Below are 52,822 nucleotides of genomic sequence, written 5' to 3' on the forward strand. Positions count from 1 at the left end.
CGAAGGGATCAACAACACCATCAAGGTCATCAAGCGCAGAGCCTACGGGTACCGCGACGAGGAGTACTTCTTCCTCAAGATCCGCGCCGCGTTCCCCGGTAATCCTCGATGAACCAAAAAAAAGCCGCACATGCAGTCCACGAACGGGACTGCATGTGCGGCTTCAGGAAGGAAGACACCCGCTCCGGCGTCGCCGCCCGCACCTCGAAGGGCGATGGACGCGCGCCGGCTAGCCGATGCTCAGGTCCCAACCGGGCGGATGGTCAGCGCGTTGCGCACCGAGGTCACGCCTTCGACGCCCTTGGCGACATCGCCAGCGCGCTGGATCTGCGACGCATCGGGCACGGTGCCTTGCAGCGTGACGGCGCCGTCTTTCGCACGCACGGTGATGTTGGAGACGCTCACGTTCTTTTCACGCGCCAGCGCCGCACGGACCTTGCGGCCGAGCGCGCGGTTCGCTGCGCGTGCCTGACGCAGTGCTGCCTTCGATTGATTGACGTTGTGCTGGGCTGCGGCCGTCGGACCGCTGGCAGGGGCTTCTGCGGCCGCCGGGGCCGAAGCGTCCTGCGCGTAGACCTGGAACGAGGCCGCCACGAGTGCCGTGGCTGCGGCAAGCTTGAACATCTGAATAGCCTTCATGCAGTTTCTCCTGTTGTCAGTCTTATTGCAGGCCCAGGAATGGGCCGTTAACTACACCATTGACTACAAAACATTCACGCGCCAAGCGGCGATGGGGAGTAACAATACCGCAACTATTTCATTCTTGACACGAAGCGCGCCCAATCCGTGATTCCACGCCACACTTCCTGGCGCTTTCCGCAGACGAATACCGTTGATTGTCCAAATAGTGAAGCCATTGCGCAAGACCGCAATTGAATCGCTTCACAAGCCCGTTTACGGCCATTCACCGGCGTTTCACTGCCGTTCATAAACGTCCGGTGCCATGCTTTCAGCCATGATCCGCTCTGGTGCATGCGATATGAATACAATGACTAATCACGTAATCCAGATCGGGATTGAGCCGCTTTATTCAAACAGCAACGCGCATCACGCAAGCAGCGTTGACAATACGGTCGGCGGTTAACCCGAATACCCATTGCGCAATACGGGAGGCCGGCATCAATTGGCCAATTGCGCCTTTATCCATCGATAGAACTGCTGGATCGCCGCCTCGCGCGGATGCCCTTCGCGCCACGTGAAGTAATAGTCGAGCGAAGCGGGAATGCGGACCTGCCCCAACTGCACCAGCTCGCCGCGTTCGATGAATCCGCGCGCGAGCTGCAGGCGGGCCGTAGCCACCCCTTGCCCAGCCACCGTTGCCTGCAGCAGCAGGCCCGCGTCGTCGAACACCGGTCCGCGCTCCGGTTCGTCGCCGGCCACGCCCGCGGCTTCGAAGAAGTCGCGCCACGAGCGGCGCGAAAAACGCAGGAGCGGCATGCTCGCGAGATCTTCCATGCGAAAGTCGGGATGGCGTGCGAGCAAGGCCGGACTGCACACCGCAACGACCTGGTCGTCCAGCAGCTTGCGGATCTGGAAGCCGGGCTCGTCGACGCGCCGATGCCAAATGCCGATGTCGAAGGGATAGGGATCGGGCGGCGTCACGTCGGCGTGCATGCGCAGCGAGAGGTCGACCATGGAATGGCGGTCGTAGAAGTCGCCCAGGCGCGGAATCAGCCAGACAGAAGCGAAATCGGACATCACGCTCAGTTCCAGCCGCGTGACGCCGCTCACGCCGGGGCGCGTGGCGTCGAGCGCGTCGCGCAGGTCGTCGAGACTGCGGCGCACGCGCTCGGCCAGCTGTGCGCCCGCCGCCGTGGGGATCATGCGGCTGCCCGCGCGGCGGAACAGCTCGACGCCCAGTTCCGTTTCGAGCGCGCGCAGGTGATGGCTCACGGCGCTGTGCGTCAAATGTAATTCTTCCGCGGCACGGCTGAAACTGCGCCGCCGCGCAGCGGCTTCAAGGGCGCGCAGCGCCTGCAAAGGAGGGAGAGGTCGGGCCATGACGTCAAATTTTACTCACAATGCCGTCTGAAATCTCTCGCTGGCCTCACACAGGGCAATCGCCAATAATCGACAGCCAGGCATTCAATCCGCTTTCGCCCCCCAACATGACCTCACTCAGACTGCGCGTCTTCGCCGTATTCGCGCTCGGCTACTTCATTTCGTACCTGTTTCGCGGCGTCAATCTCGGCTTCGCACCGTTTCTCTCGCGTGAAATGGGCTTCACGGCAACCGATCTCGGCACGCTCACGAGCCTTTATTTCCTCGGCTTCGCGGGCGCGCAGATTCCTGGCGGCGTGCTGCTCGACCATTACGGCCCGCGCCGTGTCACCGCGTGCGTCATGCTCGTGGCGGCGGCGGGTGCGTTGATCTTCGGCGTCTCGCACAACATGGCCGCGATGATGGCGGGCCGGCTGCTGATCGGCGTGGGCGTATCGGTCTGCCTGGGCGGCGCGTTCAAGGCGACGGCGCAGCACTTTCCCGTCGCGCAGCTCACGCTCGTGAACGGCCTCGTGATGTCCGTGGGCGGCCTGGGCGGCGTGGCCGTGGGCGCCCCGCTCTCGTGGCTGCTCTCGATCGCGCCCTGGCGCGCGGTGAGCCTCGGGCTCGCGGCGCTCACGGTGCTCGTGGCCGCCATCATCTGGACTGGCGGGCCGCGCACGCGCGACACCCACCACCAGGCGAGCGTGCTCGAGCAGTTCAAGGGCACCGCGCACATCCTATGCAGCCATGCATTCTGGAAGACCGCGACGTTCTCGGGCCTCACCCAGGCCGTGTTCTACGCCATGCAGTCGTTGTGGGTCGGCGCGTTTCTGCGCGACGTCGTGCCGGCCGGCACCGCCGATGTCGGCGCGCGTGCGGCCTCGCTCGTTTCCGTGCTGGGCGGCGCATTCATCGTCGGCAATATCGGCTTTGGCGCGCTCGCGCGCAGCTTCGAGCGGCGCGGCGTGAGCGTCCAGCTCTTTTCCGGCGTCACGATGCTCGTTTTCGTGCTCGTGCAAGCCTTGCTCGCGGCGCGCGTGCCGCTTCCCGCGTCCCTGCTTTGGGCGGCCTACGGCGCGTTCGGCGGCACCGGCATCCTGACTTATGCCGTGCTCGCCGAATATTTCCCGCCGCGCTTGATCGGCCGTGTGAACACCACGTTCACGCTCGTCATCTTCATCGGCATCTTCCTTCTGCAGATCGCGATCGGCGCCGCGCTCGCGCACTGGCCGGCACTCGACGGCCACTACCCGGCGGTCGCGCATCAGACCGTGTGGGCTGTCCTCGTCGGGATGCAAGTGCTCTGCGCGGTGTGGTACTTCATGCCGTCACGGCGTGCCGCTGCCCCGCGCCACGCGGTCGAAACGCAATAAGGCGCGTTTTCGCGCACAGCGCACCACGCCCGGCGCGCGGTGCGGCTTTGCGCTTCTGCTCACATCGATAGCACGATTTCTTCCTTCGGCACGGGCCGCGCTCCACTATCATGAAGCCGCCCTGCCATTCGCTTTCCCCATAGAACGCAGCGCCTTTGTCGAGAAATGCAAATCTCGAATCATTGGTTGTCCTGATCGGCATACCCGGAAAAGAATGACCCAACGGCAACGACAGCGAAGCAAGCTCGCCAGTCCGCGCACCCCGTTTCGTCACTCAAATCCGACCTGCCCATGCGTTCACATCGCGTTCTGCAGTATCTGCCCCGGTTTCTGATTTATGCAGCGCTTTCGTTCATCTCACTGCATGCCGCGGCCGAGAAGCCTGCCGTGATCCGCATCGGCGTCGCGCAGCAAGGCGCGGGCGACCCGCCCACGTTCGGCGGTTCGCCCGCCGCCACAGTGCGCGGCCAGCAGTTGCTCGAAAAGGAGTTCGCCGCCGACGGCATCAAGGTCGAGTGGCTCTTCTTCAAGGGCGCGGGTCCGGCAGTGAACGAAGCCATTGCCGACAATGCACTCGACTTCGCGTATCAAGGCGACCTGCCCTCGGTGCTCGCGCGCGCCAACGGTCTCAAGACCCGCATCCTGCTGGAGTCGGGCGTGCGTTCCGGCGTGAAGGTGGGTGTGCCCGCCGATTCGGACATCAAATCGATCAAGGACCTCAAGGACCGGCGCGTCGCCATTTTTCGCGGCACGAATCTGCAACTCGTGGCCGACAACGCGCTCGCTGAGAACCAGCTCGACGAGCGCGCGCTACGCGTGATCAATCTCGACACCGCAAGCTCGCTCGCGGCGCTCGCATCGAAAGGCATCGATGCTTCCGTGAACGACTATCACCTCTACCGGCTGCGCGATCAGGGGCTCGCTCGCATTGTCTACGAATCGCAGCATGATGGCCCGCAATTGACGCGCCAGGCGCATCTGCTCGTGCTCGACGGCTTCGAGAAAGTGCACCCCGACATCGTGCAGCGCGTGGTCAATGTCTTCGTGCAAGCGGCACAATGGTCGTCCGACGAAGCCAACCGCGACGCGCTCTTCAAGCTCTGGGCCAAAAGCGGCGTGAGCTATTCGTCCTGGCAAGCCGAATTCGGCGAGCAGCCGTTGAAGTACCGCAATTCGCCGTTGATCGATCCGTTCATCGTGGCGCGCTACAAAGCCGTTGCGCAGGACGCGCTGCGCCTGAAGCTGATCCGCCAGCCCGTGGACGTCGATTCGTGGTTCGAACCGCGCTATCTCGACAACGCGCTGCGCGCGCAAAAGCTCGAACACTACTGGACCCGTTACGACGCCGCCGGCAAGCCGCTTGGCTGAGCGCGCGAGAGGAGCCGCATCATGACGGAAACCGCGATCACGATTGCTTCGGACACGTCGCGTGCAGCAACACCGCGTATCGACACGACGAGCGCGCACGTGCGCTGGCGCAGCGTACTGCGCGCATGCGCGTGGCATCTCGCGCCCTGGCTGCTGCCTGCAATGCTGTATCTGCTATGGAGCATCGGATGCGCGCGTGGCTGGATCGCGCCGCAAATCCTGCCTGCGCCGCAGCGCGTTTATGAAACCTTCGTCGACCTCGCCCAGAGTGGCGAGCTTGCACGCAATACGCTGATCAGCCTGCAACGCGTACTGCTGGGCTTCGCAGGCGGCACCGCGCTCGGCTTCCTGATCGGCGGCGCGCTCGGGCTCTCCCGCACGCTCGAAGCGTGGGTGCTGCCCAGCTTCAACGCGATCGTGCAGATTCCCGTGCTCGGCTGGCTGCCGTTTCTGCTGTTGCTCGTCGGCGTGGGCGAGCCGCTCAAGTATCTGCTCATCGCCCACGCGGCGCTCGTGCCCGTCACGCTCAGCACCATGCAGGGCTTTCGGCAGACGCCCGCCGCACTGGACGAAGTCGCGCGCGTGTTCGCCTACACCCGCTGGCAACGCATCGTGAGGCTCGTGCTGCCCGCGGCGGTTCCGACGCTCGCTACCGGCGTGCGCCTGGCCTTCACGAAGGCGTGGCTCGCGCTGGTCGTGGTCGAGCTCGTGGCGTCGTCAGAGGGGCTCGGTTATCTGATCGTGTATGGCCGCCAGCTCTTTCAGCTCGATCTCGTGATGGCGTCGGTGGTCGTGGTGGGGGCGGTCGGCCTCGTCATCAATCGTCTGCTCGATGTGCTGGAGCGGCGTTTGCGGCGCGGCACGCCTTCGGCGTTTCGCGGCTGAAGGCGCGTGATTGCCGCCATTGAGGACAAGGGAGAATTCGCCATGAAGATATCGTTTGCACGAACGTCCGCGCGTCCCGATTGCGCCTGTGACGCGGCCACCGCAGCCAGGCCGCGACGAAGCGTCGATTTACGTGGCGCCGCCCTGCCCCTCGTCGCCATTGCGCTGTGGTGGGCCTTGAGCGCCTCGCATCTCGTGAAGAGCGGCCTGCTCGTGAGTCCCGCCGATGTGATTCGCACCGCTCACGAACAGATCGGGAGCGGCGCGTTGTTCCGCGCGCTTTCGGCGTCGCTTGCCCGCGAAGCCTGCGGGTTTGCCATCGGCGCAACGACGGGGTTCCTGCTGGGCGGCGCGCTGGGGCTCTCGCGCATCGCCGCACGCGTCGTGGGGCCGAGCTTCGACACGTTCAAACAGATCTCGCTGTTCGCGTGGATTCCGCTGATTTCCGTGTGGTTCGGGCTCGGCGACGCCGCCAAGGTGGTCTTCCTTTCGCTCGCGGCGCTGCTCCCGGTTGCCGCCCATACGTGTGACGGCATTCACGCCGTGCCGCGCCAATACGTCGAACTCGCGCAGGCGTTGCGCTATTCGCGCTTGCAGCTCGTGCGCTACGTATTGTTGCCGGCCGCGTTGCCCTCGATTTTTACGGGCCTCTATCTCGCGCTCATCTATTCGTGGCTGGCCACCCTCGGCGCGGAGTATCTGCTCGTTGCGGGCAGCGGCATCGGCAATCTTCTGATCGACGGCAGCGAGCAGTTCCGCATGGACCTCGTGCTGTTCGGCATCGTTGTCGTGGGCGCGATCGGCTGGGCGCTCAACGCGCTCGCGCGGCGGGTTGAGCGAACGGTGCTGGCGCGGTTGCACATCACCGCCCAATGATCCGGACTGCAAATCAATAACCATGGGAGAAAAACCGATGAGCGCCACTGAACCCGCCGGACTCGACATTCTGCACGTGAGCAAGCGCTACGGCGCGGGCGAGTCCACGCTCGTCGTGCTCGACGACGTGACGCTGCATGTCCGCCCCGGCGAATTCGTGAGCGTGCTCGGCGCGAGCGGATGCGGAAAATCCACCCTGCTGCGCCTGATCGCCGGCCTTGACGCGGGCTATAGCGGCGCCATCATGATGCGCGGCGAACGTGTGGGCGACACCTCGCTCGAGCGCGGCATCGTGTTCCAGGATCATCGGCTGTTTCCCTGGCTCACGGCGGAACAGAACATCCTGGCGGCACTGCGCAACGCCCCGCTTTCCGCACGCGAAAAGCACGCAGCGGTGGCCGAGCACATCGCACTCGTGGGCCTGACGGGCTTCGAGCGGGCGTATCCGCATCAGCTCTCGGGCGGCATGGCGCAGCGCGTGGCGATCGCGCGCGGGCTCGTCAATCGTCCGCGCGTGCTGCTGCTCGACGAACCCTTCGGCGCGCTCGACGCTCTCACGCGCAGCCGTCTGCAAAACGAACTGCTGCGCATCTGGGAACGCGAACGCATCACGATGATCCTCGTCACGCACGATGTCGACGAGGCGATCTACCTGGGCGAGCGTGTCGTGACGATGGCGCCGCGCCCCGGCCGCATTCGCCGCATCGTCGACGTGGCATTGCCGCGCCCGCGCGATCGCGCGGATCCGCGCTTCGTGCGACTGCGCGACGAGATACTTTCCGACTTCTCCGACGCCACGACACCGCCCGGCGACACGCTGTTACCCGACACCCCTGCCCAATCTTCAGGTCAATGGCGCATGGCGTGGTAAGCGCGCCGACCGACTGACTGGTCGGTCGCGCCTCCCCCCTCCTCATGATCCCGACACCACCGGCGACACCCGGATGTGCCAATTGCGCCCGGCGTGAGAAAATCTCTTTTCGAACGGAAACGCACGACGCGTCAGCGTCTTCGCAGCAGCCCGCTTTCCCGTAATTAGCCGTCTTTTCTACCGGTTTATCGACATATCCCGCCGATTCGACGATTGAGTACCGGGGAAACGGCTGTCCGGGGCAACGTGACGCGAAGTTTTCCGATCCGCAAGGGGTCGGCTCAGCGTAAACTCCCGCTGTTGCCATTCGATAGTGTCGATTCATGATCAAGAGAGAAACATCCATGCCAGACAACACCCACCCGCACGACGGTCACTCCGAGTCGTGCGGCTGCGACCTGTTACACCTGCTCGACGGCGTGGACGAATTCACTCATCACGTTTTCCCGGGCAACAAGGAGCTGTTCCACAGCCTCGCCCACAGCCAGGCGCCGCACACGCTTTTCATCACCTGTGCCGACTCGCGTGTTTCGCCGGAAATGATCACGCAGGCCAAGCCCGGCGACCTGTTCGTTTGCCGCAACATCGGCAATATCGTGCCGGCGTATGGCGAAATGCTCGGCGGCGTTTCGGCCGTCGTGGAGTTCGCGGTGCTCGCGCTCAACGTGAAGCAGATCGTGCTGTGCGGCCATACCGATTGTGGCGCGATGAAGGGGCTCGCATCGGGCGCGGAAGCCACGGCCGACATGCCCACCGTGCACGCGTGGCTGCGCAACGCGGAAGCCGCGCGCAGCGTGGTGAAGACCCGCGGTCTGGACGACGACCAGGTCGTTCAGGCGCTCGTGGAAGAAAACGTCCGCCTGCAGCTCACGCACCTGCGCACGCACCCCGCCGTGGCGGCGCGCGTGGCCCAGGGCCAGCTCGAACTGCAGGGCTGGGTCTATGACATCGGCCACGGCAAGGTCACCGTGCTGGACGAAGCGCACGGCAAGTTCCTGTCGCTCGGCGAAGCGCGTGCGCGCCTGCGCAAGCGCGTCGAGGAATAATGGCCGGGCGCTGACGCGCCCACGCCTTCACGCTGGCTGTCAGGCTCACTTCAGGCCAGCGCCGGGGCGGCGGTTCACGCCGCCCCATCACTCTCCCCATATGCATTCCGCATGAATTGAAGTGCCTCCACAGCGCATTTCCGGTCTTGTCGCGCGACTTTCTCAATCTACGTAATAATTCTTTGCGAATTAGGGGTTTACCCTAGGACAAAACCGGACTACACTCTCGGCCGTACTACATGCGGCGCCCTGTCGCACAAGAAGAAGAATTCCGGAGGTTGGTCGCTATGCAGCACGTTGCCCCGCCGTCGCATCACCTGTCTCATCCCGGCTTCAACCGCACTACCGGCGCATTGCGCCGTCCCACGCTTCGCTAGTTCAGCGCGCGTGTCCTGCCGTCGCGCACGCGCCGCGGCAGGCGAACTTGACAGGCCCACTCCGCGTCATCGCCGTTTCACGCCGCCGCTCTCATGGCGGCAAACGGCGCGCGCCCTTGCGCGTATGGACGCCCGGTAATGGGCTTCGCACCCGTCACGGGCCGAGCGCCCGGTTACCGAAGGAGAAGCATCCATGGAGTCCGCGCAGAACCGTCAGTCGAAAGTCGAAGTGAAGTTGTTCCTGCACCCGGAAGATCATTACCGCGCGATGGCCGCCGCGAAGACCCTCAATCTCGCGGAGCGCGAGTTCTTCGCGCTGGCGCTGCATCTGGGCGCGACCCAGATCCTGCGCCAGACCGAAGCGGCTTGACGAAGCCTCAGCGGGCGAAGCAACCCGTCACACCGGTGACGGGTTGCGCTCGGCAAAACCCTCCTGGTGCCAGTAGGGATACACAGGCCGCACCGCGCTCGCGGCGTCGAGCTTCGCCACCTGCTCGGGCGTGAGGTTCCAGCCGACTGCGCCGAGGTTCTGGCGCAACTGCGCCTCGTCGCGCGCGCCGATCAGCACCGTCGCGACCATGGGCCGCTGCAGCAGCCAGTTCAGTGCGATCTGCGGCACGGTCTTGCCGGTTTCCTGCGCAATCCCGTCGATGGCGTCGAGCACGCGAAAGAGGTATTCGTCCGGCACCGGCGGCCCCTGCTCCGCCGTCTTGTGTAGACGGCTCTTCTCCGGCAGCGGCTGGCCGCGCCGCGTCGAAGCGGAAGGTCGCCTTGGTCGAGATGACCGCCTTGTCGCGGCGCCCCTTGAGCGCTTCGCCGAGCACCGACTCCGACGCGCCGCTCGAATAGATATCGGCCGTGTCGAACATCGTCACGCCGGCGTCGAGGCAAATGTCGATGAGCTTGCGCGCTTCGGCGACATCGGTTGCGCCCCAGGCCTCGAAGAACTCGCCTTTGCCGCCGAACGTGCCGGTGCCGAAGCTCAGCACCGGCACCTTCATTCCGGACGCACCGAGAAAACGGTATTCCATTTTCCGATCCTCCTTTAGTCAAGGGGTTGACGATGAGTTGCCGACGGCGGACGAGTCTACGCGCTTCGATTCGGGCTTGCCGCGAAGGTCTCACGGCGAAGGGCTCGCAACGCCGCCGACCGCCGCGCGGCTGTACAGACGCGTTTGCCTGATGGAAACTGTCGCCTTTCGCCGCGGGCTTTGGGCTTCACTATCCGGTCCGCACTGTTCCGATCGGCACTCTCTCCGCTGCCCGCCCATGCTCCGTACCAGGATCAGATTGATTCGCCTCTGCCGCGTGGGGGCGCAATGACCGCTCCCGCGCAACGTTCCTCCGGCGTCGGCTGGCTGCCGTACCTCGTCGCCGCCACGTTCTTCATGGAGTACCTCGACACGACCGTGATCGCCACGGCGCTGCCGCAGATGGCGCGCTCGTTCGGCATCGGCCCGAATAGCCTGAGTCTCGGCGTGACCGCCTATATGCTCGCGCTCGCCATCTTCATTCCGGCCAGCGGCTGGGTGGCGGACCGCTGCGGCGCGCGCACCGTGTTCTTCAGCGCCGTGGTCACGTTCACGGTGGCGTCGGTGCTGTGCGGGATCTCGCAGAACGTCGACGAGTTCGTGGCCGCGCGCATTCTGCAAGGCATTGGCGGTGCGATGATGGTGCCGGTCGGGCGCATGATCGTCGTGCGCAGCACCGAGAAAAGCAAGCTCATGCAGGCGATCTCGACGATCACCTGGCCTGCCATCGCCGCACCCGTGGTGGGACCGCCGATCGGCGGTTTCATCACGACGTATGCGTCGTGGCGCTGGATCTTTCTGTTAAATGTGCCGTTCGGCATCGCCGTGCTCGCGGCCATCGCCGCCATCGTGCCGAACCTGCGCGGCGAACAGCGCCGGCCGCTCGACGTGGCGGGTCTCGTGCTGAGCGGCGCCGCGCTCACCGCCATCCTTTACGGCGCGGAACTCGCGAGCCAGGTCGGCCAGAATCCTTGGCGCGCAATGGCGCTCGTGGCGGCGGGCGTCGCGATTGGGGTCGTCGCGTTCGTGCATGCAAAACGTCATCCGCACCCGCTCGTCGATGTTTCCACGCTGAAGGTTCCGACCTTTTCCGTCACGATCGTGACCGGCTCGATCACGCGTATCGGCATCGGCGCGGCGCCGTATTTGATGCCGCTGATGTTCCAGATCGGCTTCGGTCTCTCGGCGTTCAAGTCCGGCCTGCTGCTGCTCGCGAGCGCGCTCGGCAATCTCGGCATGAAGGCGCTCACGACGCGCATTCTCGAACGCTGGGGCTTCCGGCTCGTTTCCGTCGTCGACGTCAGCGTCGCGGGCGTCTCGTTGATCGCGTGCGGCCTGCTCACGCCCGGCACGCCGCTCGCCATCGTGTTGATCGTCGTGTTCGTCTACGGCATGGCGCGCTCCATGCAGTTTTCGACCCTCGCCACGCTGGCCTACGCCGACGTCGCGCAGCCGCAAATGAGCGCGGCCAGCACGCTCTGGAGCGCGGCGGCGCAGATGACCATCGGCCTCGGCATTGCGTTCGGCGCGCTCGCGCTGCGCGTGGCCGCGAACCTGAACGGCGAAACCACGGGCCACGTGTTCACGCTCGACGATTTCCGGCTCGCCTTTCTCGCGGCCGGCGTGCTCACGCTGATTTCGGTGTGGGGTTATGCGCAGATGGCGCGCGATGCGGGACAGAACGTGGGCGGCGGCTCGCACAGGCAGCGCGCGTAGGTCACGCCGCGCGCCTGGCGACGCGCGGCGGAACTGCCGTTATTTGGAAAGGCTTGCCCGCACGGTGAATTCCGCTTCCTCGCCCGCCTCGAGTTCATCGGCATGGGCATGCGCCGCGTGGAACTCGTTGGACAGCGGCTCGACCGGATAACCGTGGCGCTCCCAGGCGTCGAGGCCGCCCCTGAGCGCGCGCGCGTGGTAGATGTGCTTGTTGCGCAACTGATCGACGATGCGCTTGGCCGTCGCCTCGTTCGGGCACACGCAGTACACGACGATTGGACGCCCGATCAGCTCGGGTGAGAGTTCTTCGCTCGAATCGAGATTCAGCGGACGCGCACCAGGAATCCGGTAGGCCTCCTTCGCGCGCACGGATTGCGGGCGCGCGTCGAGCACGATGGGCGGCGCGCTCGACTTCATCATCTCGTCGAGCTGATCGGGCGAAATGCGGTGCGTCGCCAGCCAGTGGCGGAACTGCATGCGCCGCAGCCAGCGCCAGGCGAGGAACAGCACGCCTGCCACGGCGAGCACGTCGAAAATCGTCATGCCGTTCGCGCGCACGAACGCCGCGAAGCGGACGATTTCCGCATGCAGCGCCGCGCCGCCGAGCAGCCAGGTGCCCGCCCACAACGCCGCGCCGACCGTGTCCCACAGCAGGAAGACGTGGACCGCCACCGTCGTCGTGCCGAGCAGCGGCGCGGAAATCAGGCCGAGCCCCGGAACGAACTTCGCCACGGCGAGAATAGGCGCGCCGTAGCGTTCGAATACGTTGCGCGCGATGCGGATCGTCGTGTCCAGCGACAGCGAAAACCGCACGAGCCCGTTGAGCAGACGCCGCCCGCGCTTGCGGCCCGCGGCGAACCACAGCGAATCCGCGAGCAGCGTGGCGATCACGGCCGCCGCCAGCAGGCTCCCGTAGGATGTCTCGCCGCTCGCCGCCATCGTGCCCGCAAGAATCAGCACCGGCGCGGCCGGCACCGGCACGCCCAGTTGCGTGACGAGTACGCTGAGAAAGACCGCTCCGGCGCCGAAATCGGGTGGAATCGCGGTGGGGAGCGTCAACATTTCGAGATAACCTGCGCGCAGGGATATTCAGGTAAGGAAACATGGCGCGCATACCGCGCCGGCCGAGGGTGGAGATTACCCCAACGTGCCATTCCTTGCTCTCGTTGACGCAGGCTTCGCGGCGGCATCCTGCGGGCGATCCGGCCCCGCTGCTGGCGCTTTCGCGCCGATGCGAAACGATGCTAATCTCATCAAACTTGCTTTTCCCAGCCGTTTTCCGTCAAGAAACATGCGTTACTGGCATCTCGATCGACCGAGGCAGACAGGTCAATTCGACCTCTCGCGCGTCACCAGCCTCGTTTCGGCCATCGGCCGCGACGATGCCAATGCACTCGCCGCCGAAGTGCTGAACATGCTTGGCCCGGCGACATCGGTCACGCAGTGCACCGTGTTCGCCTACGAATTCGGCAACCGGCCGCGCACGGTTTCCGTGGCCGACCATCGCGGCGGGCGCTTTCTGCGCGACGTCGCCGACACCTACGCGCGCCTCTTCTACGCGCTCGACGGCAATCAGCAGATCGTCAGCGGCGGCTCGGCCGACAAACCCGGCTCGTCGCTCGTGCTGCACTGGCAAAGCAGCGCCGACATCGCGCACGACGGTTACCGCACGGCCTGTTACGCCACGCCCAATGTGTCCGACCGGCTCTCGCTGCTGCTGCAGCCGGCCGCCGACATCTGGCTGTCCGTGAACCTGTACCGCGAAAGCGACGCCGGTAATTTTCAGCCGGGCGAAGTGGAACTGGTCGAATCGCTCGCGCCGCTGATCGGCGAGTCGGCGCGGCATCACTACACGATTCGCGGCCAGAGCCAGCTCGGCATTCCTCAGATGATGCTCGCGCGCCTGCGCGGACTCTGCCCCACGCTTTCCAAACGCGAACTCGACGCTCTGCGCGGCGTGCTCGAAGGACGCAGCGCGGTTGAAATCGCCGAGTGCATGGGCGTGAAGCCCAGCAGTGTGGTGACGTATCAGAAACGCGCGTATCAGCGGCTGGGCATTTCGAGCCAGCGGCAGCTTTTTGCGCTTTGTCTGGCGACCGATCAGAGCTAACCACCCGCCGCCAGCGCGCGCAGAAGAACGACTGCGCAAAATCTCCCCCCGTAAGCCCCCTGTACCCAAATTGAGGACAGCGGGCCGCGCCTCGCGCTCCATACTGCCTTCATCGCCGGCGCCCCCGCCCGGGGCAAGCCGGCAAGCACAAGACTTACGTATCGGAGACGCAATCCCCATGAGCGCCGGATTCAAACCCTATCCGTTCGAGGCGAAGCAGTACGCCGCCCGCCTGCCCGAACTCGAAGGCGGCCGCGAAACGCAACGCCATGCCGTGACGATCGTCGGCGGCGGCCCGGTGGGCCTCGCCATCGCGCTCGGCCTCGCGAAGCACGGCGTGCGCTCGGTGCTGATCGAAGCCGACGAATCGGTCTGCTATGGCAGCCGCGCGATCTGCATCTCGCGCCGCAGCCTCGAGATCATCGAGCGCCTCGGCGCGCTCGACGGCTTCCTCGCCAAGGGCCTCCCCTGGACCGGCGGGCGCAGCTTCTATCGCAACGACGAAGTGCTGCACTTCACGATGCCGCAGGACGAAAACCAGAAGCTGCCGCCCATGGTCAACCTCGCGCAGTACCACATCGAGCAGTTCCTGCTCGATGCAGCGGAGCGGCGCGCCGATCTCATCGACATTCGCTGGCGCACGAAAGTGACGGCGCTGCAGGACGACGCGCATGGCGCGACGCTCTCGCTCTCCACGCCCGCAGGCGCCTACACCGCGCAGACCGACTGGCTCATCGCCGCCGACGGCGGCCGCAGCACGGTGCGCGAGTCGCTCGGCCTGAAGCTTCAGGGCACGAGCTACGAGGGCCGTTACGTGATCGTCGACATCCTGCTCGACAGCGCGCGGCCCACGGAACGGCTTGCGTATTTCGACCCGGCGTCGAATCCCGGCTCGACCGTGCTCGTCCACAAGCAGCCCGACAACGTCTGGCGCATCGACTATCAGCTGCGCGACGGCGAGGACGCCGATGAAGCGATCAAGCCCGAAAACGTCATGCCGCGCGTGCAGAGCCTGCTCGACATGATGGGCGAGACGGCAGCGTGGTCGCCGGTCTGGATCACGATCTACAAGGCCAACGCGCTCACGCTCGAGCGCTATCGCCACGGCCGCGTACTGTTCGCGGGCGACGCGGCACACCTCGTGCCGATCTTCGGCGTGCGCGGCGCGAACTCGGGCATCGACGACGCCGACAACCTCGCGTGGAAACTCGCGTATGTCGTGAAGGGGCTCGCGAGCGATGCATTGCTCGACAGCTACTCGGACGAGCGCGTCTACGCCGCGCACGAAAACCTGAGCTACGGCACGAAGAGCACGGAGTTCATGGCGCCGCCGTCGTTCGCCTTCGACCTGATGCGCACCGCCGTGCTGAGCCTCGCGCGCGAGCACGCCGCCGTGCGCTCGCTGATCAATCCGCGCCAGACTTCGGCCATCGCCTACGCGGCCTCGCCGCTCAACACGGCCTCCGATGTCTTCGCGAACGGCCCGGCGCCGGGCACGGCGCTGCCCGAATGTCCGCTCACGATCGTCGACCAGGCCGGCGCGCACGAAGGCCACGTGACCGACTTGATCGCGCCAAGCTTCACGGCGCTCTACTTCAGCGAGGATGGCGCGACGCCGGCCCCGATCGCCGCGCTCGAAACGACGCTGGCCGCCCGCGCACTGCCGTTCGCGCTGGTGCCGCTCGCACAGCGCCAGCCCGGCGACGCATCACGCCGCGGCGGCTGGGATCGCACAGGACGCCTGTTCCCGATGTACGGCGCCCAGCCCGGCACGCTCTACCTCGTGCGCCCGGACGGCCACGTGCTCGGCCGCTGGCACGGCGCAGCCGGCACTGTCGCCACGCAGGCGCTCGCCGCCCTCGATCACGCGCTGTGCGCCTGAGCGCTGGCGGATACACGTAAAGATGGAGAAAGCCATGACCGACAGCGAACTCGACGCCGTCTACACGCAGCTGTGCAAGACCATGACCAATCTGGGCGAAGCCAACGGCCCGCTCTTTCTCGCGCGCTTCGCGCTGCTCGCGATCGAGCGGATCGGCAACGCGCAAACCTGCCTCGAGTTGATCGACGCCGCAGGCAAGAACGTTTTCGCAGCCGTGCCGGAATGAGGGGACGCGCGTTGCGCCTCAGCTCTGCGTCGACTGCACGAGCCGCGCCAGGCGCGAGCGGTTGCTGACGCCGAGTTTCTGAAACGACCGATCGAGATGGGTGCGCACGGTCGTATAGGAAATGCCCAGCCGCTCGGCGATCTCCTTGTCGAGCAGCCCTTCCACCACGAGCGCGACCACGTCGCGCTCGCGCCGCGTCAGGCGGTTGATTGCTTCGTTATCCGCAGTGCAGGTGTCGCCGCCCGGCGGCGGCTGGACCTGCCCCGTCTGCGCGCGCGAGCGCGCCAGCGCAGCGATGAAAGCCGGGCGCACCAGGTCGAACAGCACCAGCTCCCGATCGGAGAAGTGCTCGCGTCGCTTGCCGCGCCCAATGCGCAGATGATCGAGATGCTCTTCACCCGACCAGACGAACAGGTCCGCGCCCGCATGCAGGCCATCCGCGCGCAGCAGTTCGAGCAGGCGCCGCCCCACCTCGAGACGCAAGGCGCCCTCGGGCAACATATGGTCGGCCAGCAGCTTGAAGACGTCGGCGATCAACGCGAGTTCGCGGCTCGTCAGGTCCATGCTCGGTTGCGATGAAAAGTGGGCGCACGCCTCGCCTGCGGGGCGGCGCAAACGTCAGAGCCTGGTGACCTCGCCTGACGGATTCAATAGGCAGCGCGACTCTGAAGCGTGCAGCGGAAATGCCGAAAAGAAAATGGGGCGGCAAATGCCGCCCCAAGAAAAACACACGCCGGCAAAGGGCTGTCTTCCGCCGGAGGTTGCATAGTACGCGATGAACAGCGGAGCGGCATCCCCAAATTTGAGGACAAACGCTCATGTCATGCAAACTATTGCCGCCTCATGCCGGCTTGCCGATGCGAAATGGTTGGCGCTCATGCGCGGCGCATCGTTTCGCATCGGCGTCGCGGTTTTACTGGATCAGACGCGACACGCCACGGCCGCGCGGATCGGAAACCGCGTCGGGCGTATCGCCGTTGATCCGGATCGCCTGAATGTCGCCGTTGAAGTTCTGCGCCTTCAGCACGTAGCCCTTCGCCTCGACCTGCTTGGCGAGTTCACCGTCGATCGGCGCATACGGCTCCCAGAAAATCGTGTTGGGCGGCAGCAACTGATGGTGGAAGCGCATGGCCGCCACCGAGTCCTTCAACGGCATGTCGAAGTCATAGTTGTTGTTGATGACCTGGAACACCGAGGTGAAGATGCGCGAGCCGCCCGGCGTACCGATCACGAGCGCCACCTTGCCGTCCTTCGTGAGGATGGTCGGCGTCATCGACGAAAGCGGACGCTTCTTCGGCGCAATTGCGTTCGCGTCGCTGCCCACCACGCCGAACATGTTCGGCACGCCGGGCTTGGACGCGAAATCGTCCATCTCGTCGTTGAGCACGATGCCGGCGCCCGGCACGACCACGCCCGAACCGAAGTAGCCGTTGATCGTGTACGTGTTCGAGACGGCGTTGCCCCACTTGTCGACCACCGAGAAGTGCGTCGTTTCCGCCTTCTCAGGCATCGAGGTGCCGAGGCCCGGCTGCACGCTCTTGGTGTCGGATGGCTTGTCGGGATCGACTTCGGCGGCGCGCTTCGCGAGGTACGGGTCGTCGGTGAGCTGCGCGACCGGCACCTTGTAGAAGTCGGGGTCGCCGAGATATTGAGCGCGATCCGCGAACACGCGTTTCTCGATCTCCGAGATCAGGTGGATGTACTGCGGCGAATTGAGCGGCACGTCCTTGAATTGCGGCGCCAGCATCGACTTCATCTTGAGCAGCTGCACGAGGCCCACGCCACCCGAACTCGGGGGCGGCGCAGTGATGATCTCGTAGCCGTTCCACTTCGCCTCCACGGGCTGGCGCCACACTGCCTTGTACTCCTGCAGGTCGCGCTTCGTGATGAGGCCGTGGCCCTTCATCGAGGCGGCGATCAGGTCCGCGGTCTTGCCGTCGTAGAAGTCCTTCGCGCCCTGGTTCGCAATGCGCGTGAGCACGTTGGCGAGATCGGGCTGCTTGAACGTCACGCCCTCCTTCAGGTTGCCGAAGTAGTCGTCGAAATTGGTCTTGTCGGCAAAGTCCTTTTCGGCGGCCTCACGGCGCTTCGCGAGCTGCTCGTCCACGACGAAGCCGTCGCGCGCGTATTTGATCGCCGGCGCGAGCACCTGCTTCCATGGCAGCCTGCCGAAGCGCTTCTGCGCTTCCCACATGCCCTCGACCGTCCCCGGCACGCCCACGGCGTCGTAGCCGTAGAGGCTCTTGCCCGGGATCACGGTGCCCTTGTCGTCGAGGTACATCGTGCGCGTGGCGGCGAGCGGCGCGCGTTCGCGATAGTCGAGGAAGTACGGCTTGCCGTTCACATAGAGCGTCATGAACCCGCCGCCGCCGATGTTGCCGGCTTCGGGGTACGTCACGGCGAGCGAGAAGGCGATGGCGACCGCCGCGTCGACGGCGTTGCCGCCCTCCTTGAAGATCTGCTCGGCGGCGTCGGCCGCGTACTTGTCGGCAACGGCCACCGCCGATGCATTGAGGACCGCAGGGCGTTGCTGCGTATCCTTTGCAAAGGCCGGCGTGACTTCGAGGAAGCCCGTGGACAAGGCGGATAGCGAAAGCAGTGCGAGAGCGGCAGCGGAAATTTTCGTTTTTTCAACCAGCTTCATCGAGTTCACCCCATGATTCGGTTTGTTGGCCTACCGGAAACCTGCCTTGGCCTTATAGCACGCCGGGAAAACGATTGCGATCCGGCGATCCGCTGATTCCGCTGCCGTGCAAGACGACGTCCCGTCCTGGACTGGATCAGGCGTTGCCGCGCCGGCCGCGGGCAATTTCTTCGCCCGCATTCGCGGGCAAACGCATCGTCACCGGAATCGACGCCACCGAAAAGAGCCCGACCACGAGAAACGCCGGCCAGAAATCGGACCAGACGATGGCCGAATGCCCTTGCACCCGATGCGAAATCTGCAGTACGAGGCCCGCGATCGTCACGCCGAGGCCGAGCGACACCTGCTGGATCACGCTTGCCACGCTCGTGGCGCGGCCGATGTCGCGCGTCGGAATATCGGCATAGGCGAGCGAATTGAGGCCGGTGAATTGCAGCGAAGGAAAGATCCCGCCCGCGAGCACGACGACCCAGATGAGCCACACGGGCATGCCAGGCGAAAACGAGCCGCATATCGCGATGGCCGTGCCCGCGAGCACCGCGTTGACCATCAGCGTGCGGCGAAAGCCGAAGCGCCCGAGCACGCGCGAGACGATCGCCTTCATGAAGATCGAGCCGAACGCCGAAGCGCAGGTGATGGCGCCTGAAGCGAACGCCGTCATGCCGAGCCCTTCCTGCAGCGTGAGCGGTAACAAAAATGGCACGGCACCGAGCCCGATGCGAAACAGCGACCCGCCCGCCACGCTCGCATTGAACGTGGGGATACGCAGAAATTTCAGATCGAGCACGGGCCGCTCGACACGTTGCGCATACAACCAATACGCCACCAGCAACAACGCCCCGATCACGCACATCGCCACCGCGGTGCCGGTGGCGACGATCTCGCCGCCCACGAGCGAGAGGCCGAGCATGAACAGCGACGCCCCACCCGCGGAGAGCACGAAGCCGGCCCAGTCGAGCCGCCCCGGATGCTCCTCATGCATGTTTTCGATATGCCGGTTCGCGAGCCAGATGCCGAGCACGCCAATCGGAATGTTGATGAAGAAAATCAGCCGCCAGTGCAGATACGTGGTGATGAAGCCGCCGAGCGGCGGCCCCACGACCGGGCCGAGCAGCGCGGGCACCGTGAGATAGTTGACCGCGCGAATGAAGTCCGATTTGGGCAGCGAGCGGAAGATGATGATCCGGCCCACCGGCACCATCATCGCGCCGCCGATGCCCTGCACGAAGCGCGCGGCCACGAACATCTCGAGCGACCGCGAAGCCGCGCACAACAGCGACCCGGCCATGAAGATGCCGATGGCAGTGCGAAACACATTGCGCGAGCCGAAGCGATCGGCCACCCAGCCGCAGATCGGGATGAACACGCCCAGGCCGATCACGTAGCTCGTGACGGCCAGCTTCAGTGTGATGGGGTCCTGGCCGAGATCGCGGGCCAGTGCGGGGAGCGCGGTGACGATGACCGTCCCGTCCACGTTCTCCATGAACATCGAGCACGCGACAATGAGCGGAACGATGAAGGTGCCGAGGGCTAATGGCATGGGCAGGAACGACGATCAGCGCGGCTGATGGCGTAAAGCTGCCATTATGGCCCTTGTTGCGGAAAACGGGAACCCGGCAACAGATGAAGCGGCGCGCTTCGTGCAGGCGGCACGCAACGAAAGCGCGCGCAAAAACAAAAACCGCGAAGCCCGCCGCCGCTTTCAAGCGGAGACAGACCTCGCGGCCTGATTCAAGCAATCAGCGTCGGGCAATCCGCAAAGATGCGCTTTAGATCGCGGGCTGCTTCACGCGGCTCACCACGGGACGCAGTTGCGGCAGCACCTGCTCCGCGGCGCGCGTGACGTCATTGGGGAAGTCGATCTCGATCCACGGCGCGCCGGTCACGTCCGCGGTTTCGAACTCGCTGCCGCGTTCGAGCAGCAGGTCGCGCAGCGCTTCTTCGTGCGGCAGGTTCGCGCGGCCCGTATCGACGTAGCCTTCGACGATCTGCGCAAAGCGGCGCGCCGTCGCTTCGTTGAGGCGGAAGAAGCCCACCGACTCGCCGATCGTGTCGTATTGCAGACCGACCGCCAGCTGCTTGCGCAGTTCGACGGGCACGCCGTTGCGCAGACACAGCTTCACGGGCTCGTCGCCGGCTTCGAAGTCGCGGTCGATCAGGAGACGGTTGGCCGGCGCCTCGCCCGCCACGAGCGGTGCGAACACGCGCTCGTCGTAGAGCACGTCGGCGTCCATGAGCAGCACGTCGCCGCCGCGCGTGAGCGCCTCGGCCGTGCGATGCACCGTGAGCACGCTGCCCAGGTCGAAGCGCGGATTCATCACGACCTCGACCTTGTGCGGCCAGCCGATGCGCTTGAGTTCGGCCTCGACCAGCTCAGGCTGGAAGCCGAGCGCGAGCACGACTTCCGTCACGCCCGCCTCTTCCAGCAATTGCAGATGGCGTTCGAGCAGCGTCACGCCCTCGAACTGCAGCAGACATTTCGGAAACTGTTCTCCAGCTTGTTGCTGAAGGCGCAGGCCGAGGCCTGCCGCGAGAATGATGGCGCGCATGCGCAAACGTTCCTTGGGAGAAAAAAGGTCAATCGGCGACTTCGACAGCGGGGACGCGCAAGGCGCGCCGGCGTTGCCAGCTACGTTCGCTGAAATGCAGATACAGAAGGCCCGGCAAGCCGAGCAGGATTTCTCTCGCGCGCTTGGCGAGCGAGAGCGCGAGCGCCGCCTCGGGCGGCAGGCCGACGAGCGGCGCGAGCAGCAGGTAACCGCCCTCTTGCACGCCCAGCGAACCGGGAATGGCGAAGGCCGCACCGCGAATCGCCTGGCCGATGCTCTCGAGCAGCAGCGCATCGATCCAGCCTACGGGATGGCCGAGAAAGCGCAGCGCGAGCCACACTTCCACCGTGCCCACGAGCCAGCCCGCGAGGCTCAGCGCGAAGCTGGCCGCCACACGGCCGCGCCGGGCGTAAAGCGACTTCACGGCTTCGTCAATGGCGTCGGCGCGCGTGGCAAGCGCCGACCAGTCGCGCTTGCCGAACACTTTCGAGGCGAGACGCAGCAGGCGGCCGAACAGACCGCGGCGCTGCGCGACATAGAACAGCGCGATCAGGCCGCCGAGCATGGCGGTCGCGATCAGCGCGGCGACGCCGAGGTCGCGCGGCGCGCCATTCGCGGCGTAGGCCGAAAAAAGCACGATGCCGAATACGGCGAAGACAATCTGCGCGACGGCTTGCAGCGTCGTGCTCACGGTGATGGCCGCTGCCGCGTTGCGCATTTGCATGCCGCGTTGCCCGAGCTGGCGCACCATCGCTACGGGGCCGCCGATCTGGCCCGCAGGCAACAGGCTGTTGACCGATTCGCCGGTCCACCGCGCGAGCAGTGCATCGCGCTGGTCGACGCGCTCGTCCTTGCCGAAGAGCACGGCGATCGCACCCGCGTCGAGTGCGAGCGGCACGACGTGGAACGCCGCGACGAGGACGAGGCCCCAGCCGGCGGCCGCGAGCGCACCCGTGACCGAGCCGAGCCCCTGCCAGGCGAGCAGCGCGATGAAGAGTGCCGTGCCGATCGACAGCAGCAGGATGGCAGCACGGCTCACACCTTGCCTCCCAATGCCTTGCGGAACACCTGGCGGAAACCGAAGTACGCGATGGCGTCCTTCATGTTCGAAATGAAACGCCGCCACGGGCGCATGTTCGGGTTCGTCACGTATTCGAGCGTGAGCGACACGCGCACTTCGCCCTCGAGACTCGGCGTGACGCGATGGCGAAGCTTGTCGCCGTCGAACACGATGAGCGCGCCCGGCGGGTACTGCACCGAGCCCGGTTCATCCGCCTTGTTCGGGTCTTTCGTGTGCAGCTCGTAGTCGAGCTTGCACGACGACTCGTCGATCACGCCGAGCAGCACCGTATAGCGGCGGCCGTCGTAATAGGACGTGTCGTAATGCCAGCCGATGTGATCGCCGGCGCGTGTGTAGTAATAGAGCGCGTAAGCGTGCGGGTCGTCTTCGGGCGAAAGCTGCAGGCGGTCGCCCGTGATCTTTTCGAGCCACGCGATGAGCTGCGGCGAGCGGTAAAGCTCGGCGATGTACGGCGCGAGGCGGTCGATGGTGTGACGGCTCACGCTGCCGCCCGCCTTGTGGCCCGGCAGATAGTTGCGGTTGACTTCGGGAAGCAGCGCGTCGGCCGCGTCGATCAACTGTTGCGTGGCGTCGGCGGGCAGAAAATCGGAGAGGTACAGGAACGAGCCCTGGCTCTGGTAGTCGTCGCGCAGGCGCGCGGTGTTCAGCGGTTGCAGCGCGCGGCCGATTGCGCCGTCCGGCTCGCCGGCCGCCGCGCGGGCTGGCGCGGGCTGGCGCGGGGGCGCTACGACCGGTTCTTGTTCTGCTTGCAAGCTCATCGGCTGCTCCACACCTGGGGGGTTTCCTTGGCGGGGCGCAGGCGGCGCGTCACGCGCACATAGTCGAGCACCACCCAGATGGCAAATAACGGCGCCCCGATCGAAGCCGCGATAATGAATGGCGACACGACGCCCGTCAGCGTGACAAGGGGTAGCAGATACAGCACGTCCTCGGTCTCGAAGCCGCCGGCGAACGCCTGCTGGGTGCCCGCCTTGCCGGCCATTTCCTCGATGCGCATGCGCAGGAAAAAGATCACGGCGACCGCGACGCCCGCGATGCCGCCGAGCACGGCCGGCGGCACACGCCATTCGGTGCCGGAATGGGCGGCCACGACGCCGAGGCCGTAGCCCATGCCGAGGAACAGCAGGACGGTGACGAGCGCGTCCGCCGCGAGATCGTAGAAATGCCCGATGCGGCTGGTTTTGCCGCTGATACGCGCCAGTTCGCCGTCGGTATGATCAACAAAATTCGACAACACGATCAGAAACGCGCCAATATTGACGTGCAGAAAGTCTCCGCGCGCCAGAAAAAACCCGCCGGCAACGCCAATCAGGAGTCGCAGCGTGGTCAGATGATTCGGGGTAACGCGCGTGGGTACAAGCGGAGTGACAAGCCAGCGCGCCGCGCGAGCGTCCCACGTGCGCGGCGGCGGCACCGCTTTCGGAGCCATTTTTACAGGTTTGTCTTTTTCGGTCATAACCGCGCAGTATATGAGAATGTGTCGCATTGTGCATCATAGTGTCACACGACTGTGCATAAGCGATTGATTCGCAAGGATATCAGCATTGCAAGGTATGTAATGATGTCCCATCACGTCACACGGTTCGTTGGTAGCTAGACTGGTAGCTGGAACTCGCAAATAATCCGCTCGACAAACCCTCGAGCAAACAACAATGCCACGCCTCCACCACGCGCTCGACGACCTCCAGCTGCGCCGCTGGGTCGCCCTGGGCGAACCCGTTGCAAAGAGCGACGGCGACGGCCTTACCTTTACGCTTTCCGATTTCGGCAGCGCTGCCTGGGTGCTCCGCTACAGCCGTGGATCGCGCCGGCGCGAGCTCACGCTCGGCGCCTATCCCGACCTCACCCTTTCTGAAGCTCGGAAGAAGGCGCGCGCGTACCGTGTCAAGATCGAAGCCGGCGAGGATCCGGCGGCTGACAAGCGCGTCGCAAAAGCCCGGGTGCGCGAGGCGATAACGATCGACAAGCTGTGCGACACGTTCGTCGAGAAGCGTTTACCGGACCTCGCCGAGAACACCCGAAATATGTACACGTGGCTGCTCGATGCGACCATCCGGCCGAAACTCGGGCCAATCGAGGTGCGCGCCGCGAGGCCGTCTGACATCGTCTATATGATCGAAACCAGCGGCCATCCCTTTTCGGTCTGCAAAACGCTGCTCGGGCTTACGAGTCGAGTTTTTTCCCATGCGACCGGCAAAAGAATCATCGATGCGAACCCGGCATCCGGAATCGACCTGGAAGCGATCCTCGGGCAGGAGCCGAAGCGACGCAAGCGCCTGATGCTCACGGAGGAGGAGATGCGCGTCCTTCTGCCGGGCGTCGACAAGCTGCTCGGCCGGCGCAATGGCCTCATGTTCCGCATCCTGCTCGCGACGTGCGTGCGCACGCGCGAGCTCGTGAAGGCCGAGAAGTCCCTCATCGACCTCGAGCGTGGCTGCTGGCGTGTGCGTGGCGAGACGGTCAAGACGAGAGAGGGTTTCCTCGTTCCCCTGCCCCCGCTCGTCGTCGGCTGGTTCCGCGAGCTCATCGCGCTGTCCGGCGATTCGCCGTGGCTCTGCCCTACGCGCTGGAGCAACAAGGAAGGCCACGTGAACATGCACATCCTGCGCGATGCGATCACCGAGGCGTTCGTGAGCAAGGGCCTCGAGATCCGCCGCTTCACGCCGCACGACACGCGATCGACCGCAAAAGGGCACCTCCGCAATCTCGGCTTCTCGAGCGAGATAAGCGAGATCGCGCTGAACCACAAACTGAAGGGTATCGAAGGTGTCTACGACGTGCGCGAGGAGATCCCGGAGCGCCGGCGCGCGATGGAGGCCTGGGCGAAGTTCATCGGCGACTGTTGCGACGGAACCACGCCGCACGAGGATCGCACTTCGAACGTCGTGCAGTTCAAGCCACGGCGCGCCGCATAGCTCCTACCTCGTTGCGCGGGCGGTGTGATACTGTATAAACGTACAGTATTTTGAGAAGCATCATGCCGCACCGCCCTCCACTCACCGCCGCCCGGCTCTCCCAGATCTGGGACGAAAATCCTGACCCTGTCGTACTCGAGTTGCTGTGGGAGATCCACCGGCTACGCTCGACGATCTCGCGCGCCAATCAGATTCGTAACTTCATTGGGGCCCGCGGACATGGCGCCGTGCCCTCATCGGTATGGGAATGCTTCGTTCGGGAGCTTGACGCAGAACCCTGCCTGACCGACAAACCGACGCCGCGGCAGGATGCAGTCGTCGAAAGGATATTGGCGCGGCCGTCGAAGAAGGACGGCCGCTGACGTGTAGACGTCTATTGGAGGGTAGTACCTGCCGGCGCAGCGATGAGAGCGAGCGCGGCCTTCGCTGCGTTGTAGCCGTCATTGAACAGCCGCTGCCGCAGCTCGAGCGGCATCGTGCGATCGAGCGTCGACGCATAGCCGGTCTCGACGAACGCCATGTGCGCGCCGGCCGCCTGCGCGGCCGACACGTGCGTCGACTCGCATGCCGAGAGCATCAGGTCGATCAGCCGCTCGGAGAACCCGAAAGGCGACAGCGGCGTATCGGGTTGCATCGGCAGATCCTGACTCACGAGCTGCACGCCGAGCCGCGGCACGTCGTCGACCTTCAGGCGATCGACGGGAATGTTGTTCACCATCCCGCCGTCGGCGAGCAGCGACACCCCCAGACGCACCGGCTCGAACGCGAAGGGAATCGACGTTGATGCGCGCACCGCCTGCGCGACCGCGACGCTCGGCGTCGTCACGCGCGAGAACTCGAACGGTGCCTCGCTCGCAACGTCCGAAGCCACCACCGTGAGATCCGTCGACAGCTGACCGAACGTGAGGCCATTGGTTTGCTCGGTCAGCCAGTCGAGCAAACGCCGCCCGTCGCAAAACCCGCGCAGGCGCAGCGCAGCGAGCGGGCTGAAGGACAGCATCCCCGACCAGTCGAACGTCAGGGCGAGCGTCTTCATGTCCGACAGCTTCATGCGGCACGCCGCCATTGCCGCAACGATGCTGCCGCCCGATGTGCCCGCCAGCTCGACCGGCTCGAAGCCGGCGTCCGCGATCGCCTGCAGGGCGCCGACATGCGCCGGCACCTTGAAGCCCGAGCCGCTCAATGCGAGGCGGATTGGCTTCATTGCAGGGGCGTTCCCACCAACGGTGTCGATGCGGGCGCTGGTGCCGATGCAGCTGCGGCCGGCGCCGTTGTCGCGGTGATGAGCTGATCGATCATCGCCTGCACCATCGGCCCGAACGTCTGGAGCCCCAGGAGGATCGCAGGCTGGTTGGGCAGCATGGGAAGCGCCTTCACGATCGTGATGGCCGCCGGCAGCAACGAATCGTGAAAATTCTTCAGGTCGGCGACGTTCAGCTGCGCCCCAGCCTTGCATAGCGCCTGGTTGGCAGGAAGCACCGTCGTATTGATCGTGTCCTGCTGGGCGGCCGTGAGCATCGGCGACTGGCCGATGATCTGCAGATCGCCATTCACGATCGTGCAGCCGGTCTGAAACTGTTCCTGCACGGTCGGCAGCGATTTACAGCCGACGAGCGCAACAGCGGCGAGCAGGGCGAACCCTGCCGCAATACGCGACATCTTCATGGTGAGAACCTTCGGGAGTTGAGTGCGGCGATCGCCGCGAGAACCTGCTGAAGAGAACGACGGATTACTGCACCGCTGCCGGAGCGGCGGCGGTTGGTACGGGTGCGGGTTGCGCTACAACGACAGGCGCCGGCGCAGGAGCCGCGGCGATCGGCAGTGCAGGCTCTGCAGGCGCAGCAGGCTCGGCGAGCTGAGCGCCGCCGGCGCCCGGCTCGCTCGCCGCCGCGCCGCCGCTCGTTGCAGCATGGAAGACACCGAGCCCTGTGAGAGCGGCGACGATCCCCATGACGAGCTCTTTCGGGTCAGCCTGATGTGTGAATACCAGCGCGCCCCATAGGGCAAACAACAGTGTGGCGGCGAGCAGCTTGATCCATGCATTCATGGTTTCCTCTGGGCGAAAAAAAAGCCGCGTCAGCGGCAGTTGGAAAGGTTATGCGTCGAGCTGATTGAGCGCGTGCGCATTGATGATCGAGATGATCTTCGCGGCGTAGTGCGGATCCGTCGCATAGCCGGCCGCGGCGACAGCGCGCGCGAAGAGCGCCCCCGTCGAATACGCGAATGCCGGTGCATAGCGAGGGTTGTCGATCAGGAACTGCGCGCGGTCCTGCAGGCTCGCGAGCCAGCTGTCGTAGACGCGCCAGCTCGCCTGCACGGTGACCGGCTTGCCATCCTCATATTCCGTCGTCGGCAGCGTGACGGTCTGGCCAGTCCAGCTCGGATCTGCCTTCACGCCGAAGAGGTTGAAGTACTTCGTCGCGAGCTGCGACGTCGCCCACCCCGATTCGAGTGCCGCCTGCGCGACGGTGAAACTCGCCGGGATGTTGCTCGAGGCGGCGAGCTGTTGTGCCGGCGGCGCGATCGCCGCAATAAAGTCGTCGGGTGTCATGTTGCCTCTGCGAAGAATCGACGCGCAGGCGCACGCCGCGCCGGGGCTCCGGCGCGCGCGAGGTGTCAGTGGGAAATGGGAACGGCGCTCGAGGAGCGCCAGAAGCTCAGTGGTTGTTGCCTATCCAGGGCTTCGCGGGCAGCGCCGGCCGCACGGCCGTGTCCAGCTTTCGGCTCACTGCTTGCGCGGTGCTCGCGGCTTCATCGACCTTCGTCGCGGTCGCGCTCACCTTCTTTTCGACCTGCGCGCTCGTCTGCTGCGCGGCAGTGGCGGCCGCAGCTGCCTGCCGTGCCTGCTTCAGCATGGCCGCGGTCGTCGCATCGCTGATCCGCGCGCGATCGCCGAGGAAGCGCAGCGTGTAGGCCGCGAGCTCGCGCGTGTCCGCCATCTGGTTGCGCAGATCGTCGAGCGCGGCCGCGTCGTGCTGATTCATTTTCGTGAGGTCATCGATGCGGCCTTTGAACTCACGCACGCATGCCTCGCGCTCTTCGCTGCGCACCAGCGGCATACGGTCGACGAGCTGCATGCGCTCGCGCTGGTTGACCCAGTTCATGACGCTGGCGCCGGCGGCCATGGCCAACAGCACCACCATCGCAAACAGCACGAAAATGTCGATGCGGTGCCAAAACGCCTTCAGTCGTTGCCCTTTCGTCATAGCGTGTCCGTCGGCCGACGGCCTCCAAGCTGTGCCTGCAGTTCAACGATCCGGCGGTCCTTCTCCGCAAGGCTTAGCATCAGCGCCTCGATTTTCAGCCTGTCCTGCAGCCGGTCCTCTGCCGCCTGCTGGACCATCTTGCGGTACCGCGCCTCGGAAACCGACAGCAGCCGCCGATAGCGCGTCTCTCGGGATATCGCCTTGTGGTACTGCGCCTCCCACTCCTTCGACGCCCGGGCGAGGCTCTCGAGCGTCGACGCCTCGATCTCGTCGCGACGCATATCGAGCTTGTCGCTCGACTCCGTCTTCCGCACTCCGGAGATCTCCCGCCGCGCGCGCAGCCAACCGGCTGACATCGTGCCGGCCAGCACGGCAAGAGAAGCCGAGATGCCAGAAAGGAGCTTTACGAGGCTCATGTCGTCGCCGGATGTGGGCATAGGCTTCTTACGCTCTCGAAATATTTTTTGAAATGAAAAAAGCCGCTTCAAGGGCGGCCTTAATATGCGTATCACATACGCATGCTTTCGCAATCACGGGGATGGGGATGTTACCGACTCGAATCCTTACAATCCGATATGGAAATCGACCCACGTGCTGATGGCGACTTATCGGGGATATGTGTTCTGATTCCTCTGAGTCGAGCGGCCCGGAGCGCTGTTCAGTTACACTGCCACCTCGTTCCGGAATGCCAAAACGAGGCTTCGCGCCATGCTCAACACACTGAAGCGCATCTCCTTGGGGGCAGCGCTATTACCAGCCATATTGGTCGCGCTATTGCAGGCACCCCTGAAAGGCGATGTTCCTCCTCTTTTTGCCGCGGGCCTCACGCTCGCGAGCTGCTTCATCCTCTGGCTTCCGGGCTTTGCGCTGTCGGCCATACTTAGATTCGAAAGCGCGGTCGATACGATCTGCGCTTTCGTGATGGGATGTGGCCTCGCGGGTGCCATGCTTTTCATCGGCTGGTTCATCGGTCGACCAGTCGGGCTGGCGATCGAAGTCCTCATCGCCACCGGCAGCATTGCCGTAATCGCGAGCTACCCGGTTCCGGTCAGAGACCTGAAACGCCCGGCGTTCCTCGCCATCGTTGCCGCAGTGCTCTACATCGCGATCGCGGCGGACCACGGCGGCATGATTCATGCGAATGCGCGTGTTGCGTACCGCTATTGGGATGGTCCGGACAATGTCATTCCGCAGTTCTTCACAGATGCCATCTTGAAGGGTAGGCAATATCTGACGCCTACTTTGCCGGGAATGGGCGACTGGCAAGCCAGTGACCGACCGCCGCTTTTGACGGGCATGATGCTCTCTGCCTATCCGTTTGTCGCTGACACGCAAAGGGACGCTCTGGCACTGACCCTCGGCATCGCCGCGAACGTCCTTTGGGTTTTTGGTCTCTGGGCATTCCTGCGCGCAATACGCGTCCGCGAGAATGTCGCAAGCTTCGTCTCGGTGCTGGTGATACTCTCCGGCCCGGTTTACATGAACACTGTATACGTATGGCCAAAAATGCTTGCCGGCGCGTTCGTGTTATGCGCCGGCGCAATGTTGGCGACTCGTGGACCAGTGACAAAACTGCGCGCGATCATTATCGGGGCCTGTGTCGCCCTGGGGATGCTATCGCATGGCGCCATTATCTTCGGAGTGTTCGGCCTGATCCCGCTTTTCGTGACGAACCGCCGACATTGGAACGCCCGGCTCATCGTCATTTGTGCAGTATCGAGTGTGGTGCTTTACGCGCCATGGATGGCCTATCAGAAATATTTTGATCCTCCAGGCGATCGACTCGTGAAATGGCATCTCGCCAACCTTCACGAAATCTCGCCAGAGAAGCCGCTTGAAGCGATCGTTGGCTCGTATCGAGCGCTGAGCGCGCGCGAACTCTGGACGAACAAGCTGAACAACCTCCGGATGATTGTCGGCGTCTTCCCGTTGCCCGATACCATTCAACCAGGATGGAGGGACAACACTGCGGGAGAAATTCGCCGTCACCAGTCAACTTCCGTGGGCATCTCGGCACTGTTTGGAATTGCAGGACTCTTGCTGCTGTTCAGGCGCAGGCATGAAGAGTGGTTCTCCCCCCTGCTTAAAGTGATAGTCTCCTCGACGCTTGCATACGTCCTCATCGAGTTCGGCGGCTCCTATTGGGCGATCGCATGGTTGCACACAGCACCATATTCATTACTGCTGCTTTGGGTCGCCTTGGGCCCATTGCTTGTTGCGGATTCTCCAATGCTCTCGCGTGCGATGTTGACTGCAAGCACCGCTGCATTCGTCTGGGTGTGGATCGTCGCCGCTGGAAGGCTTTCGTATCACGGTACTGGAATGGGTCACACGGACGGCGCGATGACTGCGGTCCAAGTTGTGTGCATCATCGCGCTCGTCTGGAAAGCAATCGTATGGTCGAGACGGCAAACTGCCGCTGCACCAATCAAGTACCGGCAGGATACGCGGGGCGAGTTGGCATCGGTTGCGTTGCATCGCCGGTCGGAGCACTAACGATAGCGCGAAGCGCCTTTCGATACGTGATCCACGCCGCAGGCAGCGCAACCGCGTTTTCATAGCATCGCAATACGGTTTTGTCGCTCTCCGTTAGCGCGGCCTGTGTCGTTTGCTGGTATGCCAACCAAGACGGCTTTGTCGGATCATGCGCCGCATAAACTGCCTCGACAGACGCGATCTGTGCGGCAGTCATGGACGGACCAAAATAAATTGATCCGTCCGGCGACCATGAAAATGGCAAGCCGCTCAAGCCCGCTTCGGCAAGTTCATCGATAAATGATGGACCAATGGCTTTTGTCGACATTAAATCCTCACTGAAGAATTTGACCCATGATGTCGCATTGATAGGTAATCGTATTACCTGAGTTGCACGCGACATATGCGGTAGCGGTATGACGTCCATCCGTCGCGTTCGCGGCAATCTCCGAAGCAATTGACGCGTTTGAGTTTGCGGACGGCGAAAACACCCAGGATAACGTTCCAGAGTTTGTTGCGGAATCCGCCTGCAGCGTCATGCTACCTTGGCCGCCCGACACATTAACCGATCCATAACCTGTAAGGCGTGCATTGATCGCGTCTCCCGCAAGGTACATGCCGATGAACGTTTTACCGGTCGATACGAGCGTCGTGCTAGTCGATGTGCCGTTGAATGAGCCAATGTTTATGGCTTTCAGAAAGCGGTTGAAGAACGAACAGCACAGGCGCGTCGTTGCATCGTCCTGAAATTGCGAAGCGGCGTTCGTGCCGACCATACCAACGAAGCGTTGCGTCGCATCCCCAGTTTTCGTGAAGATGCCGTTCGATTGGCGGGTATAGCCAGTCGTCGAGAGGTTGAGCACCATCGATCCACTGACCATCTGCGCGTAAACATAGTAGTCGGTGCTCGCAGCGAGGCCGCTATTCGAAACGCTCACACCTGCAGCCGGAATCTGCTGCGGTACTCCGTTGATCACGAGGTTGTTGCCGTTGAACGGAATCAGCGTCGCGCTCGTCGAGTTCGCGACCGTCAGTCGGCACTGACCGTCGCCCACTTGCTGCAGCTGCGCCGCGTGCGCCGGCTGCGTCGCGGGGGGAACCTGCTGTGCGCCTCCAGCGCATTCCATCAGCACGCAAATGGGACTGCCGCCGTTGACACCAGCGATCGTCGCGTGCATCAAGATCGCCGTACCTCCGACGAACAGTTCTGCGCCCTGCAATGGAAGAAGGCCGAGTCCGTAGATTGGTATCGCAGCTAAACCGTCAGGTGCGTATGTCGAAGGCCCAGTGTTCGCGTGCGCGATCTTGACGGCCTGCACTATGCCGTCGCCCCACGTTCCCGCGACCAGCGGCGTCGCATTAACCGCAGCGTATGCGTTCGCCGTACCCGTATCCGTTAGAACCGTCGTGGTCTGAACGATGCGCCGGAGCGCCGCAGCAATTTGGGCATTGTTCGTGCGATCGGGTATGACGCCGGCGGCCGTGAGAATTGCGATCAGCTCTTCCTGGATCGCGTTGTACTGGTATGACGGCCAGCGCGTCGCCGGCACATTGGTCGCGGGGTTGCCGTCGGTCGCGCCTTGCGGCGTGCCGGTGGTCGGCGCGGTGTCCGCCTGGGCCATCGGCACAGAATTCGCTGCGATTATTCGATCCATGTTCGGTCAGTCCGAATATGAGAAGTTGAGAATGGTGTGAGCAGGAGCGATGCGCTCGAGCTCGCACTGAAGAACGTTGTTTCCCCATGTGGCAAATGGAGTCCCGAATGAGCCGCCGAACGTGAGATGGTTGATCGTGAATGTCGGGGCATTCACCTGCCACGCATACGCCCACGCATCTCCTCCGAACGGCATGCCAAAGGCCATGCCGAACTGTGCGGGCACGAACTGGGTAATCGTGATCGAGTAGCCGATCGCGCTGGCAACGGCGGTGAAGTATGAGATTGACTGGCCTCCGCTCGCGGTGAGACGCCCGACCACCTGCGCGACGCGCTGCTCAGTAGTCGGGGCTTCGCCTGCGCATGGGTCGGGAAGCCCGAGCGTCGATTCCCACTCTGGCAGCAGCTCGTAGGTCGATCCCGGAAAAGCGTCGATGAGCAGATTGTTTGCGCGCGCATTCAAGCGCGCAAACGCAGGCGTGAGCGTGCCGAGCGTTTGAGACTGCATCGCGTCGCTGTCGCGCGGCCATACGCGGCCGCGCGGCAAATGCGCCTGCAACGCGCGGAGATAATCCGCAGCACTGTAGTTGGGTGCAAGCATGGATCAGATGTAGGTGACGGTGCCGAGCACAGGCAGCTGACCTGCGCCCATGGTGATATTTGCATTCGGGGAGAGAGCGGTCGTCACGCCTGCGACAGTGCTCGTCACCGCGGTGATCAGATAGCCACTCGTGCCCGGAACCGAATTCACCGCGCCCGCGATGTCGGACCAGTCGATCGTCCCTTTAGGCTGACCATTCCGAAAGAAAACGTCCGACAACGCCGATTTGACCGCGGCCTGAGTGGTACTTCCCACCGCGCTCAGTCCGGAGATTGTGAAACCGATCTGGTTTTCGATCGGCGAGCAGGCGTAGACGAGCGCCGTCACCGGCTGTTCGGTGACTATTGCGTCTGCGACCGTCAGCTGGTCACCAGTGGCCACGACACCCCGCGGAGTGCCCGTCGGGCCTTGATCGTGCTGCGAGACGCCGTTCGTTCCCTGGGGGAAACCGGCATGAGCAGATTCGACGAGGTCCATCATGAAATAGACGACGACGGTGCCGGGCCCGAATCCATTGGGCTGACACCAGGCACGCGTGACGCCCGCTATAGCGGTCGCCCATTGCACATAGTCGTTTTGATCGCCCCCCTGTGCCGGGTTCTGATACGCGTCCATCACCCGCGTGCGATAGGCCTCTTGTTGCTCCACGTCGACGCCATTCGTTACTGTTCCCGAGACAGCGCCCGTCGACGGGACACCAGGGATCGCTGTCGTGAGCGTCATCGACGTTCCGTTATCACAATTCGCCGCGCTGCCGGCAACCGCCGCCTGCACTTCGACTGTGACGGTCCCGTCGGACGCCACTTGCGTCGACGACAGGACGGTGTAGAGCGTATTGTCTTGCCGCGAGATTCCCGCGCCAGCATTGATCGGTGTGCCTGGGACTGCACCAGTAAAGAGCACATTCAGCACCGCGGCAGATGCTTCCTTCAGGTAGGTGCTCTTGAGTGCGCCCCAGCCAGCGAGATATTCATCCTGGGCGGTCCACGGCACCGCCTGCTTCGCGATCCAGTCGAGATAGCCATAGACACCCCAGATCAACGCGGCGAGCGCAGCGCCGAGTATCTTGAGGACTGCCTTCTGAAGGAAGGCGAGGATCGAACTGAGACCCGTCTGGATGTCGCTCCAGATCTGCGTGCGCAGCTCGGTAAGAGTCGGTCTGGAGTACGGCATTAGTTTGTTCCCCACGCCCAGTTATAGGTCTGCGGTGCGCCGCCGCCCGGCGGCCACGCGACGATCGTGCTGGCCAGCATGTCCGTGCGGGCCCATTGCACGCCTACGTCAAAGCGCGCGACGACGCTTTTATCTATCAGCCATTGAATCGCCTCGACGATGTAGTCGTAGGCATCGCGAAGCGTTTCGTCAGTGGGCGATTTGCGCCGCGCGAGCAGCCACAGACGAGAGCCCGTGAGGCCCGTCGGATCATCCGCGCCATCGTCGCCCCACCAGCCGCGTCGGTCGTTCGAGCCGTCGGGGATGACGTCGTCATCCGCGGCTTGGCGATCGCTGAACAGGCTGAACAGGAGTGCCGTCTGCAGGTCGTCACCCGTCGCGATGTCATTGGCAAGCAGCTGCCAGTCCCCGCGCCCATTCGCGGCATCCCAATAAATCTTGATGTCGCTCATTCGTCCTGGTCCGGAGGATTGGTTTCGATCGTGCTACTGCCGCCTTGTACATTCACCACCTTGTGCGTATGGCCATTCGCCACTTGGCGCATACCGGCCATCGAGCGCGAATTCGTTTGGTAGTTGTCGATGATGTCGCCGGACACCTTGAGCAGCGGTGTGTTCATGACGACAGAGGTCGACGCGTTGATCGTCACGGCCGTGGCGTTATCCACCTCAACCGGTTGCCCATTGGCCGCGACCTTGATGCCGCCGCTGGCTGTGAGATAGATCTGCTTGCCGTCCTGCGTATAGATGACGCTCTCGCCAGGCGCGAGATTGCGAACGCGGTACTTCTGGTGGTTCGATGCGACGATCACGCCGTTGCTTCGATCGCCACCGACGAAGACCATGGCCACGTCGCTACCCGCCGGCGGATTCGAGCTGAAGCCAAAGTCGTGAACGATCGGGATATTGTCGATCGTCTCGAGGTCGTTCACTGTCAACTGCGCCATCTGCACGGGGCCGGAATCTTTCACGAGATTCACGCGTGCGCGCCCGATGATGTTCAAAATGCGACGCGCGGCGCGGTCCATGAACCCTTTACTCATCGCACAGCCCCGGTAGTACTCGCGTCGACGAACATCGGCTGCAGCGCGATCGGCTCCGCCGCGTACGCCGCGGGATCCATGATGATCAGCTCGGCCGTGGTGCCCTCTTCCGCGTTGCGCTTGTAAGTCACCTCGCCGATGAGCCACGTCTGCTGCGAGATCTTCAGCTTCGGGATATCGACATAGACCAGCGTGTTGGGCGTCCACAGCGTGCCTGATGCATCCCGCCAGCTGTCGGTCTTGACCATCACCATCGCCGCGCGCCCGGCGCGGCGGTTCATCTCCCAGATTGCACGCCGGCGCGCGAGATCCTGAAAGCCCTGGACGGCCTCGGCGACGATGTAACGTTCGCGCACGCGCTTCACGCCGACGTCGCTCACCGTAGCGATCATGTTCGGCCCGATCCCGGCGTCCGTGAACGACAGAACCGATTGCGCGAAACACGTGTAAGACGAGAACCGGTCGCGCGCCGAATAGACGACCGATGCCTCCTGAATGTTCAGGCCCTGCACCAAGCCGCCAGCAGCCTGCACACCGGAATTCGAACGCGCGAGCCGCAAACTCCCGTCCGGCTCGTCGTAGACCAGCAGCTGGCTAAACCGGCTCACGCGCTCGATGATTTCGAACGGCGTCTCGCCGATGAAAACGTTGAACTGCGGAATCGCGATCAGGTCGCTGACATCGCACTTGACCGTGATGCCATAGTGCGCCGCCAGCTTCGTCGCGACGTCGAGCGCCGAGGTGCCGCTGATCTGCCCGTTCGGCCATACAGCCGAGCAATCGACCAGATCCTCACATTTGCTGCGGCCGGCCACACGCACAGTGTGCGTATCCGGGCCGATCGAAGGGATGTAATCGTCGATGTAGCCGGTCAGCACGAGGTCGGCGCCCAGGTCGATAAGGCATTCGTCGCCCGGCTGCACGACGACCTCGGTTACGACGTCCTGCTCGATCTGTTCTTCCGTGAGCCCGATCTCGAAATCCGAAACACAGCGCTCGATGCCACGCGTCACGCGTATGTCGGTCCAGCCCGTAATCGTCTGGTCACCGACGCTCAAAAACAGTTCATCGTCCATCGATCAGTTCGAAAGTGCCTGAAACGTTGCGGGCATAAAGAGCGGATGAACTGGCGCGACCTGCTGCACGAGTTGATCGGCGCGCGTGGCATCGCCATAGATCCGATGAGCCAGTACCAGCGCCGGCAGCGATCCATTGAACGACATCGTCGACAGCGATGCGAGGTCGGCGCCGCGGGCCTGCAGATCTTCGACGACGGAGTTGCGAAGCGTGCGCAGCGCGGCGAACGAATTGTCGTCACTGGCGTCGGCCGCCGTCTCGATCTCGCTGTCGAGCAAGCTCGTGACCGTGGCGATCATCGACGTCGCGTCGTCATACGAGGACGGCTGGTAGACGGACACGGACTGCGCGAGCTGAGATATCGCCGCGCGGCGCAGCAGCGCCGACGTCGCAGCCTCCATGGTCGACATCGCGCTTCCGATCGTCGACGTCGTGTACGTGCCGCTCGGCGCGAAGCTCGCGAGCGATGACAGCGATCGGATCGCGTCCGCGGGTCCCGACATCGTCGCCGCCAGCGCCGCAGCATAAGACTGGGCCGCCGAATTGAGCGCGTCTGACGATGACGGGTTCGCAGCCGCCGCCTTGAGCGCGGTTCCCGCCTGCGTGAGTGCAGCTCGAGCAGTGGCGTCCGCGTTGAGCAGCTGCTGTGCGGTGGTCCCGGCCGGCGCCGACTGGTTCGAGCCGCTGTAGCCCGAATTGCCGGCGCCGAAGAAGCGCCCGAAATTCCCCGCTAGCGTGCTCACGGAGTTCGCGAAGCGCCTGACGTCATTCACGGCCGTCACGCCCAACTGAACCCAGCTCACGGCGACGCCGACGCCCGTCTGGACGATCGCCGCGCCCTCCTGAATTGCTGCGGCCGTCGACTGGACAAAATCGAGCGCTGCGCCCAAACCGAGCGCATCCGCAGCGCTCTGCAAGAGCGACGTCGTGTCGCTCACCGACGAGGTATCCGACCTCACGCCGTTGCGCATGAACGCAAAGCGCACGACGATCACGCGGCCGTGCTCGAGGCTCTCGCCAGCCTCCGCGGCGAGGCACGAGACGTTCTCGATGCGGCCGAAGGTCGGGTGAACCAACGTCTGCGCACCGCTCTCGCAGACCGTCACCATGCGGTCCCGTTGGCCGATGACTGCGCCGCCGCCATACACACGGCTGTTTTCGACCAGAAAGCCGAAGATCTCGAAGCGGCGTGGCAGCTTGCCGAGCTCTTCGACCCAGGCGTCGTCGCGAAAGGCGTACTCGTGCACCGCGTTGCGGGTACCGAAGCGTGTGTTCGTGCTGACGACCGCGAACGGCACGCCGCCGTAGGACGCCTGGCGCAGCGATCCCCACCACGAGTTCGCCGACGGGCCGGTAAGTAGCGATGCGAGTTCGCTCGTCGCGGACGCGACGCCGCCGATGCTGCCGGCCAGATTCGTCAGCGATGCGATGCTCATATTGCAGGTTCCATGAGTGCGGAATCGCCCACGTTCGTGGACGCCGTCGTGTTGCCCGTCGTGCGTACGGTCGCGCGCGTGCCCGGCGGCGCGTTCGGCAGCTCGACCTTCACATGCACCGTGCCATCTCTGCCCTGCGCGACGCTCTGGTTCACCGCGACAGCGTCTGCAGCTCGGCTCGAGGCTTCGCCTTCGACGTCCGCCGGCCGCTCGTAGAGCCGCGAGACGACGTCGCCGGCTTGCGCCGCAGTTTGAGCCTGCGCCAGCGCGTCGCCGGCGCGCTTCTCGGAGCCCTGCCGCATCTCGTAATCCACGAACTGCAGCTGCTGGTCGAGTGTCGAGTTTCGGATATCGATCCCGAAACGCTTGCGAAAGGCGTCCTGCCGGTCCTTATGCCACTGCCCGAGGCCATAGGCCGCGCCGTTGTCGCCGACGGCACTCGCGTTGTATCCGCTCTCGCGGTAGAGGTTGGCGGCAATGCCGGAGGCCTGCGCCGGCGACCAACCCATATCCTCGAAGCGCTGCACGATCGCGCCAGTCTTCGAGCTGTCCGCGGCGCTGTTCACGAACAGGCTGCGGATCGACCGGAAGATCCGGCCACCGAGGCCGCCGTCGGCAGGCGCCGCGACGTTGGGTGTAGCCACGCCGCCGGCGATCGCATCTGCGACGCGCTGATCGCGGCCCTCAGCTGATTCGCCGGGTAGCTGATGGATGCTGCGATCGAGCGCCTTGGCACGCTCTTTCTCCGCGATATAGCCGGCCGCCGCGACGACCGTAGCGCCGCCGGGTCCTGTCGTCGCGGCGATGGTCGTGAGAAGGCCCACGAGCCGTACTGCTTTCGCGATCAGCGTCGTGATGCTCAGGATCGGGCCAGCGAACGTGATCGCGGCGATCGCTGCGGCGATCGTCTGCACGCCACCCAGCGAGTCGACGAACCCCTTTATCTCATCGGCCTTCGCCGACCAGTCCGTCTCCTCGATCCAGCGCGCGATCTTCGGGCCGTACTCGTTTGCGATCGGCCCCATCTCGTCGGCCACCTTTGCGAGCGCCGGCGCGAGAGATGCGCCGACAGAATTCTTCAGCTTGTCGACGTTCGCATCGAGGCCGACGAGGGCCTCGTTATAGCGCTCGCCCTGCGCGATCTGCTCAGGCGTCATCACCGCATTGAGCGAGCGGAATTTCCCGACGTACGCGTCGATCGCCGCACTGCCCTTGCCGAGCAGCGGCGCGAGATCGCTCACGCCGAAGATCTCGAGGAACTTCTGGCGAGCCTGCGTGTTCGAGATCTTCGAGGCGGCGTTCGCCACGTCTTTCAGCGCTTTCGCCGTATCGATCGACCCGTCACGCAGGCGGTGGATGCCGATGCCCTTGTCCGCAAGCACGCCGGCGACGAACGTGTCGCGGCCCGCCGCGGCGTCCTCGAACGCGCTGCCGACAGACTTCAGGCCGTTGGTCATCGACTCGCTCGATACACCAGCGAGCCGCGCTGCACCCTGGTACTCCTGCAGCTCCGTCGTGCCCATGCCGATGCTGTAGGCAGTGTTCCGGATCTGCACAGCATTGCGGCCCCAGCTCGTCGCCAGAGCGACGACGCCGGCGACGGTTGCGGCGCCCGTGAGCGCTGCGACCGGAGGCGCGAGTGACGCGACGCGGCGCGCCGACTCGGTCGCGAAAATCCCGACCTTCTCGATGCTCCGGCCGAGCTTGTCCATCCCCGTCTCTTTCGAGAAAGCGGAGACGGACGCCTTCACGTCCGATATGGGCTTCGTGATCTTGGCGACGGCCTTGTTCACGTTCTGCGCGACGGCCGTTGCCCGGTCGACTGCAGTGATCGTGATCGAAAAAACGTTCGCCATTAGGAGGCCTTTTTCAGACGCATGGCTTGCTCATACCAATAGTTGAACTTCCGCAGCGTCATGCAGCCGGCTGCGTCGGGTCCCCACCGCCAGAAGTAAGTGACGTCTGCGCGTCGGTCCCCGAGGTCTCGCCAGACTGCGGGGGCGTCCAGGTAAAACCCGACAGGTACGTCGTCGCCTCCTCGTAGTCCGTCTTCGTCATCTGGCGCGCGACGATCAGGGGAATGCCGCCGACCATCGAGATCAGCGCGGCATTCGAGGCATAGGCGCTGCCCTGCGTCTGCGCGCTGCGGTCGAGCTCGTCGACCGTCGGCTCGCGCAACGTGATCGAGTCGTAGGTCTTCGTATCGCCCTTGATGGTGATGGGCTTGCGGAGAATGAGAATTTTCGTGTCGTCCATGTTCAGCTCGTGGTGGTTTCAGTGACGCAATCGTCGGGACCCTCGAGACGCACATCGAACTTCGCGTCTTCGGAGTCGACTTCCTGTTCCTCGACCGACCACATGTCGCGCCCGATGATGGTCTTGCCATTCGCGAGCTGCGCGACGCACGTGACGTCGGTCCAGTCGTTGATCGATGCGACCGTCAGGCCGCCCCAATCGCGGAGGTTGAAAGAGATGTACGGCGCCGACGGCTTTTCCTTGTAGCCGTGTACGCGGTCCATGCCCGCCAGCGTTTCGCGTTTCCTGCTGGCCGGCTTGTATTTGAAGTCGCCTGTGATCATGTACGTCGTACCGTCGACCGTCAGCGACGCGGTGCCGGCGAGCAATCCGGTGGGAGATGCCATTGCGAGGCTCCAGAAGAAGAGAGAGCGCCGGTGTGCGGCGCATCAGGGTGTTTGCTCGCGCGATCAGCTCGAGGTGGCGGGGACGATGTTCGAGAACTGCATCAACAGCGCGAAGATGCGCAACTGGTCGATGAGGTAAGCCGGATAAAGCACGTTCACTCGATTGGGGTTGACCGTGCTTTGCTGAACAATCAGGCCTTGCGCAAACACGCTGCTGCCCTGCACGTATCCGTCCTCTTCCATCGACTGGTATTCGGCGATCAGCTCCGCGCGAATGGTCGAAGGCAAAACGACATTCGTGCCCGGGACAACGCGAGTGCCGTCGGCCGCGAGTTTTTTGCGTGCGAATTTCGTTGTGACAACCGACTTCAGCCGGCGTAGCACATACGCCAAGAGATTCATCGTCTCGACTTCCAGATAGCTGTCGTCAGGATCACCGAACGCGTTCTTCTGGTAAGTCGTGATCGCGTTCTCGATCGCGCATGTTCCGTCATCGGCAACGGTGAACGTCGAGATGCCGTCGTAGAGCAGCGTGTTTCGATCAGGTGTCGCAAATCTCATTGCAAGCGGGGGCGCTTGCATCGTCGCGAGAGAGACGGTCTGGAGCGGAAGACCGGGGTCAGCGCGCGCCTCTACCGCAACAGCCGCCGCATAGTCGGCAGCGATCACCCAGCTAGGCGTCGGCGAGCCGTTGAACCCCATGATGGAAGCGTGTTCGTCGTTGCGCGTGACACCGAAAGTCGTGAGTCCGGCGAGAGTGCCGCGATAGGCAGCATATGCGCCACCATAGAGCTGCTCCAGCCAGCTCCAACGTCCGTTCTGCGTGCTCAGGAAGGACTTGATTGCATCGAGTGACGTGCTGTCGGTGTACGGGAACGCGATGAAGTCGAATTCCTGATCGCCGAGATTCGCGAGCGCGTCGACGACGTCCGGGGCAACAAGGCCGCCGGTCATTGCTACGATCGTCGTCGCGAGACCTGCCGGCGTCGATTCGCCCGCCGGCGTGCCGCCGTAGTTCAGCTGCAGGTCGATATCGTTGCCAGCGAGCCCCTTGTTCTTCGCCGTGAAATCGACCTTCGTAGTGACAGTGCCGTCAACCGCTGCCGTCACCGGCAGATCCGGCAGCGTGCCGATCTGCGAGACGAGTGCCGTTGCAATTTGGGCCGCAGTCATCGTCGGAGTGACGACCAGCGAAACAAGCTGGCCACCGATGTAGAGCGACAGGACGCCCGTCGCCGTCGGCGGGCTCGTGAAGTTGATACTGCCGACAGCGGCGACCGACGAAGCGCCATCCGCGAGCGGCAGATACCAGACCTCGCCGAAGGCGTCGCGCTTGCGATAGGCGGCCGTCATCAGCGCGAGCATCGAGCCTTGGCCGCCGACGGCCTTCGCGTCGTTCACGCCCTGGCAGATTCGCGGAACGCCAGCCACGCCGGAGCCGGAGCTCAAGATCTGCCCGATAATCAATGCGCGTTGCGTCTGTTGGCCCGTATTCGCGTTGCTCGGGTCGATGTCCGCATAGAACAGCGGAACGCGCAGGTCCTGCGGGATATTGGGAAAGGAAATGTCGCCCATTCGATGGCTCCGGTGACGATGTCGCCGCCCAAACAAAGAGCCCCGCCGAAGCGGGGCTCACGGACAGCGCACGGATCTGTTAGCTCGAGGTCTTTTCGGTGGCCGCTGCCGCGGCCACTGCGGGTGCAGCGGAGCTGCTCGCCGGCGTTGTGGACTTCTGACCGGTCGCGCGCACGGCGTCGCCGTCGCGCAGACGGCGGCGCCAGTACAAATCGTTGTCGTCGACGAGCATGCCTTCGTCCGGCACGACGGTGGTTTTGACGCCCTCGACAGGCGCGGCGGACAATAGCTGCTTCGTGACCGGGTCACGCAGCATCAGACCCGGTGCGGGTTTCACGTACATGGAAAGCTCCAATGGCGCGCGAGCGCCGCTCAGGTTTGCGGAAGGTCGATCGTCAGCCCGGGCTCGGTCGTGCCATCGGGCATTTCGATGGTCAGATCGACGCCCTGGAGCGGCACTGCGGCCGGCTGGTAAAAGTCGTCGGGCCCCTGCACGTGCTCCATCTCGAGGTCGAGCGTGAGCTCGCCGATCGGCGACTGACCTTCTCGAGGCACGTTGATCGTCGATCGAAATGCAGGGAACTGCTGCAGGAGGCTCATGATGGGCGGGTAGTTGATGAGAGCCGCTTTGATCTGCTCGCGCATGACCTCGAGCTGCTCTTCAACAGCCGCCGCAGCAGCGTCATTCGCTAGCGCTGCTGCCTGCGCACGCGCCGTAACGCGCAGCGTCGTTACGACGGTGAATGCTGGCGCTCCCTGCCGTCCCCAGCTTTCGCCGTGCTCGTCGGGTGTCTGCACGAGCAGCATCGGATACTTCCCGTCCCATGTCGCCCAGGTGCGTGGCGAATAGACGTTCGACCCGGCCGCCGTCGCGCCGCTGACCGTGAGCCCCTGTACCGCAAGCTCGCGAAGGTTGCTGGAAGTCGTCATTGCTTGCCCAGATCCATATAGAGCCAGCCGAGTCCGTCGATCGCCGCATCCTTCACGACGTACGCAACGCCTCCTACCTGAAAGCTGTCGCTCTGCGCAGGGGAAGGCGCGCCGAGCGCGGCAAACTGCGATACCTGCATGCCGAGCGTGGCGACGGTGATATTCCCCTGCGCCTCGCCAGCCTCGTCGAACGTGTGATCCGTGATCAGCGTGAAAACGCCGAGCAGGCCTGCGAAGCTGCCGCCGTCCTTCGGGAGAAAGATGACGGGCTTCTCGTCGCCCAACGTCGCGCTGATCGCGGCGTTGAGCGTGCCGTCGAAGTCGATCACGTCAGGATTCCAGACGACCGCTCTGCAGCATCTCCGGACGCGTGCAGATATGCAGCGGGTAGCTGTAGCCTTCGACCTTCCACCACGAATTGCGGTCGCGATCGAAGATCGGGATCATGTACATCGGTTTGCCCGGCGTATTGACCCATTCGAACGACTCGCCCGGCGCGAGCGCGCGGCGGAAAACGCCGGGCGCACCGACCGGGAAGAATTTGACCTTGTCGTCCGGTATCTTGATCGTCGTGTTGTCGTCCGAACCGCGATAGTTCATCCAGTAGATCCCGGCGAACTTGAACGTATCGAACGCGGCGCCCTGGGCGTCGTCACGCAGATCTGCGGCGGCCGACCAATTCAAGAACGTGCGGATCACGTCCGGATGGTTGACGAAGTCGTCGTAGAACTGATCGCCGCACATGGCATAAACGCGCGTGGAGGGAAGCCATGCACCCTGGGCTTTGCGCATCATCGCCCGGCGGATCACGTTGCAGATCGGTCGGATGCTGTTCGCGGTTCCGGCAGGAAGATCGAAGCCCACTTCAGTCGCCGGCGTGATGCCGAACTCGTCGAAGAAGTCAAAAATCACCGAACCGTCTTTGTCCAGCAACAGCCCCTGCACCGCAGCGAGCCGGTGATATTCCCACGTGTACTCGATATTGCGCAGGATGCCCGTCGGGCCGCTGACGCGACGAGCCAGTTCCGCCTGCAGCTGCATGAGCTCCGATTCCGTACCGAACGCACGGATGTCCTGGATTTCATTCGCGTAGATCGTATCGTCATGCATCAGACGAGGCACCTTGAAGTAGCGCGCCTGACGCTGTTCGGTGACACGCTGCGTGCCTTCCGCGCCGCGCGGCGACGTCGGAATGATGATCAGCTGGCCCTGACGTTGCTCGACAGCGAGCGTCGTGTTGCGGATCGGCTCATCCTCGAAAATATCGAGTTCGCCGAGCCCCGTCGGCTGGTACGGATATTTGTCGACCGCAGCAGTGAGCTGGATGGTCGAGAAGGCATCCTGATGGAATACGTCCAAGCTGGCCATTATTTGGCTCCAGAAAAAATAATGGCCGCTTGCGCGGCCATGGGACAAATGATGTGAAAACCCCGAGGGTGAGACTTAACGGGTGATGATTCCCCGCGATACGAGCTGCCCTTCAGCAGTCGCGATCTGCGCCGCAGTGATGCCCGTCGGCCAGATCAGTTCGCCACCATTCACTTCGGCATCGCGCACCACCGCAAGACCCGGCACGTCGGCCGACGTTGCGTCGTACGTGCCGAACGAGATGCCGGCTGCGATCTGCGTGCCATCGGTCGCCGTCGGGTTCAGGGGCACAAACGTACCGGACACCACCGAGACATCGACGTCGAACTCGTCGCCGACGATAAAGTCGGTCGCGCCATCTGCGATCGCAAACTTGATCTGGTCGGCAAACGTCTGGCCAACCACGATGTCGCCTACCACTTCGCCGTTCGGATCGAACACGCGGAACGTGCCGCTGTTCGTGGCGGCGATCATGCATCGCACCGCGTAAATGCCCGCCTTCGCGTTCGGAAGGACAGGCGTGGTCGCGTCGAGCGTGAACACGCCGTTACCCGTGTTGCCTGCCTTTGCCGTGGCCGTTGCCGTGCCAGCGGCTTTCTTCGCAATGACTTCGCCGGGGAGGTGCTTCACGGCACCGCTGAACGTAGCCGCGTCGCGCGAACGGTGCCCGCGCGCCTCCGACACGAGAAAGCCACCGTCGTGCCGGTTTTCGATGAGAGGAGTCTGAGCCATGATCGGATTCCAGAGTTAGGGAGTGGACTGTGCCGCGTCAGCCTAGCGGCCGCGCCGCGGCTTGGCGCCGGCCTTCTGGAACGCACGATCCCAGCTCGCCTCAACTGCCTGCGCGCTGGTCACGTTGCGATCCCCGTCGATGCCGAGGTTCGGATTCTGTCGACGCCCACGACTGCCCTCCGGCGCCGGCGTTTCGTCGAGAACCTCGATCGCTTCATTGCGCGTCATGGTCGTCGTGAATGCCAGCTTGCAGGCCAGAACCGGATTGCGGCCGGCGCCCTTGCACGCGAAGATCGCGGCGCACCGCGCACGCTCTCGGCGACGCGCGCGAGCAACCGCACTCTTGCCGCGCATCTCTTCCTCGTCGTCATCGCCTTCTTCGGCTCGCTCGTCGTCATCGTCATCGGACGCGCGTTTGCCCTTTTTGCCCTTGCCACTGTCGTCGTCATCCTGGCGCTCGTCGTCATCGGACGCGCGCTTGCCACGTTTGCCTTTGTCGTCGTCGTCGTCGTCGTCCGAATCACCGCCCTCGGCGCGCTTGCCCTTCTTGCTGTTGCCGTCCTCGCGATCCTGCTGCTGATCGTCTTCATCGTCGGACGCGCGCTTGCCCTTCTTACCCTTGCCGCTGTCGTCGTCATCATCCTGACGGTCGTCGGATGCGCGTGGGCCGCGACCGAGATGGGCGAAGCTCAACCCACCTCGCGAGGCAAGGTTTCGAAACAGATTGCTCATTGGATTTACCCTGTTGGTGGGATGAATCAGCCCAGCTCGTCGAGCAGGGAAGCGAAGGCCTCATCCGGTGCCATGACAGCATCAGCGAAGCCAATTTCGACGCCGGCAGCGCCGAGAAACGTACCGGCCTCCGTGTCACGAACGATGGCCGTTTTGAGATCGCGGTTTCGCGCGACGGTCTTGACGAAGATCTCGCCCATCGCGTCCACGTCCGCCTGGAAGCGCTTGAGCGCCTCTTTGGAAAGGGGATTGAACTCGTTCCCATCGGCCTTCAGGGCGCCGTAGTGAATGAGCGTCACGTCGATACCAGCCTTGCTCAGCGCTTGCGACATGTCGACGTGCATGCAAATGACGCCGACGCTGCCCGTGCCGCCCGTGCGCGGAACGATAATTCTGTCGGCCGCGCTGGCGATCGCGTACGCGGCCGAGTAGGCGCTCTCAGTGAGCACAGCCCAGATCGGCTTGCGTCCGCGCGCATCGTAGATCGCGTCGACGAGATCGAAGCATCCGGCAACTTCGCCGCCTGGCGAATCGATGTCGAGCATGATCGCGCGCACGTCAGGATCGCCAAGCGCCATGCTGAGCAGCGCTCGGATCCCGTCGTAGCCCGTCATACCGGAAAATGGGTACAGCGTGCCTAGCTTGTGCACGAGCGTTCCTTCGATCGGAATGCGCGCGACGCCCTCGACAACCTCGTAGGGCTTGTACTGTGCCTCTTCGCTATCGTCTTCCGCGTCGAGAAACGCCTTTGCGGCGCCCCCGGATAGTGCGAGCGCGGTACCGTCAGCGCGAAAAAGCTGAGCGATGCCAAAACGATCGGCAAGTGCCGCCATCACGATCTCAGCCTTGTGCGGAAGGATCGCGATGGGCACATTGAAAAGACGCGTGGCAAGGTGGGGATAGTTAGTCATGCTGCCTTCGGCTCTTCGGGAGGTTCGTCGGTGCGCGTGGCGAGTTCGCTTCCGCCCCACTCGGGGAGCGGCATGCCGCGTTTCCTGAAAGCTTCGATTTCGATCTGACGCTGGTCGATTACCTCCTCCCAATCGAGGCCCTGCTCGGCCGCTTCCTGCTTGAGCGTCGTAAGCGCTGCGTCCATTTTCAGGATGGAGCCTTGCGGTTCCTTGACCGGGTCGACCCAGCCGCGCGCCGGGCCGAGCCACGAGCAAGCGGCATACGCAGTGGCAGCTTCGATGAAGTCTGGCGCCCCGTTCGGCAGTGGCAACTCGTCGTTCTCCATCGCCTCACGTAGCCAAACCGCGTACATGGGCGTCGCAGTGCCGGCGGAAAAGTCAAGGCGCCGGCGAATCAACGTCTTCCAGCCCTCGAGCATCGAGCCACGCATGTTCGAGTAATTGCTCCTCGACCAGTCCTGCGTAACCTGCTCGATCGGCACGCCGAGCGCCGAAGCGACGCACCCCTGCATCTCGTGGACGAATTCCGTGAAGCCGTTGTGCGGATGATCGGACGTCACAGACTTGATGTCTTCGCCCGGAGCAAGCGCCGGCATGCGCACGCCGTTGAACATCGCAGGACGCTCGTCGTTCCATTCCTTGCGCAGGCTCTGATAGAACTTGAGCTCCTGATCGCTGCCGACCGCCTCCTGCACTTCCGACGGATCATATGGGCTCGTGACGTACGTGCCGATCGTCGCTGCGAGCGCCGCGGCCTGCAGCTCGATCCCGTAGTAACGCGCGAGCATCTTCGCGTGCGCGAGCACTGGGATGAAAACACCGATGCCGCGGTTTTGCCCGGCGCGATCGCGGTCGTAGTCGTGAATGACGCGGCGCCAGCCGTCGTCATCCTCGCGCTCGACACGCTCCCATTCCATGCTCTCGACGGCGTTGTACCAATCGTTCTGGTGCGCGCGCCGAATGTGGTATGCGAGAGGCACGCCGTCATCATCGACCTCGACACCACCGCGCAAATGCTTCGTGTCGACCATCTGCATGGGGTTCGACAGGCGGTCCGGATCCACGACCAGAAAGCAGGTCGCGTAGTGAGCCGCGCCTCGACCCACACGCTCCGGCTTCCAGTAGTTGACGATGAGATCTTCACCGTCGATTAGCTTGTGGCGCAGGGCGAGACGCATCTGCTGCGAGACAGTGAGTTGTCTCGACACGTCGTTGTAGCGATCCAGATCGTTGGAGAACATGCGCCAGCGGGCCTCGGCAGCGCTCGCGAATTCCTTCGCCCACTGGATATCGAAGTTCGCCCCGCTGATGAGGCGCAGCGCGCGATAGTCAGGAGCGGCCGAAAGGCGCAGAGATGCGCCGATCGCGTTGTCGAGAATGCGGGTAATACCGCCGCTCGAGCGCCCGTCGTTGCGAACCTGATCGCGCGAGCGCGCAACCATCCGGTCGCGAAACTGCGTGATCTCGGCATCGGGCGAACGGATCCACGGCAGCCACGCGCCCATCTCTTGCGTCTGCCACTCAGCCGCCTGATACGGGAAATACCAGGCGCCGACCTGATTGTTCAACGGCATCCCATTCGGGTACTCGCCGCGCGCGCGCCGGATCGGGTTGCCGCTGGCGTCGAGGATCGCTAGTTCCTTTCCCATCAGAACACCGGCGTGATGTACCGACGGCGATTGATGCGCACGCCAGGATTGAGTGCCTGCTGCAGCTCAAGAATGAGCATGCGCAGGTTCGCCATGTCCGTCGGCTGGAACGTCGCGCTGCGCGAACCGCCGCCTTGGGCATACGAAACCGTGACTACTTTTTTGCCCGTTCGCAAATCGATCAAGGCCTGCTGCGCCGAGACGAGCGCGGCCTGCAGCTGCGCGTCGCTCATGCCGTAATACGGCGAGCTGATATCGGTTGTGGCCATAGGATTAGCGGAAACGGTGGACTGCTGATTTCGGATTCTTCGGCGTCGAGCCGTCGGCCGACGTGGTCGGCACCTGCGTCGGCACATTCGCCGACGTCGTGTTCGCTGGCGCGCCGATAAGCGAAGAATTGGTGTCCCAGGGCGCAGCCCATGACGGCGGCTTGTCCCAATCTATTTTCAGAAGGCCGTGAAGGTGTGCGACGACGTGCGTCCCGACCAGCTGGTCGAGCGCCTCGTTGCGGCGGCTGGCCACGATCTTTTCCCAGCGCCCGTTCTTCTGCCGCGTCTCAGCGGTCAGCTGCTCGAACCAGACGTGAGGTTCTTCGGAAGATCGAAGCTCGCGCGGGAAGTGCACGTACCAGTCACCGGGCTCCGCGCCCTGCAACTGCCCCATCAGATCGTCCTTGAAGCTGTTCGGGTTGAACATCGCTACCGGCACGGCGCCGCGCGCAGCTGCCTTGTTGGCCTGGCGCCCGGTGTCCGGGTAGTTCACGAGCAGCTTCGGTGCCTCGAGCGTTTTCGCGCCCTTCATCGGAACCACGGTCCACGCGTCGCGGCCGGCGATCTTCCCAATCAACCGTACGCACTTCTGGGTCTTGCGCCAACGCATCCAGGCCGCGTACGCCTGTTGCGTCACGCCCGGCGAGCCACCGCTATCGAAACCCGTCGCCCGTATCGGCATGTGGCGCCCGCTGCCGTCGCACAGTGGATAGGACCGATTGATCAGCTCGAGCAGCTGGTCCCAATCGTCGGGGGAAGTCGCCGGGTCGGCCGGCGTGCGACCGCGATCAATGATCCAGCTTTCGCCACCGACGCCCCATCCACGCATGAGCCAGTCGAAGTGCGCAATCTGCACGTCGATGAAGGCGGTGATGAAACGAACGCCCTGCGGGACAAATCCAAGCTTCAGGTCTGGCTCGGCGCGCTCAGCGAGCACATTCGCGTCGACGGATCCGACGCCGCGCTTCGGCGCGTATGGAAAGCCGAACTGCTTGACCGTCACCTGGCGCAGGCCCCGATCGTCGCCGCTCACCTCGAGCTCACGCTCGGCCTTCACCTTCGCGCGAGCGAGGCCGCCAATGCCGCCGAGAATGAACGGCGACATTGCACCGACGATCCAGAAGCCCGCGCTCTTACGCGCGACGAGCTCGCCAGTCACGACGCCGTCCTGCGAAATCTCCTGTCCGTCGCCAATCCATCCGCCGAACGGCGAGCGATACGCAGCGAGATTCATCGCACGGCGATGCCGATCTTCGATCAGGCAGCCATTGACCGGGCAAAGAAGCCGCGTCTCGTGCTCGATCTCGTCGAGCGTGCCGTCCTCCGGATAGTGGAGCGTCATATGGCGCGCTGCGAGCGGCACTGGGCTCGACCACGCGCCGCACTCCGGGCAAGGCCAGTACCACACACGGCGATCGCTGTCGCCGTACATCGCCATGATCCCGGCGCTCCAGTCGCGCTCAGGAATCAGCCCACGCGCGCGGTCCGGGTGACTCATCGCAAGCAGCATCGACTGGCGCCCGAATGTCTGCCGGCGCACATCGAGGAGCGCCTTGATGTCGCCCATCGACTCGGGATACGCGTCGACCTCGTCGGCGACGATCCGCGGCGCCGACTTGTTAATCACGTTGTTCGGCGACGCGGAGAGGAACTCGACACGCATGCCGTCGAAGCGCTTGAAGTGCAGCGAATCGTCGACGGGCCGCGAGCCGAGCCGCATGGCCATCTCAGGATGGCCGTCGATCTGCGTGTTGATCCGGCTCTTGACGAAGGCCTCGAGGCCCGGGTCGGTCTGCATATACCAGAGCATGTCGCCCGGGTCGTTCGCGACCGACTTCAGCATCCAGTTCTGCGCTACCTCCGTCTTGCCAGACTGGCCCGGCCCGACCACGACCGTGGTCAGGTAATCCAGCCGCGTGAGCGTCTCCATCGGCGCGACGAGGTACGGCGCCTTCTCGTGGTGCCACCGGCCCACATAGCCGCCGCCCTGATTCGTCAGGCGCCGGTTGAGCGCCGCGTATTGCGCGACGGTCTCGCGCGCCGGCGGGATGAAGGCGGCCAGCGCCTCGCGCACGATCTGGTACGGGTCGGCGTAAGCGTTCTCAAGCATCGGGGCCCATCAACACTTTCAGCTCGTCGACCATGGTCGTGCGCAGATCGTCGGTCAGCTCGCGGATCGCGTCCGCGCTCTCTTCCGGAAGCCCGAGCTTCTCGACGACCTGATCCGCCAGCCGGTCCATGCCCTTGCCGAGGTGCACGAGCATCTTCGTGATGACCTGCCGCATGACCTCGGCCTGCACGAGCTCGCCGCGATCGCGCCGCAGCTTGTCCTCGAGGATTTCGGCCTGCACCTGGTCGCGGCGCTGCCGAGCGGTCTGCTCGCCGCTGTGCACCACTGGCTCGACGCCGGGCGGCGGAACAGCGCTCGGCGGCAGGACCGTGTACTTCGCGCCCGGGTAGGGATTCGCATCGGGCGCGGCCGCCGCGCTCGGCGCCGGCGCGCGAGCTCGCGATGCGTTCGCGCCGCCAGCCAGATACGCCTTCACCGCTGCGAGTTCGAACTCCCAACCGCCGGCGCGCGTGCCGCGCTTCGCGATCGGGAACGACTCGTCGCTGTCGAGGCGCCGGTCGAGTTTCGGTCGCGTCCAGCCAAGCGCGTCGGCGAGCGCCGCTTTTCCGATCACACCGTCGGTGCCGACCGGTGTAACGCTCTCAGGTGTAACGTTTCTGCCCTTTCCCCCCGCTTTCGCGCCGCGTTGCGTTACACCCGCTTCGCTAGGCGCGGCGCGCCTTTGAGCCGCATTGGATGCCGCCATAGCGTGTAACGTGTAACGTGTTTTTTTCGGTCAAAGGAACGGGAAAAACGCGCGCGCGCAATGCCCGCGTAATATGGCTCTCCCGGAAGGACCCTGTAAGGTCCGGGGCGGGGCCGGATGGCCCCGGTCACCATCCACCGGGTGACCTTCCTTCTCAGCGCTTGGCGGTCTTCAAGGCCGCAGCCAGCGCGTCCTCGAGGTCGCGGTCGATCCACTGATCGACGATCTGCTTCGCGTGCGTGCCCCAGTTGAGCTGCTTCTTCACCGGCAGCGCGTCGCCGAATCGGATCAGCAGCTTGAGCTTGCCGCGACCGTTGTTCTGCGTGGCGTCGAGCTTGTTCAACTTGCCAAGTCGTTTGCCACGAGCATTCAGCAGCGTGACGCGCTTCGTGTTCGTCGGCCGCTGCCAGACGCCGTTGATCGTCTCGCCGGATGCCGTCTTGACTGCGCCGATGAACACGTCAGGCCTGCCCTTCAGCGCTGCGAGCGTGCCGCGCGGCAGCTGGCCGTATTGGTTGAGCCGGATGTTCTTCGGGTTGAGCAGCGCGCGGCTGGCCAGCTTGTGCAGGCCGCCGGTCTCGAACGGCTCCAGATAGCTGGCGGTGATGTCTTTCATATAGACGATCGCCGTCGGCGTGCCCTTCTTCGCGCGCTGCAACCCGACGGCGCTGCGCGTGAATGGCGAAGGATTGTCCAGCGTGTCCGCGAGGTTCTGACGCTCGGCGTCGACGACGCGCTGCGCGGTGCGGTTGATGCCCTGGGCGATCGCGAACGGCACCTGTCGCTGGATGAAGTCGTTGAGGCCTCGGGCTAGGTCACGCGCGTTCGACGTGACCCGGATCGTCATCAGGCCGGCCATGCCGCCGATCGAACGCTCGCGTCCGGTTCCGCATCGAAGAATGGAATTCCCGGCACCTGCAGCGAATCCCGGCCGAGGGGAAATGCCTGCACGGCGATGTCATCGGTCTCGTCGTCGAACGTTGCGATGACAATCGCGACCGTCGGCTTCGGGAAATACGGCGCGCGCACGATGACGCTGTCGCCGAGGCGCGGGCGCGCTGCCACTTTGGGCGCGGCGCCCTTGGACTTCGGTTTATTCATCGTTGCGCTCGAATAAGGCGATGCACCGACCCGCGACGGGCCATCCAGGGTTAACTCTAGGATTGATTGGGCGCGCTATGCCCGCATCTCGTTAGACCGCGAGCGCCACACGCATGCGGTTTTCATAACGGAGAATGTAATGAGCCTGAGACTTGTATCTGTCGGTGTCCAACGTGGCACCCCGAAGAAGCTGTACGTGCAATTGCAGAACCCGCAAGGCGAGTCGGTAAGCGTCTATGTTCCGCTCGAAGCTCACGTGGAGCCGGAGTCGCTGACGATCGGTGAAATCGAGCACCTTGCGCATCAAGCTGCAAAGCAGTTGCACCCGTAAGCCAGAAGCAAAAAGCCCGCGCGGTGGCGGCCGTGCGGGCTTTGGAGACACTTATTCACAGTGTCAGATTGGGCGCTATATTGGGAGGAAAAATCCCAACCGTCAAGCGAATTATTCCGGCGCCCCCACAAAGCCGACGCTGGACAGCAGGTTGTCGATCTTTTTGCGA

General features: G+C 64.0%; 58 protein-coding genes and 1 pseudogene (1 of these 59 cut by a window edge). 17 read left to right on the forward strand and 42 right to left on the reverse strand.

Annotated features, from left to right (window positions below; all coding sequences use genetic code 11):
* On the forward strand, positions 1-112 hold a 112-nt coding region (locus AB4Y42_RS34220; protein WP_175813658.1), incomplete at its 5' end, for a transposase.
* A gap of 128 nt (positions 113-240) precedes the next feature.
* On the opposite strand, the gene AB4Y42_RS34225 is transcribed toward AB4Y42_RS34220, so the two are convergent.
* Both AB4Y42_RS34225 and AB4Y42_RS34230 read right to left on the reverse strand, forming a co-directional pair.
* Positions 241-639 (reverse strand): BON domain-containing protein, encoded by a 399-nt coding sequence (locus AB4Y42_RS34225; protein ID WP_368691261.1) that lies wholly within the window; start codon positions 637-639, stop codon positions 241-243.
* 480 nt (positions 640-1,119) lie between these two features.
* Positions 1,120-2,001, reverse strand: coding sequence for a LysR substrate-binding domain-containing protein (locus AB4Y42_RS34230; RefSeq protein ID WP_368696620.1), 882 nt, complete (start codon positions 1,999-2,001; stop codon positions 1,120-1,122).
* 107 nt (positions 2,002-2,108) lie between these two features.
* Here AB4Y42_RS34230 and AB4Y42_RS34235 point away from each other — a divergent pair, with 107 nt between their 5' ends.
* The 7 genes from AB4Y42_RS34235 to AB4Y42_RS34265 all read left to right on the forward strand — a co-directional run bounded on the left by AB4Y42_RS34235 (position 2,109) and on the right by AB4Y42_RS34265 (position 9,149).
* Positions 2,109-3,356: an MFS transporter gene (locus AB4Y42_RS34235; RefSeq protein WP_368696621.1), complete on the forward strand. Its 1,248-nt coding sequence runs from the start codon at positions 2,109-2,111 to the stop codon at positions 3,354-3,356.
* Positions 3,357-3,647: 291 nt separating this feature from the next.
* The gene (locus AB4Y42_RS34240; RefSeq protein WP_368696622.1) at positions 3,648-4,724 is read left to right on the forward strand and encodes an ABC transporter substrate-binding protein; all 1,077 of its coding nucleotides are present in this window, start codon (positions 3,648-3,650) and stop codon (positions 4,722-4,724) included.
* A 21-nt stretch (positions 4,725-4,745) separates the two neighbouring features.
* Positions 4,746-5,609 carry an ABC transporter permease gene (locus tag AB4Y42_RS34245; protein WP_368696623.1) on the forward strand — a complete coding sequence of 288 codons (864 nt, stop codon included), beginning with the start codon at positions 4,746-4,748 and terminating at the stop codon, positions 5,607-5,609.
* Between the two features lie 42 nt (positions 5,610-5,651).
* On the forward strand, positions 5,652-6,485 hold the full coding sequence (locus tag AB4Y42_RS34250) for an ABC transporter permease (RefSeq protein WP_368696624.1): 834 nt from the start codon (positions 5,652-5,654) through the stop codon (positions 6,483-6,485).
* A 37-nt stretch (positions 6,486-6,522) separates the two neighbouring features.
* Positions 6,523-7,356: an ABC transporter ATP-binding protein gene (locus tag AB4Y42_RS34255; RefSeq protein WP_368696625.1), complete on the forward strand. Its 834-nt coding sequence runs from the start codon at positions 6,523-6,525 to the stop codon at positions 7,354-7,356.
* A 344-nt stretch (positions 7,357-7,700) separates the two neighbouring features.
* The gene (locus AB4Y42_RS34260; protein ID WP_368691254.1) at positions 7,701-8,402 is read left to right on the forward strand and encodes a carbonic anhydrase; all 702 of its coding nucleotides are present in this window, start codon (positions 7,701-7,703) and stop codon (positions 8,400-8,402) included.
* Positions 8,403-8,972: 570 nt separating this feature from the next.
* Positions 8,973-9,149 (forward strand): hypothetical protein, encoded by a 177-nt coding sequence (locus AB4Y42_RS34265; RefSeq protein ID WP_154677984.1) that lies wholly within the window; start codon positions 8,973-8,975, stop codon positions 9,147-9,149.
* A 27-nt stretch (positions 9,150-9,176) separates the two neighbouring features.
* Here the strand turns inward: AB4Y42_RS34265 and AB4Y42_RS34270 are convergent.
* Positions 9,177-9,810 (reverse strand): annotated as a pseudogene (locus tag AB4Y42_RS34270) (aldo/keto reductase).
* Positions 9,811-10,098: 288 nt separating this feature from the next.
* Here AB4Y42_RS34270 and AB4Y42_RS34275 point away from each other — a divergent pair.
* Positions 10,099-11,526 carry an MFS transporter gene (locus AB4Y42_RS34275; protein WP_368696626.1) on the forward strand — a complete coding sequence of 476 codons (1,428 nt, stop codon included), beginning with the start codon at positions 10,099-10,101 and terminating at the stop codon, positions 11,524-11,526.
* Between the two features lie 39 nt (positions 11,527-11,565).
* On the opposite strand, the gene AB4Y42_RS34280 is transcribed toward AB4Y42_RS34275, so the two are convergent.
* Positions 11,566-12,588 carry a VTT domain-containing protein gene (locus AB4Y42_RS34280; RefSeq protein ID WP_133184787.1) on the reverse strand — a complete coding sequence of 341 codons (1,023 nt, stop codon included), beginning with the start codon at positions 12,586-12,588 and terminating at the stop codon, positions 11,566-11,568.
* 229 nt (positions 12,589-12,817) lie between these two features.
* On the opposite strand from AB4Y42_RS34280, the gene AB4Y42_RS34285 reads away from it, so the two are divergent.
* The 3 genes from AB4Y42_RS34285 (at position 12,818) to AB4Y42_RS34295 (ending at position 15,744) form a co-directional block, all read left to right on the forward strand.
* Complete coding sequence (locus AB4Y42_RS34285; protein WP_368691252.1) at positions 12,818-13,636, forward strand: helix-turn-helix transcriptional regulator; 819 nt, start codon at positions 12,818-12,820, stop codon at positions 13,634-13,636.
* A 178-nt stretch (positions 13,637-13,814) separates the two neighbouring features.
* Positions 13,815-15,518 (forward strand): FAD-dependent oxidoreductase, encoded by a 1,704-nt coding sequence (locus tag AB4Y42_RS34290; RefSeq protein WP_368691251.1) that lies wholly within the window; start codon positions 13,815-13,817, stop codon positions 15,516-15,518.
* A gap of 34 nt (positions 15,519-15,552) precedes the next feature.
* Positions 15,553-15,744, forward strand: coding sequence for a hypothetical protein (locus AB4Y42_RS34295; RefSeq protein WP_368691250.1), 192 nt, complete (start codon positions 15,553-15,555; stop codon positions 15,742-15,744).
* 18 nt (positions 15,745-15,762) lie between these two features.
* On the opposite strand, the gene AB4Y42_RS34300 is transcribed toward AB4Y42_RS34295, so the two are convergent.
* The 3 genes from AB4Y42_RS34300 to AB4Y42_RS34310 all read right to left on the reverse strand — a co-directional run bounded on the left by AB4Y42_RS34300 (position 15,763) and on the right by AB4Y42_RS34310 (position 19,928).
* Positions 15,763-16,281 (reverse strand): LuxR C-terminal-related transcriptional regulator, encoded by a 519-nt coding sequence (locus AB4Y42_RS34300; RefSeq protein WP_368696627.1) that lies wholly within the window; start codon positions 16,279-16,281, stop codon positions 15,763-15,765.
* A 376-nt stretch (positions 16,282-16,657) separates the two neighbouring features.
* Positions 16,658-18,388 (reverse strand): gamma-glutamyltransferase, encoded by a 1,731-nt coding sequence (gene ggt, locus AB4Y42_RS34305; protein ID WP_368696628.1) that lies wholly within the window; start codon positions 18,386-18,388, stop codon positions 16,658-16,660.
* Positions 18,389-18,524: 136 nt separating this feature from the next.
* Positions 18,525-19,928 (reverse strand): MFS transporter, encoded by a 1,404-nt coding sequence (locus AB4Y42_RS34310; RefSeq protein ID WP_368691247.1) that lies wholly within the window; start codon positions 19,926-19,928, stop codon positions 18,525-18,527.
* A 46-nt stretch (positions 19,929-19,974) separates the two neighbouring features.
* On the opposite strand from AB4Y42_RS34310, the gene AB4Y42_RS34315 reads away from it, so the two are divergent.
* Complete coding sequence (locus tag AB4Y42_RS34315) at positions 19,975-20,118, forward strand: hypothetical protein (protein ID WP_368691246.1); 144 nt, start codon at positions 19,975-19,977, stop codon at positions 20,116-20,118.
* Positions 20,119-20,157: 39 nt separating this feature from the next.
* Here the strand turns inward: AB4Y42_RS34315 and AB4Y42_RS34320 are convergent, their stop codons facing one another.
* The 4 genes from AB4Y42_RS34320 to AB4Y42_RS34335 are packed head-to-tail and all read right to left on the reverse strand — an operon-like array spanning position 20,158 to position 23,474.
* The gene (locus AB4Y42_RS34320) at positions 20,158-20,937 is read right to left on the reverse strand and encodes an NTP transferase domain-containing protein (RefSeq protein ID WP_368691245.1); all 780 of its coding nucleotides are present in this window, start codon (positions 20,935-20,937) and stop codon (positions 20,158-20,160) included.
* Positions 20,938-20,965: 28 nt separating this feature from the next.
* Positions 20,966-21,976 carry a flippase-like domain-containing protein gene (locus tag AB4Y42_RS34325; protein WP_368696629.1) on the reverse strand — a complete coding sequence of 337 codons (1,011 nt, stop codon included), beginning with the start codon at positions 21,974-21,976 and terminating at the stop codon, positions 20,966-20,968.
* Positions 21,973-22,776: a 2OG-Fe(II) oxygenase gene (locus AB4Y42_RS34330; protein ID WP_368691243.1), complete on the reverse strand. Its 804-nt coding sequence runs from the start codon at positions 22,774-22,776 to the stop codon at positions 21,973-21,975. The genes AB4Y42_RS34325 and AB4Y42_RS34330 overlap by 4 nt, the downstream gene beginning before the upstream one ends.
* A complete protein-coding gene (locus tag AB4Y42_RS34335; protein ID WP_368696630.1) occupies positions 22,773-23,474 on the reverse strand; it encodes a CDP-alcohol phosphatidyltransferase family protein in 702 nt (233 codons plus the stop codon). The genes AB4Y42_RS34330 and AB4Y42_RS34335 overlap by 4 nt, the downstream gene beginning before the upstream one ends.
* Before the next feature lie 196 nt (positions 23,475-23,670).
* Between AB4Y42_RS34335 and AB4Y42_RS34340 the strand changes: the two genes are divergently transcribed.
* Positions 23,671-24,933, forward strand: coding sequence for a tyrosine-type recombinase/integrase (locus AB4Y42_RS34340; protein WP_368696631.1), 1,263 nt, complete (start codon positions 23,671-23,673; stop codon positions 24,931-24,933).
* Between the two features lie 62 nt (positions 24,934-24,995).
* The gene (locus AB4Y42_RS34345; RefSeq protein ID WP_368696632.1) at positions 24,996-25,295 is read left to right on the forward strand and encodes a hypothetical protein; all 300 of its coding nucleotides are present in this window, start codon (positions 24,996-24,998) and stop codon (positions 25,293-25,295) included.
* A gap of 11 nt (positions 25,296-25,306) precedes the next feature.
* Here the strand turns inward: AB4Y42_RS34345 and AB4Y42_RS34350 are convergent, their stop codons facing one another.
* From AB4Y42_RS34350 to AB4Y42_RS34375, 6 genes are all read right to left on the reverse strand, one after another.
* Positions 25,307-26,137, reverse strand: coding sequence for a patatin-like phospholipase family protein (locus tag AB4Y42_RS34350; protein WP_368696633.1), 831 nt, complete (start codon positions 26,135-26,137; stop codon positions 25,307-25,309).
* Positions 26,134-26,598 (reverse strand): hypothetical protein, encoded by a 465-nt coding sequence (locus AB4Y42_RS34355; protein ID WP_368696634.1) that lies wholly within the window; start codon positions 26,596-26,598, stop codon positions 26,134-26,136. The genes AB4Y42_RS34350 and AB4Y42_RS34355 overlap by 4 nt, the downstream gene beginning before the upstream one ends.
* Positions 26,599-26,662: 64 nt before the next feature.
* A complete protein-coding gene (locus AB4Y42_RS34360; RefSeq protein ID WP_368696635.1) occupies positions 26,663-26,980 on the reverse strand; it encodes a hypothetical protein in 318 nt (105 codons plus the stop codon).
* A gap of 48 nt (positions 26,981-27,028) precedes the next feature.
* Positions 27,029-27,484 carry a glycoside hydrolase family 73 protein gene (locus AB4Y42_RS34365; protein ID WP_368696636.1) on the reverse strand — a complete coding sequence of 152 codons (456 nt, stop codon included), beginning with the start codon at positions 27,482-27,484 and terminating at the stop codon, positions 27,029-27,031.
* A 106-nt stretch (positions 27,485-27,590) separates the two neighbouring features.
* The gene (locus AB4Y42_RS34370) at positions 27,591-28,139 is read right to left on the reverse strand and encodes a hypothetical protein (protein WP_368696637.1); all 549 of its coding nucleotides are present in this window, start codon (positions 28,137-28,139) and stop codon (positions 27,591-27,593) included.
* Positions 28,136-28,555 (reverse strand): hypothetical protein, encoded by a 420-nt coding sequence (locus tag AB4Y42_RS34375; RefSeq protein ID WP_368696638.1) that lies wholly within the window; start codon positions 28,553-28,555, stop codon positions 28,136-28,138. Before AB4Y42_RS34375 ends, AB4Y42_RS34370 begins: the two co-directional genes overlap by 4 nt.
* A 292-nt stretch (positions 28,556-28,847) precedes the next feature.
* On the opposite strand from AB4Y42_RS34375, the gene AB4Y42_RS34380 reads away from it, so the two are divergent.
* Positions 28,848-30,635 (forward strand): hypothetical protein, encoded by a 1,788-nt coding sequence (locus AB4Y42_RS34380; protein ID WP_368696639.1) that lies wholly within the window; start codon positions 28,848-28,850, stop codon positions 30,633-30,635.
* A gap of 314 nt (positions 30,636-30,949) precedes the next feature.
* Here the strand turns inward: AB4Y42_RS34380 and AB4Y42_RS34385 are convergent, their stop codons facing one another.
* The 24 genes from AB4Y42_RS34385 to AB4Y42_RS34500 all read right to left on the reverse strand — a co-directional run bounded on the left by AB4Y42_RS34385 (position 30,950) and on the right by AB4Y42_RS34500 (position 52,322).
* Positions 30,950-32,269 carry a hypothetical protein gene (locus AB4Y42_RS34385; RefSeq protein WP_368696640.1) on the reverse strand — a complete coding sequence of 440 codons (1,320 nt, stop codon included), beginning with the start codon at positions 32,267-32,269 and terminating at the stop codon, positions 30,950-30,952.
* A gap of 6 nt (positions 32,270-32,275) precedes the next feature.
* A complete protein-coding gene (locus AB4Y42_RS34390) occupies positions 32,276-32,869 on the reverse strand; it encodes a YmfQ family protein (RefSeq protein WP_368696641.1) in 594 nt (197 codons plus the stop codon).
* A gap of 3 nt (positions 32,870-32,872) precedes the next feature.
* The gene (locus tag AB4Y42_RS34395) at positions 32,873-34,042 is read right to left on the reverse strand and encodes a baseplate J/gp47 family protein (RefSeq protein WP_368696642.1); all 1,170 of its coding nucleotides are present in this window, start codon (positions 34,040-34,042) and stop codon (positions 32,873-32,875) included.
* Positions 34,042-34,494: a phage GP46 family protein gene (locus tag AB4Y42_RS34400; protein WP_368696643.1), complete on the reverse strand. Its 453-nt coding sequence runs from the start codon at positions 34,492-34,494 to the stop codon at positions 34,042-34,044. Before AB4Y42_RS34400 ends, AB4Y42_RS34395 begins: the two co-directional genes overlap by 1 nt.
* Entirely contained in the window at positions 34,491-35,084 is a 594-nt protein-coding gene (locus AB4Y42_RS34405) for a phage baseplate assembly protein V (RefSeq protein ID WP_368696644.1), read from the reverse strand. Before AB4Y42_RS34405 ends, AB4Y42_RS34400 begins: the two co-directional genes overlap by 4 nt.
* Positions 35,081-36,160 carry a phage baseplate assembly protein gene (locus tag AB4Y42_RS34410; RefSeq protein ID WP_368696645.1) on the reverse strand — a complete coding sequence of 360 codons (1,080 nt, stop codon included), beginning with the start codon at positions 36,158-36,160 and terminating at the stop codon, positions 35,081-35,083. The genes AB4Y42_RS34405 and AB4Y42_RS34410 overlap by 4 nt, the downstream gene beginning before the upstream one ends.
* A gap of 3 nt (positions 36,161-36,163) precedes the next feature.
* Positions 36,164-37,597 carry a DNA circularization protein gene (locus tag AB4Y42_RS34415; protein WP_368696646.1) on the reverse strand — a complete coding sequence of 478 codons (1,434 nt, stop codon included), beginning with the start codon at positions 37,595-37,597 and terminating at the stop codon, positions 36,164-36,166.
* Complete coding sequence (locus tag AB4Y42_RS34420; protein WP_368696647.1) at positions 37,594-39,453, reverse strand: phage tail tip lysozyme; 1,860 nt, start codon at positions 39,451-39,453, stop codon at positions 37,594-37,596. Before AB4Y42_RS34420 ends, AB4Y42_RS34415 begins: the two co-directional genes overlap by 4 nt.
* A gap of 58 nt (positions 39,454-39,511) precedes the next feature.
* Complete coding sequence (locus AB4Y42_RS34425; RefSeq protein ID WP_368696648.1) at positions 39,512-39,853, reverse strand: phage tail assembly protein; 342 nt, start codon at positions 39,851-39,853, stop codon at positions 39,512-39,514.
* A 2-nt stretch (positions 39,854-39,855) separates the two neighbouring features.
* Positions 39,856-40,239 carry a phage tail tube protein gene (locus AB4Y42_RS34430; RefSeq protein WP_368696649.1) on the reverse strand — a complete coding sequence of 128 codons (384 nt, stop codon included), beginning with the start codon at positions 40,237-40,239 and terminating at the stop codon, positions 39,856-39,858.
* A 63-nt stretch (positions 40,240-40,302) separates the two neighbouring features.
* Complete coding sequence (locus AB4Y42_RS34435) at positions 40,303-41,814, reverse strand: phage tail sheath subtilisin-like domain-containing protein (protein WP_368696650.1); 1,512 nt, start codon at positions 41,812-41,814, stop codon at positions 40,303-40,305.
* A gap of 79 nt (positions 41,815-41,893) precedes the next feature.
* Positions 41,894-42,157 (reverse strand): DUF2635 domain-containing protein, encoded by a 264-nt coding sequence (locus tag AB4Y42_RS34440; RefSeq protein WP_368696651.1) that lies wholly within the window; start codon positions 42,155-42,157, stop codon positions 41,894-41,896.
* 29 nt (positions 42,158-42,186) lie between these two features.
* The gene (locus AB4Y42_RS34445; protein WP_368696652.1) at positions 42,187-42,744 is read right to left on the reverse strand and encodes an ABC transporter permease; all 558 of its coding nucleotides are present in this window, start codon (positions 42,742-42,744) and stop codon (positions 42,187-42,189) included.
* Positions 42,741-43,073 (reverse strand): hypothetical protein, encoded by a 333-nt coding sequence (locus tag AB4Y42_RS34450; protein WP_368696653.1) that lies wholly within the window; start codon positions 43,071-43,073, stop codon positions 42,741-42,743. Before AB4Y42_RS34450 ends, AB4Y42_RS34445 begins: the two co-directional genes overlap by 4 nt.
* 1 nt (position 43,074) lies before the next feature.
* A complete protein-coding gene (locus AB4Y42_RS34455) occupies positions 43,075-44,112 on the reverse strand; it encodes a major capsid protein (RefSeq protein WP_368696654.1) in 1,038 nt (345 codons plus the stop codon).
* A gap of 75 nt (positions 44,113-44,187) precedes the next feature.
* Positions 44,188-44,844, reverse strand: coding sequence for a head decoration protein (locus AB4Y42_RS34460; protein ID WP_368696655.1), 657 nt, complete (start codon positions 44,842-44,844; stop codon positions 44,188-44,190).
* 42 nt (positions 44,845-44,886) lie between these two features.
* A complete protein-coding gene (locus AB4Y42_RS34465) occupies positions 44,887-45,576 on the reverse strand; it encodes a hypothetical protein (protein ID WP_368696656.1) in 690 nt (229 codons plus the stop codon).
* Between the two features lie 26 nt (positions 45,577-45,602).
* Positions 45,603-46,448, reverse strand: a complete 846-nt coding sequence (locus tag AB4Y42_RS34470) for a S49 family peptidase (RefSeq protein ID WP_368696657.1) — start codon at positions 46,446-46,448, stop codon at positions 45,603-45,605.
* A gap of 35 nt (positions 46,449-46,483) precedes the next feature.
* Entirely contained in the window at positions 46,484-48,136 is a 1,653-nt protein-coding gene (locus tag AB4Y42_RS34475; protein WP_368696658.1) for a phage portal protein, read from the reverse strand.
* Positions 48,136-48,405, reverse strand: a complete 270-nt coding sequence (gene gpW / locus AB4Y42_RS34480) for a gpW family head-tail joining protein (protein ID WP_175777511.1) — start codon at positions 48,403-48,405, stop codon at positions 48,136-48,138. Before gpW ends, AB4Y42_RS34475 begins: the two co-directional genes overlap by 1 nt.
* Before the next feature lie 4 nt (positions 48,406-48,409).
* Complete coding sequence (locus tag AB4Y42_RS34485; protein ID WP_368696659.1) at positions 48,410-50,515, reverse strand: terminase gpA endonuclease subunit; 2,106 nt, start codon at positions 50,513-50,515, stop codon at positions 48,410-48,412.
* Positions 50,508-51,089 carry a hypothetical protein gene (locus AB4Y42_RS34490; protein WP_368696660.1) on the reverse strand — a complete coding sequence of 194 codons (582 nt, stop codon included), beginning with the start codon at positions 51,087-51,089 and terminating at the stop codon, positions 50,508-50,510. The genes AB4Y42_RS34485 and AB4Y42_RS34490 overlap by 8 nt, the downstream gene beginning before the upstream one ends.
* A 286-nt stretch (positions 51,090-51,375) precedes the next feature.
* On the reverse strand, positions 51,376-52,080 hold the full coding sequence (locus AB4Y42_RS34495; protein WP_368696661.1) for a hypothetical protein: 705 nt from the start codon (positions 52,078-52,080) through the stop codon (positions 51,376-51,378).
* Positions 52,068-52,322, reverse strand: coding sequence for a hypothetical protein (locus tag AB4Y42_RS34500; RefSeq protein ID WP_368696662.1), 255 nt, complete (start codon positions 52,320-52,322; stop codon positions 52,068-52,070). Before AB4Y42_RS34500 ends, AB4Y42_RS34495 begins: the two co-directional genes overlap by 13 nt.
* Positions 52,323-52,461: 139 nt before the next feature.
* Here AB4Y42_RS34500 and AB4Y42_RS34505 point away from each other — a divergent pair, with 139 nt between their 5' ends.
* Positions 52,462-52,653: a hypothetical protein gene (locus AB4Y42_RS34505; protein ID WP_368696663.1), complete on the forward strand. Its 192-nt coding sequence runs from the start codon at positions 52,462-52,464 to the stop codon at positions 52,651-52,653.
* Positions 52,654-52,764: 111 nt separating this feature from the next.
* On the opposite strand, the gene AB4Y42_RS34510 is transcribed toward AB4Y42_RS34505, so the two are convergent.
* Positions 52,765-52,822, reverse strand: partial view of a hypothetical protein gene (locus AB4Y42_RS34510; protein WP_368696664.1) — the 3' portion only. 629 nt of this gene lie beyond the right edge of the window; the window shows 58 of its 687 coding nt (coding positions 630-687); its start codon lies beyond the right edge, outside the window — the gene reads right to left on this strand; the stop codon is at positions 52,765-52,767.

Source organism: Paraburkholderia sp. EG286B, from assembly GCF_040965655.1.
In the GTDB taxonomy this organism is placed as follows: domain Bacteria; phylum Pseudomonadota; class Gammaproteobacteria; order Burkholderiales; family Burkholderiaceae; genus Paraburkholderia.

What these genes read in the sequence shown, in the direction of transcription:
- AB4Y42_RS34485 (WP_368696659.1), bottom strand. Translation starts at nt 50,515, where the DNA reads ATGCTTGAGAACGCTTACGCCGACCCGTACCAGATCGTGCGCGAGGCG.
- AB4Y42_RS34330 (WP_368691243.1), bottom strand. Translation starts at nt 22,776, where the DNA reads ATGAGCTTGCAAGCAGAACAAGAACCGGTCGTAGCGCCCCCGCGCCAG.
- AB4Y42_RS34440 (WP_368696651.1), bottom strand. Translation starts at nt 42,157, where the DNA reads ATGTACGTGAAACCCGCACCGGGTCTGATGCTGCGTGACCCGGTCACG.
- AB4Y42_RS34500 (WP_368696662.1), bottom strand. Translation starts at nt 52,322, where the DNA reads ATGAATAAACCGAAGTCCAAGGGCGCCGCGCCCAAAGTGGCAGCGCGC.
- AB4Y42_RS34430 (WP_368696649.1), bottom strand. Translation starts at nt 40,239, where the DNA reads ATGGCATCTCCCACCGGATTGCTCGCCGGCACCGCGTCGCTGACGGTC.
- ggt (WP_368696628.1), bottom strand. Translation starts at nt 18,388, where the DNA reads ATGAAGCTGGTTGAAAAAACGAAAATTTCCGCTGCCGCTCTCGCACTG.
- AB4Y42_RS34230 (WP_368696620.1), bottom strand. Translation starts at nt 2,001, where the DNA reads ATGGCCCGACCTCTCCCTCCTTTGCAGGCGCTGCGCGCCCTTGAAGCC.
- AB4Y42_RS34280 (WP_133184787.1), bottom strand. Translation starts at nt 12,588, where the DNA reads ATGTTGACGCTCCCCACCGCGATTCCACCCGATTTCGGCGCCGGAGCG.
- AB4Y42_RS34310 (WP_368691247.1), bottom strand. Translation starts at nt 19,928, where the DNA reads ATGCCATTAGCCCTCGGCACCTTCATCGTTCCGCTCATTGTCGCGTGC.
- AB4Y42_RS34360 (WP_368696635.1), bottom strand. Translation starts at nt 26,980, where the DNA reads ATGAATGCATGGATCAAGCTGCTCGCCGCCACACTGTTGTTTGCCCTA.
- AB4Y42_RS34505 (WP_368696663.1), top strand. Translation starts at nt 52,462, where the DNA reads ATGAGCCTGAGACTTGTATCTGTCGGTGTCCAACGTGGCACCCCGAAG.
- AB4Y42_RS34395 (WP_368696642.1), bottom strand. Translation starts at nt 34,042, where the DNA reads ATGCCGTACTCCAGACCGACTCTTACCGAGCTGCGCACGCAGATCTGG.
- AB4Y42_RS34475 (WP_368696658.1), bottom strand. Translation starts at nt 48,136, where the DNA reads ATGGGAAAGGAACTAGCGATCCTCGACGCCAGCGGCAACCCGATCCGG.
- AB4Y42_RS34365 (WP_368696636.1), bottom strand. Translation starts at nt 27,484, where the DNA reads ATGACACCCGACGACTTTATTGCGGCGATCGCGCCGCCGGCACAACAG.
- AB4Y42_RS34285 (WP_368691252.1), top strand. Translation starts at nt 12,818, where the DNA reads ATGCGTTACTGGCATCTCGATCGACCGAGGCAGACAGGTCAATTCGAC.
- AB4Y42_RS34295 (WP_368691250.1), top strand. Translation starts at nt 15,553, where the DNA reads ATGACCGACAGCGAACTCGACGCCGTCTACACGCAGCTGTGCAAGACC.
- AB4Y42_RS34495 (WP_368696661.1), bottom strand. Translation starts at nt 52,080, where the DNA reads ATGGCCGGCCTGATGACGATCCGGGTCACGTCGAACGCGCGTGACCTA.
- AB4Y42_RS34455 (WP_368696654.1), bottom strand. Translation starts at nt 44,112, where the DNA reads ATGGCCAGCTTGGACGTATTCCATCAGGATGCCTTCTCGACCATCCAG.
- AB4Y42_RS34260 (WP_368691254.1), top strand. Translation starts at nt 7,701, where the DNA reads ATGCCAGACAACACCCACCCGCACGACGGTCACTCCGAGTCGTGCGGC.
- AB4Y42_RS34405 (WP_368696644.1), bottom strand. Translation starts at nt 35,084, where the DNA reads ATGAGTAAAGGGTTCATGGACCGCGCCGCGCGTCGCATTTTGAACATC.
- AB4Y42_RS34425 (WP_368696648.1), bottom strand. Translation starts at nt 39,853, where the DNA reads ATGGACGACACGAAAATTCTCATTCTCCGCAAGCCCATCACCATCAAG.
- AB4Y42_RS34245 (WP_368696623.1), top strand. Translation starts at nt 4,746, where the DNA reads ATGACGGAAACCGCGATCACGATTGCTTCGGACACGTCGCGTGCAGCA.
- AB4Y42_RS34465 (WP_368696656.1), bottom strand. Translation starts at nt 45,576, where the DNA reads ATGAGCAATCTGTTTCGAAACCTTGCCTCGCGAGGTGGGTTGAGCTTC.
- AB4Y42_RS34385 (WP_368696640.1), bottom strand. Translation starts at nt 32,269, where the DNA reads ATGGATCGAATAATCGCAGCGAATTCTGTGCCGATGGCCCAGGCGGAC.
- AB4Y42_RS34435 (WP_368696650.1), bottom strand. Translation starts at nt 41,814, where the DNA reads ATGGGCGACATTTCCTTTCCCAATATCCCGCAGGACCTGCGCGTTCCG.
- AB4Y42_RS34235 (WP_368696621.1), top strand. Translation starts at nt 2,109, where the DNA reads ATGACCTCACTCAGACTGCGCGTCTTCGCCGTATTCGCGCTCGGCTAC.
- AB4Y42_RS34420 (WP_368696647.1), bottom strand. Translation starts at nt 39,453, where the DNA reads ATGGCGAACGTTTTTTCGATCACGATCACTGCAGTCGACCGGGCAACG.
- AB4Y42_RS34460 (WP_368696655.1), bottom strand. Translation starts at nt 44,844, where the DNA reads ATGGCTCAGACTCCTCTCATCGAAAACCGGCACGACGGTGGCTTTCTC.
- AB4Y42_RS34350 (WP_368696633.1), bottom strand. Translation starts at nt 26,137, where the DNA reads ATGAAGCCAATCCGCCTCGCATTGAGCGGCTCGGGCTTCAAGGTGCCG.
- AB4Y42_RS34375 (WP_368696638.1), bottom strand. Translation starts at nt 28,555, where the DNA reads ATGAGCCTCGTAAAGCTCCTTTCTGGCATCTCGGCTTCTCTTGCCGTG.
- AB4Y42_RS34400 (WP_368696643.1), bottom strand. Translation starts at nt 34,494, where the DNA reads ATGAGCGACATCAAGATTTATTGGGATGCCGCGAATGGGCGCGGGGAC.
- AB4Y42_RS34290 (WP_368691251.1), top strand. Translation starts at nt 13,815, where the DNA reads ATGAGCGCCGGATTCAAACCCTATCCGTTCGAGGCGAAGCAGTACGCC.
- AB4Y42_RS34355 (WP_368696634.1), bottom strand. Translation starts at nt 26,598, where the DNA reads ATGAAGATGTCGCGTATTGCGGCAGGGTTCGCCCTGCTCGCCGCTGTT.
- AB4Y42_RS34445 (WP_368696652.1), bottom strand. Translation starts at nt 42,744, where the DNA reads ATGACGACTTCCAGCAACCTTCGCGAGCTTGCGGTACAGGGGCTCACG.
- gpW (WP_175777511.1), bottom strand. Translation starts at nt 48,405, where the DNA reads ATGGCCACAACCGATATCAGCTCGCCGTATTACGGCATGAGCGACGCG.
- AB4Y42_RS34240 (WP_368696622.1), top strand. Translation starts at nt 3,648, where the DNA reads ATGCGTTCACATCGCGTTCTGCAGTATCTGCCCCGGTTTCTGATTTAT.
- AB4Y42_RS34275 (WP_368696626.1), top strand. Translation starts at nt 10,099, where the DNA reads ATGACCGCTCCCGCGCAACGTTCCTCCGGCGTCGGCTGGCTGCCGTAC.
- AB4Y42_RS34250 (WP_368696624.1), top strand. Translation starts at nt 5,652, where the DNA reads ATGAAGATATCGTTTGCACGAACGTCCGCGCGTCCCGATTGCGCCTGT.
- AB4Y42_RS34345 (WP_368696632.1), top strand. Translation starts at nt 24,996, where the DNA reads ATGCCGCACCGCCCTCCACTCACCGCCGCCCGGCTCTCCCAGATCTGG.
- AB4Y42_RS34370 (WP_368696637.1), bottom strand. Translation starts at nt 28,139, where the DNA reads ATGACGAAAGGGCAACGACTGAAGGCGTTTTGGCACCGCATCGACATT.
- AB4Y42_RS34340 (WP_368696631.1), top strand. Translation starts at nt 23,671, where the DNA reads ATGCCACGCCTCCACCACGCGCTCGACGACCTCCAGCTGCGCCGCTGG.
- AB4Y42_RS34225 (WP_368691261.1), bottom strand. Translation starts at nt 639, where the DNA reads ATGAAGGCTATTCAGATGTTCAAGCTTGCCGCAGCCACGGCACTCGTG.
- AB4Y42_RS34255 (WP_368696625.1), top strand. Translation starts at nt 6,523, where the DNA reads ATGAGCGCCACTGAACCCGCCGGACTCGACATTCTGCACGTGAGCAAG.
- AB4Y42_RS34315 (WP_368691246.1), top strand. Translation starts at nt 19,975, where the DNA reads ATGGCCCTTGTTGCGGAAAACGGGAACCCGGCAACAGATGAAGCGGCG.
- AB4Y42_RS34380 (WP_368696639.1), top strand. Translation starts at nt 28,848, where the DNA reads ATGCTCAACACACTGAAGCGCATCTCCTTGGGGGCAGCGCTATTACCA.
- AB4Y42_RS34390 (WP_368696641.1), bottom strand. Translation starts at nt 32,869, where the DNA reads ATGCTTGCACCCAACTACAGTGCTGCGGATTATCTCCGCGCGTTGCAG.
- AB4Y42_RS34335 (WP_368696630.1), bottom strand. Translation starts at nt 23,474, where the DNA reads ATGACCGAAAAAGACAAACCTGTAAAAATGGCTCCGAAAGCGGTGCCG.
- AB4Y42_RS34265 (WP_154677984.1), top strand. Translation starts at nt 8,973, where the DNA reads ATGGAGTCCGCGCAGAACCGTCAGTCGAAAGTCGAAGTGAAGTTGTTC.
- AB4Y42_RS34410 (WP_368696645.1), bottom strand. Translation starts at nt 36,160, where the DNA reads ATGGACGATGAACTGTTTTTGAGCGTCGGTGACCAGACGATTACGGGC.
- AB4Y42_RS34320 (WP_368691245.1), bottom strand. Translation starts at nt 20,937, where the DNA reads ATGCGCGCCATCATTCTCGCGGCAGGCCTCGGCCTGCGCCTTCAGCAA.
- AB4Y42_RS34415 (WP_368696646.1), bottom strand. Translation starts at nt 37,597, where the DNA reads ATGAGCATCGCATCGCTGACGAATCTGGCCGGCAGCATCGGCGGCGTC.